Raw genomic sequence first — 57,268 nt, 5'->3', positions numbered from 1 at the left:
TCAGGTGTCGAGGAGTCCGACGACGAGTCGGGCGCGGCCGGTCGGGAGGTGGAGCGGCCGACCCGGCGTAGCCGGCGGGCCTCGGCCGACGCCTGGTCCCGCCCGGCGGTCGACCCGTGGAGCCGTACGGAGCGGGTGGCCGAGCCGGAGCCGGAGTACCGGCCGGCGGTGGACCCGTGGGACGCCTCGGGGGTGCACGCCTGGCAGCGTTCGGGTCCCGAGGACCGCTGGGACCGGGCCGGTGGCGCCGCCCGGTGGGATCAGGGTGACGACACCGGCCAGTGGGACCGGTTCACCGACACCAGCCAGTGGGACCGTGATGACCTCGCCGGCCGGTGCCGGGACGACGAGCCGAGCCGGTGGGAGGACCGCACCGACGTCGGCCGCTGGGGCCGTACCGAGCCGCCCCGGTCGGCGGAGCCGGTGACGAATGAGGGTTGTTCCTGGCCGGAGCAGCCGGACGGGTTCTGGTCGGGCACCCGGCTGGCCGGGCGCCCGCTGCTCTACACCGCGGCCTGCTATCTGATGCCGGCGGCGCTGGTGGTCCTGTGGCTGTTGACCCTCGACGGCCAGGCGCCGGCGGAGTGCGTGACGGACATCAGCGGCGGGGGTTGCGACTCGCCGCGGGCGCACGCGTTCGGGTCGCTGGTGGCCGGGGCGCCGCGATTCGGGCTGGCGTTGGTGAGCAGCCTCGTGGTCGCGGGGCTGCTGCGTCGGGTGGGTACGACCTGGCGGTCGGCGACGGTGGCGCTGGCCGCGGCGGTGATCGGCGGCGGTCTCTCCACCGTGATGATCAGCGCGGTGACCGGTCAGCCGCTCGGCTGACCCCCGTACCCGCGTCGCCCGCAGGAATGCGGAAGGGCCCGCACCGGAGTCCGGTGCGGGCCCTTCCGTCGTGCGGTGGGTGTCAGCCCTGGACGACGTTGAGGTCGAACTTGGCGGTCACCTCGGGGTGCAGCTTGATCCGCACCGGGTAGGAGCCGGTCGACTTGATGTGACCGGGCAGCTCCAGCCGACGACGGTCGAGGGTCGGGCCGCCGGCCGCCTTGACGGCGTCGACGATCTCGGCCGGGGTGACCGAGCCGAAGAGCCGGCCACCGTCACCGGCGCGGGCCTTCAGGTTGACCTTCAGGCCCTCGAGCTGGTCCTTCACCTCGGTGGCGTGGCCGAGGTCGCGGATCTCACGGGCCGAGCGGGCCCGCTTGATGACCGTGACCTGCTTCTCCGCACCCTTGGTCCAGCTCATCGCGAAGCCCTGCGGCAGCAGGTAGTTACGGCCGTAGCCGTTCTTGACCTCGACGATGTCGCCGGGGGCACCGAGACCGGAAACTTCCTGGGTCAGGATGATCTTCATTTCGGTGCCTCCTCTCAGCGGGCCGTGGCGGTGTACGGCAGGAGCGCCATCTCACGGGCGTTCTTGACCGCACGGGCGATCTGCCGCTGCTGCTGCGAGGTCACGCCGGTCACCCGTCGAGCGCGGATCTTGCCGCGGTCGGAGATGAACTTGCGCAGCAGCGCGGTGTCCTTGTAATCGATGTAGGTGATCCCGTCCTTGTCGAGCGGGTTCACCTTCTTCTTCGGCTTGCGAAGTGCCGCAGCCTTGGCCATTGACCTTGCTCCTGGTTTGCGATCGCGGGCGCTCGGCGCCATTAGAACGGGGGCTCCTCATCGAAGTTGCCGCCGCCCGAACCAGAGCGCGACGGAGAGGGCGCGGCCGAGGCCCAGGGGTCGTCGAAGTTTCCTCCGCCGCCACCCTGGCCACCACCGCCACCGCCACCGGAACCGAAGCCACCGCCTCCGCCACCAGAGCGCGACATCTTCTGCACCTTCGCCGTGGCGTAGCGCAGCGACGGGCCGATCTCGTCGACCTCAAGCTCGATGACGGTGCGCTTCTCACCCTCGCGGGTCTCGTACGACCGCTGACGCAGCCGACCCGAGACGATCACGCGGGCGCCCCGCTGGAGCGACTCGGCGACGTGCTCCGCCGCCTGCCGCCACACGGTGCAGGCCAGGAAGAGCGGCTCGCCGTCCTTCCATTCGTTGGTGGTCTTGTCCATGAACCGGGGCGTCGAAGCGACCCGGAACTTGGCGACCGCCGCACCGGACGGGGTGAACCGCAACTCGGGGTCATCGGTCAGATTGCCGATGACCGTGATGGTGGTGTCTCCTGCCATGACCATCTCCTCGCGCACTCATCGTTCTGCCTCACAGGCTCTCAGAGCCGTGTGACAGTGCCGATGAGGCTGATCCGGGCGAACCGGGATTTGAATGCTTAGCGCATCTCCGGCCGGATGACCTTGGTGCGCAGCACGGACTCGTTGAGCCGCAGCTGGCGGTCCAGTTCGGCCACCGCCTCCGGCGTCGCCTGCAGGTCGATGACGGCGTAGATGCCTTCGGCCTTCTTGTTGATCTCGTACGCGAGGCGCCGGCGGCCCCACACGTCGGTCTTCTCCACCGAGCCACCCGCGGTCCGGATCACGTTCAGGTACGTGTCGAGCGACGGGGCGACGGTGCGCTCCTCGAGGCTGGAGTCGAGGATCACCATGACTTCGTAATGACGCAAGACGTGCTCACCTCCTGTGGGCTATGCGGCCACGGTCCTTCCGTGGCAGGAGGTCGTGCGTCGCTGCCCGCTCCGGGGCCCGGGGGAACCCGGCCGGACGCGGACAACCGGACCAGGATACCCGGTCCCGACGATCATGCCCGCGCAGGCCGGGCCGGTCGGCCGGGCACGGCGACAGGGGCCCGCCCCGGCGCCCGAAGGCCGGTGGCGGACCCCTGTCCACGGGACCGCGGGGCGTCCCGTCCGCATTCCTTGGGTGGGACCTGGGGAGGAACGACCACACCGATGAGGTTGGATCGAGGACACCCCGCGGAGCTTTTGCTGTTGTTATCCGACGGTACAACGGCTCTCGTCACCACTTGGTGGAAATACCACTATTAGTCCGATGATTTCCTGCCAGTCGACGCCGGATCGGGCCAGGCGGGTCCCGCCCCCGACGTGCGGGCCGCACGACGGGGTGACCCCCGCACCGGGATCGACCACGGTGACCTCGACCGCACGTGCCGGAAGAGCCGACCATCGATCCCACCCGGGTCAACGACCGCCCGCCCCGACGGTGACGCGACCGGGCCGGAACCGGCGCGCCGACTCCCCGACACCGTCACCCCGGGCGTCGGGGATGCGACGTAGGCTCGCCTGCATGCGTATCGGAGCCCACGTCGACCAGGCCGACCCGTTGTCGGAGGCGGCCGCCCGTTCCGCCGAGGCGGTGCAGTTCTTCCTCTCCGACCCGCAGGGCTGGAAGGCCCCCAAACCCCGGGAGGACGCGGAACGGCTGCGCGCCGCCGAGGTGGACCTCTACGTCCACGCCCCGTACGTCATCAACGTGGCGACCCTGAACAACCGGATCCGGATTCCCAGCCGCAAGCTGCTGCTCGGCCACGCGGCCGCGGCGGCGGAGATCGGCGCCAAGGGGCTGATCGTGCACGGCGGGCACGTCAACGCCGGCGACGACCTGGCCGTGGGCTTCGACAACTGGCGCAAGACCTTCGCGTACGCGGCCGACTCCGGCGGCTTCCCGCTGCCGGTGCTGATCGAGAACACCGCCGGCGGCGACAACGCCTGCGCCCGGCGGCTCGACGCGCTGGCCCGGCTCTGGGACGCCCTCGGCGACCACGAGGTCGGCTTCTGCCTCGACACCTGCCACGCGTACGCGGGCGGCGAGGAGCTGCTCGACCTGGTCGACCGGGTCAAGGCGATCACCGGGCGGATCGACCTGGTGCACGCCAACAACTCCAAGGGCGCCTTCAACTCCGGGCAGGACCGGCACGACAACCTCGACGGCGGCACGATCGACCCCGACCTGGTGGTTGCGGTGATCCGCGCCGCCGGCGCGCCGGTGATCGTCGAGACGCCCGGCGGGGCGGTGGGCCAGGGGGCGGACATCGCCTTCCTGCGTGACCGGCTCGCCACGGGGGCCTGACCCGGATGACCACGAACGCGACCGGCGGCGGCCAGCCGACCGGGCAGACCGACGGCACCGACGACCAAGACGCCACGTCCCCCGGCACGGCAGGCTCCGCCAGGGCCGGAACCGCCGACACCACGGAGACCGCAACCGGCGACACGGCGAAGACCGGAAGCGCCGACACCCTGAAGTCCGGGGCCGGCGACGCCGGAAAGGGCGATGCCGCCGACGCGAAGTCCACCACCACCGACGCCGCGAGGGCCGGAACGGACGGCGACCAGGGCGCGAAGGGCGACGAGGCCACCGGGACCGACGGGAAGAACAAGGACGGCGACGCCGAGCCGAAGGACCGCTGGTCGGCGTTCGCCCCGGCCCCCGAGCCGGTGCCGGGGCGTCCCCGCCGGGCGGCGCGCGCCGTCGGCCGGCTCCTGGTCCACGAGTGGACGCTGGCCACCCTGGCCGCGCTGACCATCGCCGTCGGCATGACCTGGCCGACGCTGCGCTACCCGCTCTACACCCTGCCGCAGGACTACTGGGACCCGAGCCTGCAAGCCTGGCAGATGGCCTGGTCGGGGCACGCCCTGCGGACCGAGCCGGCCCAGTTGTTCCACTCGAACACGTTCTTCCCGGAGCAGTGGAGCTTCGCCTTCTCCGACATGCTGCTCGGCTACGCGCCGGCCGGCATGATCGGCACCGGCCCCGAGGCGGCCGTGCTGCGCTACAACATCATGTTCGTGCTGGCCCACGCGCTGGCCACGCTCGGGGCGTACGCGCTGGCCCGTCAGCTGGGTACGGGCCGGGCCGGCGCCGCGGTGGCCGGGGTCAGCTACACGTACGCCCCGTGGCTGCTCGCCCAGGCAGGGCACCTGCACATCGTCTCCAACGGCGGCATCCCGCTGGCGCTGGCGATGCTGGCCCGGGGCCACGGCTGGTCGCTGCGGCACGGCTACCGCCCGGAACGGCGGCACGAGGGCTGGACATACGCCGGGTGGATGGTGGCGGCCTGGCAGCTCAGCCTGGGCTTCGGGATCGGCCTGCCGTTCGCGTACGTCCTGGCCGGCACGGTGCTGGTCGCGGCGGCGACGTGGTTCCTGCGGCGCTGGGTGGTCCGGCCGGTGAAGCGCCCGTTCGGCACCCGGCTGCTCGCCGCGGATCTGGTCGGCGGGCTGCTCTTCGCCGGCGTGGGCGCGCTGCTGGCCATCCCTTACTTCAAGGTCGCCGACCTGCATCAGAACGCCACCCGCACGATCGGCGACATCGCGCTCTACTCGCCCCCGGCGAGCGGCTTCTTCACGGCACCCGCGGAGTCGCGGATCTGGGGCGGGCTGCACGAGGGGGCGCGGTCGGCGCTGCCCTGGCACCCGGAGATGACCCTGCTGCCCGGCTTCGTGCTCTACGCGCTGGCCGCGGGGGGCCTGTTCTTCTCGGTCTGGCGGCTGCGGCACCGGCTGCTGCTGCTCGCGGGAGTGCTGGTCACCATGGTGCTGGCCATGGGCACCCGGTTCTTCGACGGCACCTTCACCTACGGCCTGCTCTTCGAGCACCTGCCGGGCTGGAACGGGCTGCGTACGCCGGGCCGGATGATGCTCTGGACCACGCTGCTGCTCGGCCTGCTGGCGGCCGGCGCGGTGAGCGCCTTCGCCGAGCGGGTCCGCGAGATCGCCGCGGAGCGGGTCCCGTACCGGCCGTCGCCGTGGCTGCGGGTGGCCACCCTGCTGCCGCTGCTGCTGATCCTCGTGGAGGGGTTGAACACCACCCCGCACCCGGTGGTACCGGAGCAGCCGGTGGCGATGCGGACCGTGGACGGCCCGATGCTGGTGCTGCCGAGCAGCCAGAACCTCGACCAGCCGGTGATGCTCTGGTCCACCAGCCGGTTCCCGGAGTTGGTCAACGGTGGCAGCGGCTTCACCCCCGTCCAGCTCGACGACGTGCGCCGGGTGACGCTCGCCTTCCCCGACCAGACCAGCGTCGACTACCTGCGCACGCTCGGCGTCCGCAACGTGGTGCTGCTGCGCGACCAGATCGTCGGCACCCCGTGGGAGGTGACCGTCAACGCGCCGGTCGACCAGCTGGGCATCACCCGCGAGGAGGTCGGCGACGCTGTGGTGTTCCGTCTCTGATCCCGGCTCGGGGTGGGGGTTTGCGGGGAGCCCAGCCGGCTCCGGGCGGTCAGGCTTGATCCCTGCGCCGGCTGGGCTCCCCGCAAACCCTGACGACCCGAGGCCGTCCTGGACTTGCGCGGCTTCAGGTGGTGGCGGTGATGGGCACCGGTTCCGGTGAGCGGGTGGTGTGGCGGGCGGCGAGCCAGGGGGCGTCGGGGGCGCCGTCGAGCACGCCGCCGTCCGGATCGTCGGGGTAGGTGCGCCGCACCGCGTCGCGTTCGGGGCGCAGGATGTCCCGGACGACCAGCACGCAGAGCAGCACGACGGTGCCCAGCCGGAGCGTCGCGGCCAGCACGAACACGCCCTCGGGGAAGACCGGCCGGCTGGTCGCCGCGCCGAGCAGCTCCCCGTAGAAGGCGGTGAAGTAGCAGACCTCGGCGAACTGCCAGGCGAGGAAGGCGCCCCAGCGGGGGCGGGCCAGCACGGCGAGCGGCAGCAGCCAGAGCACGAACTGCTGCGACCACACCTTGCTGAAGATCAGAAACGCGGCGACCACCAGGAAGGCGAGCTGGGCCAGCCGGGGGCGGCGCGGCGCCAGCAGCGCCAGCGCGGCCACGCCGAGGCAGGCCAGGATGAACAGGGCGTACGACAGGATGTTGAGCGTCGGGATGTGGGCGTTCAACCACTGGAACGGTCCCTGGTCGCCGGCCACGCCGGTGTTCACCTTGCCGTCGAGGTACCGCCCGATGTACCAGAGCGTGCCCCAGTCGATGGGCCGGGTGTTGTTCAGCTCGAAGAAGCGGTTCCAGTTGTCCCAATACGGGATCGCCGTCGGCAGATTGACCGCGATCAGCGCCGCCGCGCCGGTGCCGATCGCGGTGAGCGCGGCACGCAGCCGGCCGGACCGCAGCGCGAGCAGCAGGATCGGCCAGAACAGGAACAGCGGCCACATCTTGGCGGCACCGCCGAGGCCGAGCAGCAGCCCGGCGAGTGCCGGTCGGCGGCGGGCCCAGGCGGCCAGGCCGAAGGCGGCCAGCCCGATGGCGAGGAAGTCCCAGTTGACGGTGGCGGTGAGCACAAGCGCCGGGGCCAGCGCGAAGAGCGCGGCGTCCCAGGGTCGTCGGCGGCGTAGGGCGAGGATCACCGCGACGGTGGCGACCGCGAGCGCGCTGAGCGTCAGCGCGTTGAGGTTGTAGAACCACTGGCCCTGGTTGAGCTGCGGGTCGTCGACGCCGAGGGCGTGCACCGGCAGGCCGAGCGCGCCCATGAAGTAGCCGGTGAGCACCGGGTACTCGACCGGGTGGTCCCGGTAGGGGACCTTGCCCTCGTTGAGCCCCTCGGCGTAGTAGAGGGCGAGCACGTCGGTGTAGCAGAGCCGGGTGTACTGCACGTTGTTCTGCCAGGCGCCGTCCTGGCAGGGCGACTTCTGCACCCAGTGCAGGGCCAGGGTGAGGCAGGCCAGCGCCAGCACGATCCGCGCCGCGGTCCAGAACCGTCGTTCCCGGCCGGCGGGCCGGTCCAGGGCGACCGCGTGGTCGCCGAGCGGGCCGCCGATCACCTCGGAGACGCCGCGGACGAAGCCGTCCGACCGGGACGGGTGGTCGCTGGTCCCGGCGTCGTCGAGGCCGGCCGTCGACTGGGTGCTCATGGAGACGCATCCTGCCGTACGCCCGGGGTCTCCGTCGCGTCCCCGAGCGCGACAAGCTGAAAAAGCCGACGGCGGCCGGACGCGGGGTCCGGCCGCCGTCGGCGGTGTCACGGGTGCTTACTCCCGGGGGCGGGGCGACAGGGTCGGCAGGAGACCCCCGCCGCCGCCTCCGTTGCCGCCGCCCGGTCCGCGCGGATCGGTCGGGGTGCCCGGGCCCTGGTTGCCGCCGCCGTTGGGGTCCTGCGGGCAGAACAGGCCGAGCGGTCCGCAGTCCTGCCCCGGCTGGGTGGGCACGGGCGGCGGCGCGGGCTGAACGCCGTTGCCGGCGTCCTGGTCCCCGGCGCCGGTGACGCTCAGCATGCTCAGTTTGTCCTTGCCGTCGAGCGCGTCGTCCATGTAGCGCTGCCAGATGGCGCCGGGCAGCTTGGAACCACCGATGTCGTTGCCGTTCCGGTCGAGGATCTTCGGCTTCTTCGGGTCCTTGCTGCCGATCCAGACGGCGGTGGCGACCTGTTCGGTGTAGCCGACCATCCAGGCGTGCGCGTTGTGCTTGCTGTCCCCACCGTACTCCCAGGTACCGGTCTTGCCGGCCGCCTCCCGCCCGTTGTCCAGCGAGCGGTTGTTCGGCTTCGGGATCTGCTTGAGCACGCCGGTCACCTCGTCGGCGACGTCGCGCCGGATCGTCTGCCTCGGCTTGCTCTTCTCCCCGGTGCCCGGGACCACCTCCCACTTGCCGGTGTCGCGGTTCTGCCGCTGCACCTTGATGACGAAGTGGGCCTTGTTGTAGACGCCGTGGTTGGCCAGGGTGGCCAGGCCGTTGGCGTGGTCGAGCACGGTGATCGGGTACTGGCCGTAGCCGAGCACGTGGAAGAACGGGTGGGGCGCGACGTCCTCGCTCTTTTTCTTCAGCAGGTTGACCGGCTTCGGCGGGTTGTCGGAGGTGGTCCACATCGTGGTGACGCCGGCAGCCTTCGCCATGTCGATGATCTTGGACGGCTGGATCTTCTCCGACACGTGGTAGAACGGCACGTTGTACGACTGGATGGTCGAGTATTCCAGCGTGCACCACTTGCCACAGGTCTTGCTCACGTCACGACCCGCGTTCTGCACCGGGTTGTCGAAGCCCTCCGGCTTGAACGGACTGGCGTCCCAGTGCGACTTCACGGAGATGCCGGCGTTGATGGCCGCGGCGAGCGTGTAGACCTTGAACGTCGAGCCTGGCGGGTGACCACCGGTGAGGTTGCCGTTGGCGTCGATGTTCTTGCCGGCGTAGTCGTAGTCGGCGCCCGAGTCGCCGCCGTAGTAGGCGAGCACCCGGCCGGTCCTCGGCTCGACCGACACCACCGCCGCCATCAGGTTCTTCGGCTCGGGGAAGATCTCCGAGCCCTTCTTGCGCTGGGCGGCGTCCTCGGCGGCCTTCTGCAGCTTGGGGTCGATCGTGGTCTGGATGCGGTAGCCGCCGTCACGCAACTCGTCCACGCAGCTCGGCTTGCCAGGAGCGTTGGAGTTGGTGCAGAGGCCCCACCCCTCCATCTCCTCGCGGACGTAGTTGACCACGTTGCCCCGGGGCGTCTTCACGCCGAAGCCGGCGCCGCCGTCCTTCGGCTTCAGCAGCGACTTGGTCGGGTAGACCGTCGGCCGCTGCGGCTTGTTGGCCGCGTTGAGCCAACCCTTGGTGACCATGCCGTCAAGGACGTAGTTCCACCGCTTCTCGGCCTCGACCGGGTTGACCGCCGGGTCGTACCCCTTGTGCCCGTTGGGGTCGGTGCTCGCGACCGGCTGCTTGATCAGCGCGGCGAGCACGGCCGCCTGCGCCACGTCCAGGTCCTTGGTGCGCTTGTTGAAGTACGTCTGCGCCGCCGCCTCGATGCCGTACGCGCCCCGCCCGAAGTAGATCACGTTCAGGTAGTGCTGCATGATCGTCGGCTTGTCGTACTTCTCGTTCAGCTTGGAGGCGAGGATCGCCTCCTTCACCTTCCGGGCGTACGTGTCGTCCTTCAGGTTCTCGTAGGCGTTGCGGGCGTACTGCTGGGTGATCGTCGAGGCACCCTGCTTTTCGCCGCCGGTGAGGTTGTTCCACGCGGCCCGGGCGATGCCCTTGTAGTCGACGCCGGAGTGCTCGTAGAAGTTGCGGTCCTCCGCGGCGGCGACGGCGTCCTGCACGTGCTGCGGGATGTCGTGGATGGTGACGAAGGTGCGGTTCTCGTCGCCGAGCTTGGCCAGCTGGGTCTTGTTGTCCTGTGCGTAGATCGTGGTGGACAGCGGCAGCGGCACCTCGTTCGGCAGCACCACGGTGGTCGAGTAGTAGGTGAAGCCGACCACGCCGATGCCGGCGAGCATGATGAAGACGGCGAAGCCCGCGATCAGCATGTTGATCCGCTTGCGCTTCTTCGCCCGGGCCACCCCGTCCGGGTCGCCCGGCCCGCGTCCGCCGCCACGGCCGCCGCGCCCGGGCCCGTTGGGGCCGCCCGGACCGCCGGGGCCACCGCCGGAGACCGGCGCCACGCCCGCTCGGGCCACCGCCGCCCGGCCGCCGACGGCCGCCGAGCCGACGCTCGCCCGCCCGCCCACCGAGGCGCGACCGGCCGAACCGGGTGCCGGGGAGACCGGCACGGACGCGCGTCCCGCGCCGGCCCGGCCGCCGGGTGCCGGGGAGACCGGCACGGAGGCCCGTCCCGCGCCCGCCCGGCCCACCGAGGCCGAACCGGCCGCGCCCGCTCCGCGTGGCGGCACCGACGCCGAGGCCCGGCCGGCGGGCGCGCCGCCGACCGAGGCCCGGCCGGCCGGAGCCGCGCCGGGGTCACCGTTCGAGCCCGGTACCTGGGCTCGCGCACGCGGGGAACTGGGATCGCCGTACGAGTTCATTCCTCACACCCTGCCGGTCGCGGTGGGACGCGGGGGCGCCGCCACCGGGTTGCCGTGAGTTGACACACGTGACGCCCGCCCCGGGTTCGACCGGAGCAGCACCGTCGTATGCGTACTATTCGGACCAATCGGGCCGCCGAGCTGCCGGGCGAGGTGGCCGTCGTCGACGGCACCGGTTGCGACCGGTCCAGCCAGGTTCACCGTTGCGCCTCTCGCCTTCTCTTCTGGGCCGGACCGGCCCCGGGGGCGGTCGCGCCGCCCACCGCACCCTGCTCCGACCCGCCCTCGGCCAGCCCGTCCCGGCCGAGCAGGAACTGCTCGACGAGATGGTTCCAGTCGCAGCCGAGGCACACCTCCACCACGAAGACCTGGAACTCACGCAGCGTCATCGCCAACACCGGCAACTCGGCCAACGTGCGCGCCTGGCCGGCGGACTGCTTGAGTTCGTCGCCGTAAATGTAATGGACGCGGGTGAGGTTCTCGCTCCGGCAGATCGGGCAGCGCTCCTCGGTCGGCTCCCCGTGGAACCTGGCGGCGTTCTTCAGGTACGGCGAGGCGTCGCAGACGTCGTACGTGCCGACCCGGCCGGCGAGGAGCTCACGCAGCACCGCCCGCTTCTGGAGCGAGTAGTCCACCACCCGGCGAGACGTACGCATGCGGTGAAGGGTACGCGGTCCCGCCGGGTGAGGCGACCGCCGTCACGATGAGTGACATGAACATCCCGGAACGAAGGTTTGCCCTGATCGCTGATGAGGTACTAACGTGCGATGTATCGGTCCGATACATCGAGACGGTTAACGGCCCTGCGCCGGGGGTAGGAAGGATGGCCCGTGCTCGAGCTCGCCATTCTCGGCCTCCTGCAGGAATCTCCGATGCACGGCTACGAACTCCGCAAGGAGCTCACCGCCAAGCTCGGAGCCATCCGGGCGGCGATCAGCTACGGCTCGCTCTACCCGACCCTGCGCCGCCTGCAGGCGGCGGGATGGATCACCGAAGCCGCCGAGACACCCGCGACCGCCGAGGAGGTTCCCGCGCTGACCAGCCGGCGAGGTCGGGTGGTCTACAAGATCACCGCGGAGGGCAAGGAACGCTTCGCCCAACTGATCGCCCAGGCCGGGCCCGAGACGTACGACGACACCGGCTTCGGTGTGCACTTCGCGTTCTTCGCCCGGACCGACCAGGCGACCCGACTCCGGATCCTGGAGGGTCGCCGACGCACGATCGAGGAACGTCGCGAAGGCCTTCGTGACGTGCTGGGCCGGGCGGCCGAGCGCCTCGACGCGTACACCCTGGAACTGCAACGCCATGGGCTCGACGCCTGTGAGCGCGAGGTCCGCTGGCTGGAGGAGCTCATCGCCAACGAGCGCTCCGGCCGTGCCCCGACAGTCCCGCAACCCGGGACGGCCGGCGGCCGACGAGACAACAACAGCCCGCCCCCGCCTGGAGAGTCCAGGAAAGAGCGGCCGTGATGAAGAAGAAGGAGGCAGACGCTATGGGCTCCGTCCGCGTCGCCATCGTCGGTGTGGGTAACTGCGCCTCGTCCCTCGTGCAGGGCGTGGAGTACTACCGGAACGCCGATCCGAACGACCGCGTCCCGGGTCTCATGCACGTCACCTTCGGCGACTACCACGTCTCGGACGTGGAGTTTGTCGCGGCGTTCGACGTGGACGCCAAGAAGGTGGGCATGGACCTCGCCGAGGCGATCGTGGCCAGCGAGAACAACACCATCAAGCTGTGTGACGTGCCGCCGACCGGTGTCACCGTGCAGCGCGGCCCGACCTTCGACGGCCTGGGCCAGTACTACCGCGAGATCGTCGAGGAGTCCGACGCCGCGCCGGTCGACGTGGCCGGGGCGCTGCGCGACGCGCAGGTCGACGTGGTCGTGTCCTACCTGCCGGTGGGCTCGGAGCAGGCCGACAAGTTCTACGCCCAGGCCGCGATCGACGCCGGGTGCGCGTTCGTCAACGCCCTGCCGGTGTTCATCGCCTCCGACCCCGAGTGGGCCAAGAAGTTCGAGGACGCGGGCCTGCCGATCGTCGGTGACGACATCAAGAGCCAGGTCGGCGCCACCATCGTCCACCGGGCGCTGGCGAAGCTGTTCGAGGACCGCGGGGTGGAGCTGCTGCGCACGTACCAGCTCAACTTCGGCGGGAACATGGACTTCATGAACATGCTGGAGCGCACCCGCCTGGTGTCGAAGAAGATCTCCAAGACCCAGTCGGTGACCTCCCAGATCCCGCACGAGATGAGCAAGAGCGACGTGCACATCGGCCCGTCGGACCACGTGCCGTGGCTGGACGACCGCAAGTGGGCCTACATCCGCCTGGAGGGCCGCTCCTTCGGTGACACCCCGCTCAACGCCGAGCTCAAGCTCGAGGTGTGGGACTCGCCGAACTCCGCCGGTGTGATCATCGACGCCGTCCGCGCCGCGAAGATCGCCCTGGACCGCAAGATCGGCGGCCCGATCCTCTCCGCCTCGTCGTACTTCATGAAGTCCCCGCCGGTGCAGTACGCCGACCACGACGCGCACGCCGCCGTCGAGTCCTTCATCAAGGGCGAGGTCGAGCGCTGAAGCGCTGACGCTCCACCACCGGAGCGGGCTCACACCCGCACCAGCACGGCCGAGGGCCGGGTCCGCACGGACCCGGCCCTCGTCGCGTACGCGGTGCTACTTCGCCCAGGACGGCTTGGCCCGCCGGGCCAGCTGCGCCTGCCGGTCCTCCGCCGCCCGCTCCCCGTCGGCCGGCAGGAATGACGGGTTGACGCTGCCGGACGACACGACGAACGCGACCACGTCGAGGATCACGTGGGTGGTCTGCTGCGCGTGCACGGAGATCTGGTCGTCCACCGGGGTCATCCCGGTCAGGAAGAAGTTCGACAGCGTCTGGCCGGCCTGAAAGTTGATCGTCGAGAACTCCGCCGGACGCGGCCCCGGGTACGGGTAGATCTGCAGGAAACCGGCACCCAGCGCGCCGGTGACGGTCACGTTGCCGTACACGGCCTCGCCGATGTGGACGTAGGATTCCAGGTTGACCTGAATCGTGCGGCCGCGCAGCAGCCGGCCCGCGCTGTCCAGGTTGCCGGCGGGGTTCACGATGCGGGCCCGACCGGCGGCGGTCCGGGTGTCGATCACCCGCTGCGGCTTGATCGGCACCAGCTCGTTCGAGTTGGCATTCGTCCGGACGTACTCGACGAAGTTGCCCTCCATGGGTGGCAGGCCCGGCCTGGTGACGACCCAGATCGTCCCGAAGGTGCTCATCGACACCGAGCCCACCTCGGAGTTCCAACCGAGGCCCCTTCCGGTCGGCGTCAGCCGCAGGGCCGGACCGGAGATCGGGATACCGTCCGAGCCGGTCTCGACAAAGCTGTTCTCCAACCGAAGGGGCGCGGAGGTGTGCGAACCACCGCGCAGCGTGGTGGACGTGCCGGCCTCGTTGACCCGCCCCTGCAGCACGGGGTCGCCCGGTGCGGCCTGGGCGGGGCCGGCGGCGGCCGCGCCGACGGCGGCGGTCCCGGCGAGGCCGGCGGCGACGGTGCCCGCCCGACGCAGCAGGTGACGGCGTCCGACGGTGTGGTCCTGATCGTTGCTCACGATGAATCCCCCGTGTGGTGGGTGGCGGTGGCGCCCGTCGGTCGAGAGATCGAGGTCGCCCTGTGCCAGCAGGACCTCCGACCAACCGCAAAGGTTGCGGTCGATTTCGCCGGTGTCGGATTCAGGACCAGGCGCGGCGCAGGGCGACCCCGGCCTCCAGCTCCAACAGCCGCACCTTGCGCGGCAGCCCACCGCCGAAACCGACCAGCTTGCCGCCGGCGCCGACGATCCGGTGGCACGGCACGAGCACCGGGACCGGGTTGCGGTTGCAGGCCACCCCGACCGCCCGGGCGGCGCCGGGGTCGCCGACCAGCCGGGCCACCTCGCCGTAGGTGAGCGTCTCCCCGTACGGGATGCGGGTCATCTCCCGCCACACCGCCCGCTCGAACTCGGAGCCGCGCCGGGCCGCCACCGGCACCCCGAACTCGGTCAGCTCCCCGGCGAAGTACGCGCGCAGCTCCGCCACCGCCCGCCGGGCCAGCTCGTCACCGGGCTCGTCGGCCGCCGACTCCACCCGGCCGAAGTGCGCGCCGCACACCGCCTCGTCGTCGGTGGCCACGGAGAACTCCCCGATCGGCGAGTCGAGCACGGTCCAGCGCATGCCCCTCATTCTTCCCCGCCGGTACGACGCTCCGGCGGCCGGCCATCGCGCCTAGATGATCACGCGGGAATGTTGCGGGACGTCGATACCGTGCAGGTCGTGGCCACGGGGACGTTCATCTTTCTGATCATCGGTGGGGCGGGCGTCGCCGTGCTGGCGCTCTCCCTGCTCGGCGCCGAGCTGCTCCACTTCGGCCACGCCGACGTCGACGGCCCGGTGTCGGTCGAGGCGGTCGCCGGCTTCCTCGGCGCGTTCGGCTTCGGCGCCGCGATCGTCAACGAACTGGTCGGTGGCCGTACCGCCGGGATGATCGCGGCGGCGGTGGCCGGCGGCGCGCTCGCCGCCGTGCCCACCGCGTGGCTCGCGGCCCGGCTGAGCCGGGCGGCCCGGGACATGCGGACCGACCCCACCCCCACCCGGGACGACCTGGTCGGCGCGCTCGGCCTGGTGGTCACCCCGGTGCCCGACGTCGGTTACGGCGAGGTCCGGGTACGCGTCGCCGGCCAGCCGGTGAAGCTCAACGCCCGCGCGGACCATCCCATCCCGATCGGCGCGCAGATCTTCGTGGTGCAGGCGCTGAGCGAGACCAGCGTCCACGTCGAGACCTACTGAACCCCCTCCTCACCCCTTTCCCAGAGACGGAACCTGCCCATGTTCCTTGTCATCGCCGTCGGCGGCGCGGTCCTGCTGGCGCTCGTCCTGGTGCTCTTCGTGCTCTCCCGGATCAAGGTCGCCGGTCCCAACGAGGCGTTCATCGTCACCGGTCGCAAGGGTCGGACCACCCAGACCGCCGACGGTGGTCGCTCCACCGACATGTCGGGCCAGAAGGTGGTGCTCGGCGCCTCGGTCTTCGTGCTGCCGGTGGTGCAGAAGCTCCAGTCGCTCGACCTGTCCAGCCGCCGCATCGACGTGGGCATCCGGGGGGCGGTGAGCAAGCAGGGCATCCGCACCGACCTGCACGGCGTGGCGATCGTCAAGGTCGGCGGGACCGAGGACGCCATCCGCGCCGCCGCCCAGCGCTTTCTGCACCAGCAGGACGAGATCGACAACTTCACCCGGGAGGTGCTGGCCGGCGCGCTGCGCTCGATCGTCGGCCGGCTCACCGTCGAGGAGGTCATCCGGGACCGGGCGGCGTTCGCCAGCGCGGTCGCCGAGGAGGCCGAGCACTCGATGACCAACCAGGGTCTGGTGCTGGACACCTTCCAGCTCCAGGACATCCTCGCCGAGGGCTCCTACCTGCAGGACCTGGGCCGGCCGGAGGCCGCCCGGGTGCTCAAGGACGCGGCCATCGCCGAGGCGCGCGCCCGCCAGCAGGCCGAGCAGGAGCGGCTGCTCGCCGAGGAGGCGATCGCCGAGTCGAACCGGAACCTCTCACTCAAGCAGGCCGCGATCCAGGCCGAGATCGACGCGGCGAAGGCCAGGTCCGCGGCGGCGGGCCCGCTCGCCCAGGCCGAGCGGGACCAGGCGATCCTCTCCGAGCAGCAGAAGGTGGCCGAGCGCAACGCCGAGCTGAAGCAGCGCCAGCTCGACACCGAGGTGCGCAAGCCCGCCGACGCGGCGCGTTACAAGGTGGAGCAGGAGGCCGAGGCGGCCCGCAACGCGGCGGTGCTCAACGCCGACGCGCAGCGGCAGGCCACCATCGCCGCCGCCCAGGCCGTCGCCGAGCAGTCCCGGCTGACCGGTGAGGGCGAGCGGGCCCGCCGGGCGGCGCTCGCCGAGGCGAACGCGATCGAGGGCGCCAAGGAGGGTGAGGCCGAGCAGCGCCGGCGCTCCGCGATCGCCGAGGCGGTCGAGCGGGAGGGCCAGGCCGAGGCCGCGGCCATCCTGGCCCGGGGTCAGGCCGAGGCCGACGCGATGGCCCGCAAGGCGGAGGCGTTCGCCGCGTACGGCGAGGCGGCCGTGCTGGACCTGCTGGTCAAGGTGCTGCCGCAGGTGGTCGAGGCGGCCAGCGCCCCGATCGGCGCGATCGACAAGATGACCGTCATCTCCACCGACGGCGCGTCGTCGCTGACCAGGTCGGTGGCCGGCAACGTGGCGCAGGGCCTCCAGCTCGGCTCCGACCTCACCGGCATCGACCTGGCCGGCCTGCTCGCCCGGCTCGGTTCGGCGTCCACCGCTGGCCCGGCGTCGGCGGGCAACGGCAAGTCCGCGGTCGAGGGCAGCGCGGTCGAGACCCGCTGACCAGCTGGCCAGGGCGCCGTCCCCGGTGGGCGGCGCCCCGGTCGTCAGCTCTGCTCGACGATGCCCTGCTCGTGGGCCCAGCGCAGCAGCTCCGCCTCGGCCTCGTCCCGCTCCAGTGGGCCGCGCTCCAGGCGCATCTCCCTGAGGTGCTGCCAGGCCCGCCCGACCACCGGCCCCGGCGGTACGCCGAGCAGCTCCATGATCGCGTTGCCGTCGAGGTCGGGGCGGACCCGGGCGAGGTCCTCCTCGGCGGCGATCCGGGCGATCCGCTCCTCCAGCGCGTCGTAGTCGGCGGCGAGCTGGGCCGCCTTGCGCCGGTTGCGGGTGGTGCAGTCCGACCGGGTCAACTTGTGCAGCCGGGTCAGCAGGTCACCGGCGTCGGTGACGTACCGGCGCACCGCCGAGTCGGTCCACTCGCCCCGGCCGTACCCGTAGAACCGCAGGTGGAGGGCGACCAGGGCGACCACCTGCGCGGTGACGTCCTTGGGGTAGCGCAGCGCCTTCATCCGGGCCTTGGTCAGCCGGGCGCCGACCACCTCGTGGTGGTGGAAACTGACCCGGCCGTCCGGCCCGACCGACTTGGTGGCGGGCTTGCCCACGTCGTGCATGAGCGCGGCCATCCGGAGCACGAAGTCGCAGCCGTCGGTCTCGAAGGAGACCGCGTTGCTGACCACGGTGAGGGTGTGCTCGTAGACGTCCTTGTGCTGGGCGTGCTCGTCGATCTCCAGCTTGAGGCCGGTCAGCTCGGGCAGGAAGCGCTCGGCGAGCCCGGTGTCGACCAGCAGCCGCAGCCCGGTGATCGGGTCGGCACCGCAGAGCAGCTTGGTGAACTCGTCCCGGACCCGCTCGGCGGTGATCCGGTCCAGGTCGGCGGCCATCCGGGCCATCGCCTCGTGGACGTCCGGGTGCACGGCGAAGCGCAGCTGCGCGGCGAAGCGGGCCGCCCGCAGCATCCGCAGCGGGTCGTCACCGAAGGACTCCCGGGGCGTGCCGGGGGTACGGATCACCTTGGCCGCGAGGTCGTCGAGGCCGCCGTACGGGTCGGTGAACCGGTGGTCCGGGAGGCTGACCGCCATCGCGTTGATGGTGAAGTCCCGCCGCTTCAGGTCGTCGGTGAGGTTGGTTCCGTACTCGACGATCGGATTGCGGCTGACCTGGTCGTACGCCTCGGCGCGGAAGGTGGTGACCTCCAGCCGGAGCCCGTCGCGCTGGAGGCCGATGGTGCCGAACTCCCGGCCGGTCTCCCAGATCGACTCGGCCCAGCCCTTGATGATCCGCAGCGTCTGGTCCGGGTGGGCGTCGGTGCAGAAGTCCAGGTCTTCGCCGAGCCGGCCGAGCAGGGCGTCGCGGACGGAACCGCCCACCAGGTGCAGCTCGTGCCCGGCGCGCGCGAACCGGCGACCGAGCTCGTCGGCGACCGGGGACACGCGGAGCAGTTCGGCGACGGCGTTGCGCTGCGCGGCGGTGAGCTCGCGGCGGTCGGCGGCGTGGGGTGCGGAGGCAGCTTCGGACATGGGATCGCCAGCCTATCGGGCGGGGGCGGGATCTGATCCGCCGGGCGCGGGTAAGGGACCCGAGGTGACTAAGGTCTTGGGCGTGCGGGCCGGTCGTCCGGCTCCGACGTACCCCCTGGGAGGCAGGAGATGAGCGGCGGGCTCTACCGCAGCGCGAACGCCACGCCGGACGGTGCCATCCCGCCGACCGACGAGGCGACCTTCATCTCCGCCGAGCCGCTGAACCAGCCGGCGGTGGAGGCCACCGCGCCGCCGCCGGAGCAGGTGGCCGAGACCAGCGCCGCGGCGAACAGCGCGGTGATGGCCGTCGGCAGCCTGATCAGTCGGGGTACGGGCTTCATCCGCAACCTGATGATCGGCGCCGCGCTGGGCAACCTGGTCGGCAACGCGTACACCACCGCCCAGTTCCTGCCGAACCAGGTGTACGAGTTCCTGCTCGGCGGCGTGCTCACCAGCGTGCTGATCCCGGTGCTGGTCCGCCGCCGCAAGATCGACCCGGACCGGGGCGAGGCGTACGCGCAGCGGCTGCTCTCCCTCGCGGTGATCACGCTCGCGGCGGCCGCGCTGATCGCGATGGTGTCGGCCCCGGTGCTGACCACCCTCTATGCCAGCGGCCAGGACAAGAACTACACCGGGCTGGTCAACAACCTGTCGTACCTGATGCTGCCGATGTTGTTCTTCACCGGCGTCAGCGCGCTGATCGCCGCGGTGCTGAACACCCGGGGCCACTTCGCCGCGCCGATGTGGGCGCCGATCCTCAACAACCTGGTGGTCATCGGCACGTTCGGGCTCTACATCCTGGTCTACGGAGCCAAGGCCCTGAAGCCGACCGACCTCGGCGCCGGCCAGATCCTGCTGGTCGGCGGCGGCACCCTGCTCGGCGTGGCGGTGCAGGCCACCGGGCTGCTGCCGGCGCTGCGCAAGGTCGGCTTCCGCTGGAAGTGGCGGTTCGACTTCCGCGAGCTGGGGCTGCGCGAGCTGGCCCAGCTCGGCGCCTGGATGTTCTGCTACGTGGCGGTCAACCAGCTCGGCCTGTTCGTGGTGGTCAACCTGCTCACCCGGGCGGCCGGGGACGCGGGTGAGGGCAAGAGCCGGGCCGGCCTGCTGATCTACAACAACGTCTTCCTGCTGCTGATGATGGCGCACGGCATCATCGCCGTCTCGATCATCACCGCGCTGATGCCCCGGATGAGCGCCGCCGCCGCCGACGGGCGTTTCCGCGACGTCACCGCCGACCTGTCCCGGGGTACCCGGATGGTGACGGCGGTGCTCGCCCCGATCGCGGTCTGCTACGCGGTCCTGGCCGGGCCGATCTCCCGGGTGGTCTTCCAGTACGGCGCCTTCGACGGCGACAACGCCCGCGCCACGTCCACCGTGCTGCTGGTCGCGGCCGTGGGTCTGGTGCCGTTCGCGATCAGCCAGCTCTTCACCTTCGCCTTCTACGCGCTGCCGGACACCAAGACCCCGGCGCTGGTCAACATCCCGGTGGTGGCGCTGCGGGTGCTGCTCCAGGTGGGACTCTTCGTCGCCTTCTCGGCCACCTTCGCAGCGGCCGGCATGATGCTCGGCAACGCGATCTCGTACGTGGCGGCGGCGGTCATCTCGGCGATGCTGCTGCGACCGCGGGTGGGCCGGATCGGCCTCGGCGGCATCATGCGGACCATGGGCAAGGTGCTGGTCGCCGCGCTCGGGGCGGCGCTGGTCGGCCTGCTGGTGGTGAACCTGCTCCCCGGCGACCCGGCCGACCTGGGCTGGGTGGCCGCCGCGGTCCAGCTGGTCATCGGCGGCGCGGTGATCGGCGTGACGTACCTGGGGTTGGCCATGGTGCTGCGGATCGGCGAGATCACCGAGGTGGTCGGGATGGTCCGCCGCCGGCTCGGCCGGTGACCGGGTCGGGCGGGCGACGACGGGCCGCCCGGCACAGAGCGTGAACGAGGATCATCAGCCTGGGGATGCGGCTGTGGATAACTCCGCGTTTCCCCGGTCAACCACCGGATCAGCCTGTGGACAACCAACCGTACGGCTGAGCATGGAGGGCCGTTCGGAGGGAACCTGAGGCGACGTCGCCGGACCGCCACACCAGGGCCGGCCCCTGCTGCGACTACTTGCGGTCAACCTCTAGATTGGTTGGTACATGTGCCAGCAACGTGGCCGACAACGGTCGTAACCGGGCGAGGTCGTCCACTTCCGGCACGTCGCCGGGTACGGCGGGAAGATGACATGTCGGTATGACGGGCAGTCCGGGTAAGGTCGCTCTCGACGGACAAGGCAGGTGGCCGACGTACGCGTCGACGCGCCGGCCGGTTCCTTCGACGGCAGAGCGGGAAGCCACATGCCCAGCAGCACGGGTCCATCGATCGACACGATCACCGAGGGAGGACTGGTGACCCAGGTCGGCGAGGGTCAGGAGGCGGAGGAGAGCGCTCCGCCCGTCATGACCTTCGGTGCTCCCACGGCCGGTGAGATCCTCGCCGAGCGGTACGAGTTGGTCGAGCACATCAACAACGACAGCGCCGGGCGGCTGGTCTGGCGGGGGGTCGACGTCGTGCTGCGCCGACCGGTCGCGGTCGTGCTGCGCTACCCGGGCGGCGACTCGGCCACCGAGATGCTCCAGGCCGCGGTGGCCGCGAGCCGGGTCATCCACCCCAACCTGGTCGGCGTCTACGACGCGATCGACGAGGACCAGCGGGCGTACGTCGTCCGCGAGTGGGTCGACGGCAACTCCCTGCGCGAAATGGTCGCCGACGGGCCGCTGGACCCGGCCCGGGCCACGGCCATCGGCAACGCCGTCGCCAGCGCCCTGGCCGCCGTGCACGCCACCGGGATGGTGCACGGCAACGTGCACCCCGGCACCGTGATGATCAGCGACGACAGCCGGGTGGTGCTGGCCGACGCGCGCACCGACGGCGCGGACAGCCAGGAGAACGACATCCGGGCGGTCGGCGGCATCCTCTACTTCGCCCTCACCGGGCACTGGCCGCACGCCGAAGCCCCGTTGCGCGGCGCGACCGCCGGGCACGGCCGGGCCGCCATCCCGGACGCGGTCCGGGACGCCAGCGGCGCGATCGCCGCGCCCCGGCAGGTCCGGGCCGGGGTTCCGGCGTACCTCGACGACCTGACCATGGACCTGCTCGACGCCGAGATCGCCCCGCCCTCGTCGGACGTGCTCGCCGCCGAGCTGGCCCGGCTCGACGTCCCCGCCGAGGACCACTTCCTCGACCAGACCGGCACGATCCGCTTCACCTCCGACCCGGGCGACGACCCGTCCCCGCTGGCCGCCGCGGGTGGGCGGAGGGTCGCCGTGGGCATCGCAGGCCTGCTGGCGGTCGCCCTGGTCGGGCTGCTGATCGGGATCAGCGCGCTGGGCGGCGATGACAAGTCGCCCGACACCGAGCCGGTCGCCCGGCCGACGAACAGCGTTCCCTCCACCGACGCCGCCCCGCCCGGCCCCGCCGTGCACAAGCTCAACATCGAGGACGTCCGGATCATCGACCCGGACAGTCGGGATCGCCAAGAGGTGCGCGACGCCGAGAAGGTGATCGACGGCGACGAGGACGACGGCTGGGAGACCCAGACCTACCGGAACAACGGCAAGTTCGGCGGCCTCAAAAAGGGCATGGGCATCTGGATCGACCTGGGCGCGCCACACACGGTCAAGTCGGTGCAGGCGGTCCTCTCGTCGACCGGGGCCTCCGCCCAGTTGCTCGCCGGTGACGCCGACTTCCCGCCCAGTTCCGCTGGCGACAAGCAGCTGACGGCGGCCTACACGACCCGGATCGGGCAGCCGTTCGAGGAGCACGACGGCACCAAGATGACTTTCAACGGCTTCGACGCCGACAAGACGTACCGCTACCTGCTCTTCTGGATCACCGAGCTGCCGGAGAAGGACGGTGGAGGCGGCTGGAAGCTCGGCGTCCAGGAAATCACGGTCCAGGGGTCGTGAACCGTCCGCCGCGCGCCCGGCACCGCACCCGACGGACGTGGTGATGGCCGGTCGCGGCGGGCGTACGCCCGATCCGGCGACCGGCGACGCGGTGCCGGCCGTACCGCCGCGCCCGGTCCCGCCCGCCGAAGCGGCCGACATCGAACTGCTCCGCGCCCACGCCGCCGGTGACCGGGACGCCTTCACCGAACTCTTCCACCGGCACCGTGACCGCCTCTGGGCGGTGGCCCTGCGTACGCTCGGCGACCGCGAGGAGGCCGCCGACGCCCTCCAGGACGCGCTGCTCTCCGCCCACCGGGCCGCCGCGCGGTTCCGCGGCGACTCGGCCGTGACCACCTGGCTGCACCGGATCGTGGTGAACGCCTGCCTGGACCGGATCCGACGTCGCCAGGCGCACCCGACCGTCCCGCTGCCCGACGGCACCCGCAGCGACGAGGGCGGCTCCGGCGGGGTCGAGCCGGCCGCCCCGGCCCCCGACCACGACACCGCGCTGGTCGTCCGGCAGGCCCTGGCCACGTTGCCGGTCGAGCAGCGGGCCGCGCTCGTCCTGGTGGACGTGCAGGGCTACCCGGTCGCCGAGGTGGCCCGGATCCTCGGCGTCGCCGAGGGGACGGTGAAGAGCCGCTGCGCCCGCGGCCGGGCCCGGCTGGCCGTCCAGCTGGGACACCTGCGGACCGGCTCCACCGACGCCGCCCCGACCGCCGGCCGGGGCGTGCCCGGCGTCACCCTCGGGAACCCACGGGCGCCGGAGGGCGTCGGATCGGGGTCGGGGCACTCCCGACGGGACGCCCACCAGGAGGACGCGTGACAACCGGGGAGTTCAGCGGGGTCGACCACGACCTGCTCGCCGACTACGTCGGCGGGGCGCTGGACGGCACCCCGGAGGAGGTGTCCGTCGCGCGGCTGATCGAGGAGGATCCGGCCTGGGCCGAGGCGTACGCCGCCCTGGCGCCCGCCGTCGCCCGGGTCCGCGCCGAGCTCGCCGGCTGGGCCGAGCCGGCCCCGCCGATGCCGCTCGCGGTCGTCGACCGGCTCACCGCCGCGCTGGCCGGCGCCGGGCCCGCCCCGACCGACGCCCCAGATCCCGACGCGCACACCGCCCCGGCGGGTCCCGTCGCGCCGTCCGGTGGGCAGGGCGCCCGGCAGCCGGTGCCGACGCAGCCCGGGCCGGGTGCGGGGCGTACCGCCGGGGCCCGGCGGGGCGACGCGACCGGGCCCGGCCGACGGCGCCGGCGCTGGGCGCGGCTCGCCGCTCCGGTGGCGCTCGCCGCGGCCTCACTCGCGGCCGTCGGGCTCGGCGTCGACCACCTGCTCGACCGGTCGGGGGTCGGCGGCGCGGCGGACACCACGGTCGCCGAGAGCCGGGGCGGCGCCCCCGCGGCGGCGCTGTTCCGGGTCACCGGCACGGCGCAGCACAGCGGCACCGACTGGACGCCGCAGGCGCTGGCCGGTGACGCCGCCACGACCGTGCTGCCCCGGGTGGCCAGCGCCGACCCGGGGCTCGCACCCGGCGGCGCATCGATCGACAATGTCCCCGAGGAGGGCCGACGACCGTCCCCCGGTGGGCTCGACCGGCTCGCCGCCCCGGGCGCGCTGGACGCCTGTCTCGCCGAGGTCAGCGCCGAGCACGGACGGGGGCGGATCACGGTGGAGCTGCTCGACTACGCCACCTTCCAGGGGGAGCCGGCGCTGGTGCTCCGCTTCGTCGACCCGTCCGGGCAGCGCTGGGCCTGGGCGAGCGGCGCGGAGTGTGGCGTGCCGGGATCCGGCGCGGACACGCGCTACCAGGCGCGGGTAGGGTGAGGCCACGATCACGGTCGTCCGTCGCCGCGTGACGTGACCCACCGGATGACCGGTTCGGGAATCCCCGGTTCGTACGATGACGTTCTGCAAGTCAGTCGCCGGCGTCGCTGAGCCGTCGGCACTCGGATCGGCGTCGTCCCGGCGGCAGGTCAGCCGGGAACGGATGTCGAACACACACATCGGGAGACGGCAGTGGACGAGGTCCGCAACCTGATCATCATCGGCTCCGGGCCGGCCGGTTACACCGCGGCGGTCTACGCCGCGCGCGCCAACCTCAAGCCGCTCGTCATCGAGGGTGTGCAGTCCGGTGGCGCCCTGATGACGACCACCGAGGTGGAGAACTTCCCCGGCTTCGCGGACGGCATCCTCGGCCCCGAGCTGATGGACAACATGCGCAAGCAGGCCGAGCGGTTCGGCGCGGAGTTCCTCACCGACGACGTCACCCGGGTCGAGCTGCAGGACACCGGCATGATCGGCTCGGACGCGGTCAGCACCGTGTGGGTCGGTGAGACCGCCTACCGGGCCAGGGCCGTCATCCTCTCCACCGGCTCGGCCTGGCGTCCCCTGGGCGTGCCCGGTGAGCAGGAGTACCTGGGCCACGGCGTGTCGTCCTGCGCCACCTGCGACGGTTTCTTCTTCCGCGGCCAGCACATCGTCGTCGTCGGCGGTGGCGACTCCGCGATGGAGGAGGCGAGCTTCCTCACCCGGTTCGCCGACTCGGTCACCATCATCCACCGGCGCGACTCGTTCCGGGCCAGCAAGATCATGGCCGACCGCGCGCTCAGCAACGACAAGATCAAGGTCGAGTGGAACACCACCGTCGAGGAGATCCTCGGCGACGACGGCAAGGTCAGCGGGGTGCGGGTCCGTGACGTGCACTCCGGCGAGATCAAGGTGCTCGACGTGACCGGCGTCTTCGTGGCGATTGGCCACGACCCGCGCAGCGAGCTCTTCCGGGGGCAGGTGGAGCTGGACGACGAGGGGTACGTGACGGTCCAGGCGCCGAGCACCCGGACCAGCGTGCCGGGTGTCTTCGCCGCCGGCGACGTGGTGGACCACACCTACCGGCAGGCCATCACGGCGGCCGGCACGGGCTGCGCCGCCGCCCTCGACGCCGAGCGTTTCATCGCCACGCTGCAGGGCTGAACAACAGAGAACGAACGTCCCGGAGGAGGGTCATAGTGGGAGCAACAAAGGTCGTCACCGACGCGAACTTCGCCACTGACGTGCTGAAGTCCGACAAGCCGGTGCTGGTGGACTTCTGGGCCGAGTGGTGCGGGCCGTGCCGCAAGGTCTCCCCGCTGCTGGAGGAGATCGCGGGCGAGATGGGCGACCAGGTCACCATCGTCAAGCTCAACATCGACGAGAACCCGGAGACCGCCCGCGCCTACCGGGTGATGTCCGTGCCGACCCTCACCATCTTCAAGAACGGTGAGCCGGTGCAGTCGATCGCCGGCGCCAAGCCCAAGGGCGAACTGGTCCGGCTGATCGAGTCGGCGCTCTGACGCTCGTACCACCGGAACCCCCGTACCCTCCCCGGGTGCGGGGGGTTCCGTCGTCCCGGGCCGTGAGCTGGGTGAACCCGGGGTGGCCCGGCACCGGCCACGGTACGCTCCGTAAGCATCCGCTAGGCGGAGAGCATCCCGTCGGAGTCCGGTCGCGCGACCGTGGCGCCCGGCCAGCCAGCATCCGTGCAGAGGGGGTCGTGCGTGCGTCCGATCCGACCCGGTGACCGTGGGCCCGCGGTGACGGAGATCCGCACGGTCCTGACCGGCCTCGACCTGCTCCCGTGTGCCACCGGCGACGAGTTCGACACCGCCACCGAGCGCGCCGTCCGCGCCTTCCAGCAGTCCCGGGGGCTCAGCGTCGACGGGCGGGTGGGCGCGGAGACCTGGCGGGCCCTGGACGCCGCCCGCTGGCGGCTCGGCGCCCGCACCCTCTACCACGCGGTGCCCGAACCTCTCTGCGGCGAGGACGTCCGGTCGCTCCAGGAGCGACTGCTGGAGATGGGGTACGACGTGGGCCGCGCCGACGCCATCTACGGCATCCGCACCTCCCGCGCGGTGGCCCAGTTCCAGCGCGAGGTGGGGCTGAAGCCGGACGGCTCCTGCGGCCCGCACACCATGGGCGCGCTGCGCCGCCTCGGTCGCAAGGTGGTCGGCGGCCGGCCGCAGTGGCTGCGCGAGTCCGACGCGATCCGGCAGTCCGGGCCGGCCCTGGTGGGGCGGACGGTGGTGATCGACCCCGGCCACGGCGGCACCGACCCGGGCGTGGTGGTGCCGGACGGTCCGCTGCGCTGGACCGAGGCGGAGCTGGTGCACGACCTGGCCAGCCGGCTGGAGGGGCGGCTGGCCGCCGCCGGCGTACGGGTGCAGCTCACCCGCGGCCCGGCACCGGCGACCTGCCTGCCGGACGTGGACCGGGCGCAGCTGGCCAACTCCCTCGGCGCGGACGTGTTCATCTCGCTGCACACCGACGGCCACGCCAACCCCGAGGCCGACGGGGTGGCCACCTACCACTACGGCACCGACAACGGCGTCACCTCGGCGACCGGGGAGCGGCTCGCCGGGCTGGTGCAGCGGGAGATCGTGGCACGTACCGGGCTGCGGGACTGCCGTACCCACGCCAAGGCGTGGGATCTGCTGCGGCTGACCCGGATGCCGGCGGTCCGCATCGAGGTCGGCTACCTCACCTCCCCCCGCGACCGGGCCCGGCTGGTGGACCCCCGGTTCCGGGACCGGGTCGTCGAGGCGATCGTGGCCGCCGTGCAGCGGATGTTCTTTCCGATCGAGCGGGACGTGCCGACCGGCTCGATCGACGTCAGCGAACTGCGTGCGGTGGTGGCCGCCGGCGCGGTGGTGGACTGAGACGCCCTCCCGGGCACGCCCCAGCCGCCTGCGTCCGCTCCGCCGGTGCGCCTCAGCCCCGGCCCGGCGTGCGCCTCAGCCCCAGCCGGCGTGCGCTCCGCCTCAGCCGGTGGTGGCGCGGGTGGCCGGGGCGGGGCGTACCGGGCGGAGCAGGGTCTCCGGGCTCATCGAACCGAGCAACTTCTCCAGCGCGTACTCGACGTCGGACTTCCAGCTCAGCGCGGTGCGCAGCTCCAGGCGCAGCCGGGGGTAGCGGGGGTGCGGCCGGACGGTCTTGAAGCCCACCGAGAGGAAGAAGTCGGCGGGGGCGACGCAGGCCCGGGTCGCGTCGTCACCGTCGCCGAACTTCGCGTCGCCGAACGCCTCGATCGCCTTGATGCCCCGCTTGGTGAGGTCCCGGGCGACGCCCTGGACGAGCATCCGGCCCAGCCCGCCACCGGCGAAGGAGGGCACCACGTTGGCGGTCATCAGCAGCGCCGCGTCGGCGGAGACCGGCGAGGTGGGGAAGGCCATCGAGCGGGGGACGTACGCCGGCGGGGCGTACATGACGAAGCCCGCGGGCATGCCGTCGACGTAGACCAGCTTGCCGCAGGAACCCCATTCGAGCAGGGTCTGGGAGACCCAGGCCTCCTTCTCCAGACCGGGGTCGCCGGCCGCGCAGGCTCGGTCGGCGGAGACCGGGTCGAGCTCCCAGTAGACGCACTGCCGGCACGGTCGGGGCAGGTCTTCCAGAGTGTCGAGGGTCAGACTGACCAGACGTCGCGACATTGGCGCATCCCCACAATAGGCTCGGAGGTGAAACCAGCGCGGAACGACGCCGCCGCCTTCCTGCCCCCCGACGAGCGATCGTACGCCGTCCGCCGACGGTACGGGAGGGGATGCGCGAACCGCCACCCGAGCCGGGTACGCCGGGTCCGGGATGTGGAACCACCCCAGGTCAGCGGCTCCGGCGCGCCGGCCGCGGACTAGGATCGACCAACCGGCGTCCCGCGTCGCCATGGTCGTCGGCTCCGCGGGTACCACACGGGGCGGGAGCCCGACCGACACCCGATCGAGGTGATGTCATGACCGGCACGACGCTCGACGACTACACCGACCGGTACGCCCGGCGCGTCCGCGGCATGACCGCCTCGGAGATCCGGGCACTCTTCGCGGTGGCCAGCCGCCCGGAGGTCGTCTCGCTCGCCGGTGGGGCCCCCTACATCGCCGCGCTGCCGCTCGACGCGGTCGGCGAGATGCTGGGCAAGCTCGGCTCCGAGCACGGCGCCACCACCCTCCAGTACGGCATCGGCCAGGGCACCCTGGAACTGCGCGAGCGGATCTGCGAGGTGATGGCGCTCTCCGGCATCGACGCGTCCTGCGGCGCCTCCCCGGAGGACGTGGTGGTGACCGTCGGCGGCCAGCAGGCGCTCGACCTGGTGGCCCGGCTCTTCCTCGACCCGGGGGACGTGGTGCTCGCCGAGGGCCCGACGTACGTCGGCGCGCTCGGGGTGTTCCAGGCCGCCCAGGCCCAGGTGGCGCACGTGCCGGTGGACGACGAGGGGCTGGTCCCCGAGGCGTTGGAGGTGGCCATCGCCGACCTGGCCCGCGCCGGGCGGCGGGTGAAGTTCCTCTACACCATCCCCACCTACCAGAACCCGACCGGCGTGACGCTGAGCGAGGAGCGCCGCGAGCGGGTGCTGGACATCTGCGAGCGCGCCGGCCTGCTCGTGGTGGAGGACGACCCGTACGGTCAGCTCGGTTTCGAGGGGGAGGCGCCCGCGCCGCTGCGGGCCCGCCGCCGCGACGGGGTCTTCTACCTGAGCACCTTCTCCAAGACCTTCGCTCCGGGCCTGCGGGTCGGCTGGATCCTGGCCCCGCACGCGGTCCGCGACAAGCTGGTGATCGCCAGCGAGGCGCAGATCCTCTGCCCCAGCGGCTACGCGCAGGCCGCCGTGGCGACGTACCTGTCGACGATGCCGTGGCGGGAGCAGCTGAAGGTCTACCGGGAGGTCTACCGGGAGCGGCGGGACGCGATGCTCACCGCGCTGGAGGACCTGATGCCAGCCGGCACCACCTGGACCACCCCGGCCGGTGGCCTGTTCGTCTGGGCGAACCTGCCGGACGGGCTGGACGCCAAGGCGATGATGCCCCGCGCCATCGCCGCCCGGGTCGCCTACGTGCCGGGCACCGGCTTCTACGCGGACGGCTCCGGCACCGGCAACATGCGGCTCAACTTCTCCTTCCCGTCGCCGGAGCGGATCCGCGAGGGCGTCCGCCGGCTGGCCGGCGTGATGGAGCAGGACATCGCCATGCGCCGGGTCTTCGGCGCGGTGACCCCGGCCGGGCGCCGGCGGCAGGGCGGCGCGGATGCGCCGGGACCCGACTTGGCATGATTCCGGCATGGTCGTGACCTCTGCCGGGGCATCCCCCGTGACCGATCCCGCCGTCATCTCCGACCTGCACGTGCTGGTGCTCGCCGGTGGACTCTCCTACGAGCGGGACGTCTCGCTGCGTTCCGGCCGCCGGGTGCTCGACGCGCTGCGCGCCGTCGGGGTGGAGGCGGAGCTGCGGGACGCCGACGTGGCGCTGCTGCCCGCACTGGCCGCCGACCCGCCGGACGCGGTGGTGATCGCGCTGCACGGGGCGACCGGCGAGGACGGCTCGCTGCGCGGCGTGCTCGACCTCTGCGGCGTGCCGTACGTCGGCTGCGATGCCCGCTCCTCCCGGCTCGCCTGGGACAAGCCGTCGGCGAAGGCGGTGCTGCGGGAGAACGGCATTCCCACCCCCGACTGGGTGGCGCTGCCGCACGACCGCTTCTCCGAGCTGGGCGCGGTGGCGGTGCTCGACCGGATTGTGGACCGGCTGGGGCTGCCGCTGATGGTGAAGCCGGCCCAGGGCGGTTCCGGCCTGGGCGCCGCCGTGGTCCGGGACGCCGCGGCACTCCCCGCCGCGATGGTCGGCTGCTTCGCGTACGACTCGACGGCGTTGGTCGAACGGTACGTGCCCGGCATGGACGTGGCGGTCTCCGTGGTCGACCTCGGTGCCGGCCCGCGCGCCCTGCCGCCAGTGGAGATCGTGCCGCGCAACGGCGTGTACGACTACGCGGCCCGCTACACCGCCGGGCGTACCACCTGGCACGCCCCGGCCCGGCTCGACAGCGCCGTCGCCGACACGGTCACCGAGGTGGCACTGGCGGCGCACAGCGCCCTGGGCCTGCGCGACCTGTCCCGGGTCGACCTGATCGTCGACGCCGACGGCCGACCGCACGTGCTGGAGGTGAACGTCTCGCCGGGCATGACCGAGACGTCGCTGCTGCCGCTGGCGATCCAGGCGGCCGGGCTGGACTTCGGGCGGGTGCTGGGGTCGCTGGTCAGCCGCGCCGCCGCCAGGCGCGGCTGACCGCTTCCTGCGGTCGCCAACGCCCGCGCCTGGCCTGCCTGGCCCCCCTCAGCATCCTGCGCGGCGCGCCCCGGCCGCTGAGGGGGCGCTGACCCTTCCCGGGGATCGGGTCGACCAGCAAGCGACACGTCCGGTGATCGTGCGCCTCGGCTGGCCGGAGCGCGCTCGACGACCCGGCCGGCGGGTGCCGTGACCGTGCCCAACGACCGGCCGACGCGTCGGGGTGGCCGGCAGCATGCCGCAGCGGGACGTCCCGGCCCGCACCGCCCGGCCCGTCGGGCAGGCCCCGTGGCGAGCTTCAGACCGCCCGGGGCCCGCCTTACCTCGCGGGCCCGGTTCCCCGGCGGGACTCCACGGCACCCGGGCCGTCGGCGTCGTTCCTGCCCGCCCGGGGCGTCGGCGTCGTTCCTCGGCAGCGCCCGGCCGTCCCGTCGTTCCTGCTGGCCTACCTGGCGGGCTCGGTCCCTCGGTGGGACTCCGCGGCGGCCGGGCCGTCCGCGTCATTCCTGTTCTGGAAGTCGTCGCTGTCCTCGGTGTCGTTCGCCGTGGCATCGTGGCTCGCCCTGGCGTTCCTCGCGCCGCCGCCGATACCAGCATCGCCGGTTCCGTCGCGATCTTCGGCGTTGGCGCCGTCGCTCGCGTCGTCCGCCGGCACGGGGATCTCCTCGTCCGACTCGATCACCGACACCGGCTCCTCCTCCGCGATTTCCTCCTCGCGGGAGGCCTGCGCGGACAGGCTGGACGGTGCCTGCCACTGGATGCGCGGCGGCTCGGCCAGCGGGCGGCCACCGAACTCGGCGAGCCAGGCCGCCACCATGGCCAGGTTCTCGCGCCACTGCGACTCGGAGATGGGCGGGAGGATCGAGTCCCACAGCGACAGGAAGGTGCCCCGCAGCTGGAGCCGCCCGTACGGCCGGGCCAGGAACCACATGTGCAGGTGCGCCGACCCGTCGCCCCACCGGTTGACGTGTACCCGACCAACCCCGTCCAGCGACCGGATAGCGCGTTCCAGCCGTACCGTCATGACCCCCAGCTCGGCGGCGAGCAGGTTGGGAAGGTCTCCGAGGTCGAGATGGGAGCGGGACTCCAGGATCAGCACCATCGGCAGGCCGGTGGGGCGGTCCATGGCGCGTACCCGCCATCGCTCACCCACCCAGATGTAGGCGTCGTCGGGGGCGTTGCAGGCGGTGCATTCCCGGTGCCCTTCGCCCTTGCGGGGCGGCTCGACCGGGACCGGCTCATCGAGGTGCTTGACGCGGAGGTCGCCCTCGAAGGGGAAGGAGGGCCACTGGGTGAAATCCGGGACTGCGGGAGGGGTGTCGTGCACGAGGCTGACCCTAACCGAGTCTGAGACCGGTGTCCCCACCCGAACGTCGGCGATCGTGAGGACCTCTCGCGGGTCGCGGGAACCCCGACCGTTGGCGCTCGGAATCCACTCGGAGAGCAGTTGTCCACAGGCTGGTGAGATCACCACCACGGCACGTCATCCACAGGCTGGCACGCCGTCTGACAGCGTGTTTCACGTGAAACGGGGGGTGCCTGTGGAAAACCGCTGTGGATAACCCTGGCCGCAATCCACAAGTTCAACCACAGGCCTGGCGGGCCCGTTTCTCCCAACGATCGAAGCGCCGGTCGGCTGCTGGCAGGAACCCTGTTTCTCGGTACGGCCCGCGGTGGACGCGGCCCCACCGAAGCCGGCTTCAGCGGCGCCCGACACCCTCATGCCCGATCCCTCCGCAAGTGACCCGCGCCTCTGCTGGCCCGGCTGAGCCGTCCCCGATCCCGTCGTTACCTACGCCATCGCGCAATGTCAGATCGACGGCGGAGTGATCCATGAGTGTCGCGCGAGGGCGCCCTGCTTGTTTCACGTGGAACGCCGCGAGCGGAAGGACTGCGGCGGTACGGACCGGATCCGTGGGCATCGGACGTCAGGCCAGGCGTCAGGTGCCGGGTATCGGCGGCGGCACCGGCCGGCGCATGCGGGGTTTTCCGCGGCGGCACCGGCCGGCGTACGCCAGGGACCCGCCGCGGCATCGGTCGGCGGGCGCGACGTCGGCGTCGGGCTCGAGCCGCTCGGGTGTCGGGCCGTCCGGTGCGGGTTGTGAACGTCGGATGCGCCGTGACGTCGGGTGCCGATCTGTGGAGGCATCGCGCGGTGGGGGCGTCGCGCGAGCCATTCAGTGACGCAGTGACGGCAGCAGCGGTCACCGCTCGGGCCCCGAGAATGCGGGGATCGCTGGGACGATGCCAGGGTTGTCAGCGCCGGCGCCGGTGGCTACGACAGGATTCGCTGGGACCGTTGGGACCACTAGGACCGGGCCGGTGGCGTTGCCGGTGAGATCAGGGTGCCAGCCATCGTGCGATCTCCAACGCGCCGGAACGGGTCCAGCAAAAATCAGCGCGAGTGCGCCGGCGCCGAGTCGGCGCCGGCCGTGGGGCGCCGGCGTGGGGCGCCGGCCGTGGGGCGCCGGCCGTGGGGCGGAGCAGGCGGGGCCGAGCCGACCCCGGCGAAAGCCTCGGCACCAGGCATCCCCGCTACTGCATTCCCACGTCCGCGTTTCACGTGAAACGCGGACGCTCGGCGGCGGTGGCCGGGTGAGAACCGCAAGTCGCTGACGCAAGGCCCCTTATTCCCAGGAGGTGACCGGCAAGGCACCCTCAATCGCCGTGGAGCGGAGAAGACGTCCGGCGGCCACCCGTAGACGCCTGGACGCTTCTATCCGCTCACACGCCCGCGTAGCGCCCCCGCGCGACCCGCTGTCCGCCACGCCGCCGATCTCAGATCGGCCCCCTCGGCGGGTGAAGCCCGATCACAGCGGAAGCCAAAGGACGAGAAGTAGCGACACTCGAGTCTCTGCCCGCCCAGCTCCCCCCGTGGCAGACCGGCCGGACACCGGGGCTCGCAGCCAAGATGCTCGACCAAGAATTTCAAAGGGGGCGTCGTACGCGGACCTGGTCCAGGCCTCGAGCCCAGCGCGGCCACGTCCCGACAGCCCGGAGCACCCCATCGCCAACGCCGCCCAGTCAGCAACGAAGCCCCCGGATCGCACCGGCGTCCGGGGAGGGCCGCCGACAATTCTCAGATTCAGCCGCACCGCCCGAGCTCCCGGCATCACACCATCACCAGGCCACGACCGGCTGCCCCCACTCACACGACCGCACCGCACACCTTGAGCCGCAGATCCCGGCCACCGTTTCACGTGAAACGGGGAACCCACTCCTCGGCCTCACCGACCACGGCACCTCGCCGCCTGCGCTTGGCGCAGGCGGCGAGACTCACGCCGGCGACGGGACGATCACGGTGCCCGGGCCGACCGGAGCACTGGCGGCTGCTGCCCGCCCGACAGGCCAGGCAACCCGGCCGGCATCCGCTGGCGTCCGACACCGGCCACTCAGGCCACTCGGCCTCACCTCGGAACCGCCGCCCACGCGAGGCATCGAGATCGGGAGGGAACGAACCGGCCGCGTGCCCCGAGGGGCGACGCGGCCGGGCGACGGAACGAGCGAGCGGTCAGCTCTCGGGCTCCTGCTCATCCACGCCGATGATGCCCACGATCCGCTCCAGGTCGTCCACCGTGGCGAACTCGATCGTGATCTTGCCCTTGCTCCGGCCGATGTCGACCTTCACCCGGGTGTCGAAGCGGTCGGAGAGCCGGTCGGCCAGATCGGTGAGCGCCGGGGCCTCCGGCTTGGTACGCCGCTTCGCCGCCGGGGTCTTCGCCGGCCCGTCGCTGAGTGCGAGCGCCACGATCTCCTCGGTCGCGCGTACGGACAGGCCCTCGGCGACGATCCGGAGGGCGAGCTGTTCCTGCGCCTCTGCCTCGTCGAGGCTCAGCAGTGCCCGGGCGTGCCCCGCCGAGAGCACGCCGGCGGCGACCCGGCGTTGCACCTGCGCCGGGAGGTTCAGCAGGCGAATGGTGTTGGAGATCTGCGGCCGGCTCCGGCCGATCCGCCGGGCCAGCTCCTCGTGGGTGGCGCCGAACTCCTCCAGCAACTGCTGGTAGGCCGCAGCCTCTTCCAGCGGGTTGAGGTTCGCCCGGTGGATGTTCTCCAGGAGGGCGTCCCGGAGCATCGCGTCGTCCTTGGTGTCCCGGACGATCGCCGGGATGCTCTCCCGGCCCACCGCCTGGGCGGCCCGCCACCGACGCTCGCCCATGACGAGTTCGTACTTCTCGGCGTCGAGCTGGCGGACGACGATCGGCTGGAGGAAGCCCACCTCCTGGATAGAGGTCTTCAGCTCCTCCAGCGCGTCCTCGTCGAAGACGTGGCGGGGCTGCTTGGGGTTCGGCACGATCGCGTCGACCGGGATCTCGGCGAAGCGGGCACCTGGCACCGGGCTCAGCTGGGGCTCGGACTTGGCCGGCAGCGTGGCCACCGGCGCGGTCACCGTCTCGACGGGAGCCTCAACCGCCGTACGCCCGGTGTCAGGCGCGGCGGGCGCGGCGATGGTGGTGCTCGGCACCTCCGGCGCCGGCCCGGTCGGGATCAGTGCCCCGAGCCCTTTACCCAGACCGCCACGGGGACGGTTCTTCATGCGACGCCTCCCAGCGACTCGTCCGCACTACGCATTCCGGCTCACCGGCTCCTTGACACCACGCTCGGCGATTTCCTGGGCGGCTTCGAAGTAGCTCGTCGCCCCCCGCGAACCGGGATCGTAGGTCATCACGGACTGCCCGTAGCTGGGTGCCTCCGAGACCCGGACGTTGCGCGGGATGACCGCCTGGAGGACCTTGTCACCGAAGTGGTTCCGGACGTCCTGCTCGACCGCGTCGGCCAGCCGGGTACGCCGGTCGTACATGGTGAGCAAAATCGTGGAGACCTCGAGCTTCGGGTTGAGGTGCTGGCGGACCAGGTTGATGTTGTTGATCAGCTGGTTCAGGCCCTCCAGCGCGTAGTACTCGCACTGAATCGGGATCAGCACCTCCAGCGCGGCCACCAGGGCGTTGACCGTCAGCAGGCCAAGCGAGGGCGGACAGTCGATGAAGACGTAGTCGAAGTGCCCCGGGTACGCGGCGATGGCCCGGGCGAGCCGGGACTCCCGGGCGACCACGGACACCAGCTCGATCTCCGCGCCCGCCAGGTCGATGGTGGCCGGCACGCACCACAGGTTGGGGATGCCCTCGACCTCCTGGGCAACATCCTCCAGCGGCACGCTGTTGATCAGGCAGTCGTAGACGTCCGGCACCCCGGTGTGGTGCGGCACGTTGAGCCCGGTCGACGCGTTGCCCTGCGGGTCGAGGTCGACCACCAGCACCCGGTTGCCGTGCAGGGCGAGCGCCACCGCCAGGTTCACCGTGGTCGTGGTCTTGCCCACGCCGCCCTTCTGGTTCGCGACGCACATGACCCGGGTCCGCTCGGGCCGAGGCATGGTCACCTCGCCACTCGGATTAAGGATCTGCACGGCGCGCATCGCCTCCATTGCCAACGGTGGGTCATCCTCTTCGCGCGTCGGGGTTTCACGTGAAACGTACGCGGCGGCGGTCTGGTCGGTGGCCCCGCCCCCGGCCGCCGGCCCCGGCGTGTCCGGGGTGACGGACATCGAGTCCGGCACCGCCCCCGGGTGCGGCTGCTGCGGTACCGGCGGCACGTTGCCGCCGACCGGTGTCTCGAAGCGGGACGGCCCGCCGGAGTTGCGGCGGACCGGGGCGGTGCGGTCGCTGGGCGCGTTGACCGGCCGGCCCGCGTCGTCCGCGATGGACGGCGGGGGAACGTACGACTCGGGCGACGGATGCGCCGCACCGACCCCGGGCACGTCCCGGCGTACCACCGGGTCGCAGTCCGGTGGGCCGGCGGGGCCCGGCTGGCCACCGGTCGGCCAGGACTCGTGGTCGGTTTCACGTGAAACAGGGTCCGCGCCGGAGGGAAGGCCCTCCGGGCGTCTCACCCGTGGATCGTCGTACCTGCCGTCGTCATGCACCTGTCATCCCTGCCCGCTCCGGATGGTCGGTCCGCATCCCGTCAATCAGGCCGCACGCGCGCTCGCGTCGCAGCGCGTACGGCCCGGCGGGAGCGGTCGGGACCCGGTGCGCCCGACGCCCGCCCGCTCCACACTATCGACGCGCGGCCAGCCTACGGGGGACGGGCGCGGCGGGTCCATCTCGGTTGTCCGCCGGGCCCTCACGACACGCCCGAATTACCCGCCCGGAGTCAGCGAGCGCGCTTGCGTCCGCCGCGCGAGCGCTTCGGCGCCTTCTTCGCGGCCGGCGGCCGGACCACCCGCTCACGCACGATCTCCACCACGGTGGTGGGCGGATCGATGAGCCCGACCCCGCAGAGGTGCACGGTCGGCTCGCCACCGCCGAGGCGATCGACGGCCTCGGCGTGCTCCGCAATCTCATCGGCGGCAGAGGACCCCTTCAAGGCGATCAACCGGCCACCGGGCACGGCAAGCGGCAGGCACCAGCCGGAGAGCCGGTCCAGCGGCGCGACCGCTCGCGCGGTCACCACGTCCGCAGTGAGCGGGCCGGTGCCGGTCGCGCCCGATGCCGCCTCGTCGGCCCGGCCACGGAACACCCGGACCATCTTGGCCAGCCCGAGCTGCTGCACCGCCTCGATGAGGAAGGAGGTACGCCGGGCCAGCGGCTCGACCAGGGTCACGTGCAGGTCGGGGCGGGCGATCGCCAGCACCAGCCCGGGCAGCCCGGCACCGGAGCCGACGTCGATGACGCTCGCGCCCTCCGGGATGCGCTCGGCGACGGCAGCGCAGTTGAGCAGGTGCCGGTCCCAGACCCGGGGTGCTTCCCGCGGGCCGATCAGGCCGCGCACCACCCCGTCGGTGGCGAGCAGCTCGGCGTACGCGGCCGCCAGGTCCAGCCGGTCACCGAAGAGCGCCTGGGCGGCCGGGGCCAGTTCGGCCGGCAGCACGGCGTCCTCCGGGGAGGGGACGGGGCGGACAGGCGACGGCCCGGGCGGCGTACCACCCGGGCCGGACACGGCCTCGGCCGTGACGTCGTCGTGGGTCACCCGGTCAGTCCGCCGGCCGGACGATGATGCGCCGGTTCGGCTCGACACCCTCGGACTCGCTCTCCACACCGTTCATGGCGTTGACCACGTCGTGCACGCACTTACGCTCGAACGCCGACATCGGCTCCAGCCGGACCGGCTCGCCGTGCTCCTTGACCTTCTCCACCGCGTTCTTGGCCACGGCGGCGAGTTCCTTGCGCCGGGTGGCACGGTAGCCGCCGACGTCGAGCAGCAGGCGGCTGGGCGTACCGGTCTGCCGGAACACCGCGAGCCGGGCCAGCTCCTGGAGTGCCTCCAGGGTGGCGCCGCGCTGGCCAACCAGATTCTGCAGCCGCGCACCGACCACCTCGACGACCGGGCGTCCGCCGGAGACGAGCTCGTCGATGTCGCCGTCGTAGTCGAGGATGTCGAGCAGGCCCTCGACGTAGTCCGCGGCGATCTCGCTCTGCCGGAACAGCTCGCTCTCGCCGACGGCCTTCTTCGGGGCGCCCGCCTCGGTCTCGGTCTCCTCGGTCTCCTCGGGCTCGCCGTCACCGGTCGCGGCGGTCGGCACGGTCTCCTCGTCCACGGACTGCTCCGCGCTGGGAATGCTGGTGTCGGTCACGGTGTCATCTCCGTACTCACTCGGCCGGACCGTCGGGTCCGCTGGTTTCCCGGGGGGTGCCCGGCGGGAGATGGCCGGTGCCCACGGGCACGTCTGTACGGGCAGTCTCGCCCGTGACCGCGCCAGGCGCGGCGGGTTCCGGCCCGGCGCCGGCCGTACGGCGGCTGCGCGGTGCCGGAAGGCCGCCGCAGGTGGTCCCCGACGGCGGCCCGGTGGGTCAGCCCTGCCGCTTGGCGGGCCGGCCCTTCTTCGGGTTGGTCGGCTTCGCGCCCGGCTTCGGCCCGGCGACCTTCGGCGCGGTGGGCTTGGCCGGCACCTGCGCGGCCGGCTTGGCACGGTTGAGGAAGCCGCCGATCTTCGCCGGCTGCGCCGGGCCGCGGGACGCCGTGCTGCCGGCCTTGGGGTTGGTCACCAGCGGCGGGAACTTGCGCAGCACCCACTGCTGCTGGCCGAGCGTGAAGAGGTTGTTGGTGACCCAGTAGATGATCACACCGATCGGGAAGATCGAGCCGGAGATCAGCAGCGACAGGGGGATGCCGTAGAGCATCAGTCGCTGCACCATCCGCTGCTGCGGGTCCTCCGCCCAGCCGGTCTTGAGGATCATCTGGCGGCTGGTCAGATAGGTGGTGCCCATCATGACCAGCACCAGGACGCCGGCAATGATCTTCACGGTGGTGCCGTTGGCGCCGAGGCGGGCCAGCTCGTCGGCGGTCGAGCCGAACTTGCCGGCGATCGGGGCGGTGAAGATCTTCGCGCTGGAGGCGCTGTCGAACTGGTCAACCGTCCAGCCGTAGAGGGTCTTGTTCAACTTGGCCGGGTCGAGGCGACGCAGCACGTGGAAGAGGCCGAGGAAGACCGGGATCTGGAGGAACATCGGAAGGCAGCCCATCAGCGGGTTGGCCTTTTCCTTCCGGTAGAGCTCCATCATCTCCTTCTGGAGCGTCTCCCGGTCACCCTTGTGCTTCTCCTGCAGCTCCTTGACCTTGGGCTGAAGCGCCTGCATCGCCCGCTGCGACTTGATCTGCTTGACGAAGACCGGGAACAGGATCACCCGGACGGTGACCACCAGGAAGACGATGGCGAGGATCCAGGCCCAGTTCGTGCCGAGGACCGAGTCGACCGGCACCCCGATGGCGTCCCAGGCCGAGTGCCAGGTCAGCAGGATCCACGAGATCGCGTAGTAGATCCAGTCAAGACTGAACAATTCTCAGGCTCCAGTCACGTCGGCACGGCGGCGGCCGCCCGGCTCCGGCACCGGGTCATGTCCACCTGGGTGGAAAGGGTGGCAGCGCGACAGCCGCAGGACCGTCAGGCCGGCTCCCCGGAGCGCGCCGTGTCGGGCCACCGCCTCCAGGGCGTACGCACTGCACGACGGGTAGAACCGACAGCGGGCCGGCAACGCCGGGCTTATCCAACGACGGTACGCGACGATGGGGCCAATCAGCATCCGGGCACCCATGCTGGTCGGACGCGAACCGGCGGATCCGGTGCTCATCGGGACCGCCGGCCCCGGGGTGCCCGGGCGGCGGCGATCGCCGCGTCCAGGTCGGCACCCAGCCGGAGGTAGGACGCCTCGGCCGCGGCGGGCAGCGCGCGTACCACCAGGGTGCTTCCCTCGGGCAGCGCGGCCAGGCGCTCGCGGACCAGGTGCCGCAGCCGGCGCCGGACCTTGTTGCGGACCACGGCGGGGCCGACTGCCTTGGACACGACGAAGCCGGCGCGGGTCGGCACGGAGATCGTCTCCGTGCCACTGGCCCGCGCCGGCTCCGGCGAGGTTGTCGCGGCGGGTTCGGGGGTGACCGGCACGGTCAGATGGACGACGACCGCGCCTCGCCCGGCGCGTCGGCCACCCCTGACCGCTGCGGCGAAGTCGTTGCTGCGCCGCAGTCGCTGTGCGGCCGTCAGCACGACTACCCACGTCCCCCGGACCGGACCCGGTCGGCTCAGGCCGACAGGCGGGTGCGGCCCTTGGCGCGGCGGGTCGAGATGATGGCGCGGCCGGCACGGGTGCGCATGCGCAGCCGGAAGCCGTGGGTCTTCGCGCGTCGGCGGTTGTTCGGCTGGTAGGTGCGCTTGCTCACGTCAGGCTCTCCGTTTTCGTACGTCCACGGCGCGGGATCGCCGGGGTCGTGTGGTGGTCCAGGCCACCTCGGCGGTGGCCCCCGATCGGTGCTGCCCGGCGACGCGGGACCTCGGCGATGCGGGGAAGCGACCGCGGACAGCAAGCACCCATCACCCTAGCAGAGGGCGACAGAGCAGCCGCTCCAGCCTACGCAGGGGGGCAATGACCGTCAAACAGGTCACCGGAGGCACGAGCAGGGCGGCCGGACGACCGAACCGGGGGTTTTCACTGATGCCGACAAGCGGCCGGAGCGTCGGCGGTTGATGGTGTCCCGCCGTCGCTGTTACCGTGCCCGATTGCGGTCAGCGTCGGTAGTCCGGGTTGTGGCTGGCAGGCAAGACCGGACACGGCAGTCAATCGTTCGGCACGGTGAACCCGCTCAACGTCCTCGCCCGACCAGGGGGGCAGGTCCGACCCGCGCACGACGGGCGGCACAATCGGTCGGTACACACAGGCTGTGGATAACTTGTGGATGCCGGTCGGTCAGCCGCCCGGTGGGGTGAGGTACCACCCGCTCGAACGCGGTGGCGGGCCCGGAACGGCCGACTGGACCACAGCGGCGGCCGGGAGCAGAGGCGAGGGGGTGGCACGACGGTGGCCGGTACGACCGACCTTGCCGCGGTGTGGACCGCGGCGACGGACGAACTCGCCGACGAGATCATCTCCGCGCAGCAACGCGCGTACCTGCGGCTGACCCGGCTGCGGGCGATCGTCGAGGACACCGCGCTGCTCTCCGTCCCGGACGCCTTCACCCGGGACGTGATCGAGTCACGGCTCCGCCCGGCCATCACCGAGGCGCTCACCCGCCGGCTGGGCCGGCCGATCCAGGTCGCGGTCACCGTACGGGTCGCCGAGGACGCCGCCGGCCGCCCCGCCGGCACCGTCTACCGCAGCGGCCCCGAACCCGCGCAGCTCGGGCTCGACGTTCCCGCGGACGACTTCGCCGCGGGCCCGCCCGCGTTCCCGGACCTGCCGCCGGCCTATCCGGAGCAGCCCGCCGAGGCGGAGCAGCCGGTCGCGCCGGCGGCGCACGACGGCCACCGTGCGGGGCGCATCCCGGCCAGCCGGGACGGTGGCCAGGACACCCTCTTCGGCGCCGCGTTCGCCGAGCCGCTGCGGGGCGGCGGTCCCGGCCCCGAACGACGCGGCTTCGAGGAGCGCGCCCTGCCCGACGGGCCGGGGGTCGACGGGCGCGGCTACGAGCCCGCGTACCGGGGCGAGGCCGGGCTGCCGCGCGACCCGCACGGTCCGCGCGGCCTGCTTCGCGACGGCGGTACGGACAGCGGCCCCGGCCGGGCCGGCGCGGACCACCGCCCCGGCGGGCGGGACGACCGCCGCCCGGGGGGCGGGGACAGCGGCGGCAACCGGCTCAACCCGAAGTACATGTTCGAGACGTTCGTCATCGGCTCGTCGAACCGGTTCGCGCACGCGGCGAGCGTCGCGGTGGCCGAGTCACCGGCGAAGGCGTACAACCCGCTGTTCATCTACGGCAGCTCCGGGCTGGGCAAAACCCACCTGCTGCACGCCATCGGGCACTACGCCACCACGTTGGGCAACGCCCGCTCGGTCCGGTACGTCTCGACCGAGGAGTTCACCAACGACTTCATCAACTCGCTGCGCGACGACAAGACCAGCGCGTTCCAGCGCCGCTACCGCGATGTCGACATTCTGCTGATCGACGACATCCAGTTCCTGGAGAACCGCGAGCGGACGCAGGAGGAGTTCTTCCACACCTTCAACACCCTGCACAACGCCAACAAGCAGATCGTGATCACCTCCGACCGCTCGCCAAAGCAGCTGGCAACGCTGGAGGACCGGCTGCGGACCCGGTTCGAGTGGGGCCTGCTCGCCGACATCCAGCCGCCGGACCTGGAGACCCGGATCGCGATCCTGCAGAAGAAGGCGGCCCAGGAGCGGCTGTACGCCCCGCCGGACGTGCTGGAGTTCATCGCCTCCCGGGTGTCGAACTCGATCCGGGAGCTGGAGGGCGCACTGATCCGGGTCACCGCGTTCGCCAGCCTCACCCGGTCGAACGTCGAGCTGTCGCTGGCCGAGGAGGTGCTGCGGGACTTCATCCCGGACGGCGCCGGGCCGGAGATCACCGCCGACCAGATCATGGTCTCCACCGCTGACTACTTCGGGGTGAGCCTGGAGGACCTGCGTGGCCACTCCCGCTCCCGGGTGCTGGTCAACGCCCGCCAGGTCGCCATGTACCTGTGCCGGGAGCTGACCGACCTGTCGCTGCCCCGGATCGGGCAGGCATTCGGTGGCCGGGACCACACCACCGTGATGCACGCCGACCGGAAGATCCGCCAGCAGATGGCGGAGCGCCGCTCGCTCTACAACCAGATCGCCGAGCTGACCAACCGGATCAAGCAGAACACCTGAGGCGTACGCCACGCCGGCGCGCGCCGGACCAGCAGTACGGAGACCCGCCCGGCCGAGATCGGCCGGGCGTTTTCGTGCCTGTGGAGAACCGACGGTTGACCCTGCACCGGGTCGAGGGCCCAGAATCGGCGCCGTGTTCATCCACAGGACGACCCGGTTGTCCACATCCCCTGTTCCACAGTCTGTGGAAAACCACGCAGCGTCCGCACCCGGTTACCCACAGACTGTGGACAAACCCTGGGGACGATGCTGTGGACGCCTGGGGACGACGGTCGGGTTGTCCACCGACGACGGTCGACCTGTGTACGGGCTGTTGAAGGTTCTGGGGACAACGCGGTCCGCAGCCGCCGGCGGTGTCCACAGCACTGGGGAGAAACCCGGTGGATTACCCGTGGACAACCTGGGGACAACCGTGGACAACCTGGGGACCGGGCCGGGCTGTGGACCGGCACCCGGGTTTACCCCCCGGTTCTCCACAGCCAACCCACCGGTGGATAACCTGTCTGACCTGGGCTGACGCGAGTTCTCCACAGTTTGCACAGGTGCGATGAAGACGATGAGTTATCTCTTCTAGACAACAAAAACCAATCATCACCGTTGGACTTCCTGTGGATCGGGCCGGAACGCTGCCGTCGGCAGTCGCTCCGGCACCTGGATCCACGGGGTCGGGCGCACAGCCGATGCCCACGCGCCCTAAGGTGCGATGGGTACCCGCACGGTCGGGCGGGGCGGTGGGCAGCGGTCGGCATGAGAGAGTTGTCGCTGACGTCGACGCGGAGGCATTGATGAAGTTCCGAGTGGAGCGCGACGCGCTCGCCGAAGCGGTGGCGTGGACCGCGAAGAGCCTTCCCAACCGGCCGTCCGTACCGGTGCTCGCCGGGGTGATGCTCCGGGTCACCGACGGCAACCTGCAGGTTTCCGGCTTCGACTACGAGGTCTCCAGCCAGGTGACCGTCGAGGTGCAGGGGGACGCCGACGGCGCCGCCCTCGTCTCCGGCCGTCTGCTCGCCGAGATCACCAAGGCACTGCCGGCCAAGCCGGTGGACATTGCCGCGGTCGGGGCCCACCTGGAGCTCGTCTGCGGCAGCGCCCGGTTCACCCTGCCGACCATGCCGGTGGAGGACTACCCGGCCCTGCCGGAGATGCCGGAGAGCGCCGGCATCGTCGACGCGGCCGCCTTCGCCGCCGCCGTCGCGCAGGTGGCCGTGGCCGCCGGCCGGGACGAAACGCTGCCGATGATGACCGGCGTTCGGCTGGAGCTCTCCGGCGGCACGCTGGCGATGCTCGCCACCGACCGGTACCGTCTCGCGCTGCGCGAGATGGAGTGGAACCCGGACGACGCCGAGATCAGCATCAACGCACTGGTGCCGGCGCGCACCCTGCACGACACCGCCAAGGCGCTCGGCCCGCTCGGTGGCCAGGTCACCATGGCTCTCTCCCAGGGCGGGGCCGGCGAGGGCATGATCGGCTTCGCGGGCGGCACCCGGCGTACCACCAGCCGGCTGCTCGACGGGGCGAACTACCCGCCGGTGCGCTCGCTCTTCCCGGCCGCCCACAACGCCGAGGCGCGGATACCGGTCAGCACGCTGATCGAGGTGGTCAAGCGGGTCGCCCTGGTCGCCGAGCGGACCACCCCGGTGCTGCTGAGCTTCAGCTCCGACGGCCTGGTGGTCGAGGCGGGTGGCACCGAGGAGGCGCGGGCCAGCGAGGCGATGGAGGCCACCTTCACCGGCGAGCCGCTGACCATCGGTTTCAACCCGCAGTACCTGATCGACGGCCTGGCCAACCTGGGCGCCCAGTTCGCGCTGCTGAAGTTCGTTGACGCCTTCAAGCCGGCGGTGATGTCCCCCGCCGGGGAGGATGGCGAGGTCATCCCGGGGTACCGGTACCTCATCATGCCGATCCGCGTGTCCCGCTGATCGCAGCCCCAGCAGACCCAGACGCACGGAGGTAGGAGCAGATGCAGCTCGGCCTGGTAGGACTCGGCCGGATGGGCGGCAACATGCGCGAGCGGTTGCGCGCCGCCGGGCACGAGGTGGTCGGCTTCGACCACAACGCGGAGCTGAGCGACGTCGCGAGCCTGGCGGCGCTGGCCGAGAAGCTGGAGTCGCCCCGCGCGGTCTGGGTGATGGTCCCGGCCGGTGTCACCGACACGACCATCGACGAGCTCGCCGGCGTGCTGGGCGAAGGCGACATCATCATCGACGGCGGCAACTCGCGTTTCAGCGACGACGCCCCCCGTGCGGAGCGGCTGGCCGAGCGGGGCATCGGCTACCTGGACGCCGGCGTCTCCGGCGGCGTCTGGGGCCGGCATAACGGGTACGCCCTGATGATCGGTGGCGCCAAGGAGCACGTGGAGCGGCTGATGCCGATCTTCGAGGCGCTCAAGCCGGCGGGCGAGTTCGGCTTCGTGCACGCCGGTCCGGTCGGCGCCGGTCACTACGCCAAGATGGTGCACAACGGCATCGAGTACGGCCTGATGCACGCCTACGCCGAGGGCTACGAGCTGCTGGCGAAGTCGGAACTGGTGACCAACGTGCCGGGCGTGTTCAAGTCCTGGCGCGAGGGCACCGTGGTCCGCTCCTGGCTGCTCGACCTGCTCGACCTGGCCCTGGAAGAGGACCCGGAGCTGGCCGAGCTGAGCGGCTACACCGAGGACACCGGCGAGGGCCGCTGGACGGTCGACGAGGCGGTCCGGCTCGCGGTGCCGCTGAACGTCATCACCGCCTCGCTCTTCGCCCGGTTCGCCTCCCGCCAGGACGACTCGCCCGCGATGAAGGCCGTCGCCGCGCTGCGCCAGCAGTTCGGCGGCCACGCCGTCCGCAAGCGCTGACCGGTAGCCACGCACCTGTGTACGTCCGCCGGCTCGAACTGGTCGACTTCCGCTCGTACGAGCGGGTCGGCGTCGACCTGGAGCCGGGGCCGAACGTCCTGATCGGCGCCAACGGCGTCGGCAAGACCAACCTGGTCGAGGCGCTGGGCTACGTGGCGACCCTGGACTCGCACCGGGTCGCCACGGACGCCCCCCTCGTCCGGATGGGCGCCGCCTCGGCGGTGATCCGCTGTGCGGTGGTGCACGAGGGGCGGGAACTCCTGGTCGAGCTGGAGATCGTCCCCGGCAAGGCCAACCGGGCCCGGCTGGGCCGCTCACCCGCCCGGCGGGCCCGGGACGTGCTCGGCGCGCTGCGGCTGGTGCTCTTCGCCCCGGAGGACCTGGAACTCGTCCGGGGTGACCCGGCCGAGCGCCGCCGCTACCTGGACGACCTGCTGGTCCTCCGGCAGCCCCGGTACGCCGGGGTGCGCGCCGACTACGAGCGGGTGGTCAAGCAGCGCAACGCCCTGCTGCGCACCGCGTACCTGGCCCGCAAGACGGGCGGGTCGCGTGGCGGGGACCTGTCCACCCTGGCGGTCTGGGACACCCACCTGGCCCGGCACGGCGCCGAGCTGCTGGCCGGCCGGCTGGAACTGGTCGCCGCGCTGGCCCCGCACGTGACGAAGGCGTACGACGCGGTGGCGGCGGGCCGGGGCGCGGCGGGTATCGCGTACCGGCCGTCGCTGGAGCTGGCCGAGCCGACCACCGACCGCTCGGCGCTGGCCGAGGCGTTGACCGCCGCGCTGGCCGAGGCCCGGTCGGCCGAGATCGAACGCGGCACGACGCTGGTCGGCCCGCACCGCGACGAGCTCAGCCTCACCCTCGGCCCGCTGCCCGCCAAGGGGTACGCCAGCCACGGCGAGTCCTGGTCGTACGCGCTGGCGCTGCGGCTGGCCGGGTACGACCTGCTGCGCGCCGACGGCATCGAGCCGGTGCTGGTGCTGGACGACGTCTTCGCCGAGCTGGACGCGGGCCGGCGGGAGCGGCTGGCGGAGCTGGTGGGTGGGGCCGGTCAGCTCCTGGTGACCTGCGCGGTCGACGACGACGTGCCGGCGGCGCTGCGCGGCATCCGGTACGTGGTGGGCGAGGGGACGGTGCGACGTGTCGACTGAACCGGAGCGCGCCGGCGAGGGCGGTCAGCCGATTCGCCGGACGGGTGGCCCGAGCCGCGCCACCTCGGGCGGCCGGCGCGGTGCGCGTACCCCTGAGGGGGCCGGAACCGACGCGGGCGGTGCCGCCGCCCGCGCGGCCGGTGCCGGCGCGGACGCCGGGCCCGGTGGGCGGGGAGCCGGGAACGGCGACGCGGGGCGGCCGGCGGGTGCCGGTGCGGACGCCGCGCCCGGCGCGGGTGGGTCCGGGCCGGAGCTGGCGCGGGCGGTGCTGGACGCGGCGAAGGCCCGCCGGGACGCGGCGGCGAAGACCCGCCGCAGGAGCGCGGTCGGCGGCGACGGCGGTGGCGAGCGGCGGCTGCGCGGCTACTCCGGGCCCGGACCGGACCCGCGTGACCCGCAGCCGCTCGGCGTGGTGCTGGAACGGTTGATGAAGGCGCGCGGCTGGCAGCAGCCGGCCGCCGAGGCGACTGTCTTCGGCGCCTGGGAGAAGGTTGTCGGGTCGGAGATCGCCCAGCACAGCCGCCCGGTGAAGCTGGAGGACGGCGAGCTGACCGTGGAGGCGCGGTCGACGGCCTGGGCCACCCAGCTGCGGCTGCTGGCCGGGTCGCTGCTCAAGCGGATCGCCGGCGAGGTGGGCCACAACGTGGTGCGCAAGCTGCACATCCACGGCCCGGCGGCGCCGTCCTGGTCCAAGGGCCCGCGGCGGGTCCGGGGCCGGGGACCTCGCGACACCTACGGCTGAGGCGGGGTCACCGCTCGGCGCGTCGGGCCTCCCGCTCGGCGCGCTTGCGTTCCCGCTGCTCACGGCTCCAGCGCTTGCGGTTCTCCAGGTCCTGCTTCCACAGTTCGCGGGCCTGCGTCGAACCGCCCTGCACGGCGCCCTGCACCCCCTCGGCCGGGCCGGCCAGGTACTTGTAGGCCCAGGCCCAGAGCCTGCCGCCCTCGCCGGGGGCCTTCTGCTTCCGGTTCGCCTCGCTCATCTCGCGCCCGACCTCTTCCTCGGCGTGCGGTCACATGTTTTGTGCTCCAATGATTGGTACACCAATCGTTGGTACGATAGCAATGACCACGAGGAGGCCGATCGGTGCGTGACCAGTTCGACGGGGATCCGCTGGCGTTGGAGCAGCAGGTGTGTTTTGCGCTCTCCGTCGCCGCGCGCGGGGTCGTCGCCGTCTACCGTCCGCTGCTGGAACCGATGGGGCTGACCCACCCGCAATATCTGGTCATGCTCGCGCTGTGGCAGCAGGCGCCGCTGTCGGTCCGGGAGCTCAGCCGTCTGCTCCAGCTCGACCCCGGCACGCTGTCGCCCCTGCTCAAGCGACTGGAGGCCGCAGGCTACGTGCGGCGCGAGCGGGACACGACGGACGAGCGGAGCCTCGCCGTCACGCTCACCGCCGAGGGCCAGGCGCTGCGTGCCCGGGCCGAGCGGATCCCGCCGGCGATCGTGGCACGGCTCGGAATGCCGATCGAGGAACTGCGGCAGCTGCACACCATGCTGACCGGGGTGATCGACGCCGCCAACCGCGCCGCGACGGCCGCCCCCGCTCCACCGGGGCCGACGGCCCGGTGATGGCGCCGGCGACCCCGGCCCCGTCCGGTTGACGGAGCCGGGGTCGGGGTCAGGCGGTGGCGTAGACGGCGAAGCCGCGGTCCGCGCAGCGGCGGTAGAAGGTGGCCAGCACGCCCAGTTCGGCGCAGGTGAAATTCCACTGCGGCGGGTCGCCGCTCTCGTCGCGCAGCGCGTCGAGCCGGCTGTCCAGCCAGCGCAGCTGCTGTTCGGCGAGCCGCCCGTCGGCCAGCAGGGAGCGGAGCACCTCGCTGACCGACTCGAAGGTGACCGCCTCGCCGAACGGCCGGTGCTGGGCGACGAACTTCTCCACCCCGCCGGCGATCCAGGAACACCCGTCCGGGTCGATCACCGGGTCCTCGTCCTCGACGGCGGCATCAGTGGCGTAGAGCACATTCTCCAGTCCGAGGATCAGGTCGACCAGTTCGGTGTAGGCGGTTGCCCGGACCGTCCCGGTTTTGGCGATGTGTTCGGCGAGCGCCGCGGTCGGCGCGGAGATGCGTGGAATGTCCGCGATCTCCCCGAAGTCGACGAACTCGGCCGGTGCGACCGGATCGTAGAAGCGGCCGGTCCGCGGCCAGTGCACCGCGACATTGTCCAGCCCCATCTGGCGTCACCCCTTGTGAGCACGTGTCGGATCGATCGGGTCGATCGTCCCGGTAGCGGATGGAAAAGATCAAGACGAGCACCCGTGGCGCCGCAAAGCTACGGTACGGCCGCCCTGCGCGCGACCCCCGACCGGCCACCGGCCCGGCCCGATTCCGTGGCAATGCCGCCCCCGATTCCCCCTTGGCGTGTAGGGGGAGTCGTGGACAGCGCGATTCGGCCCGCTACGGAGGTCTCAGACGCCGCGAAGGGGGTGCCGAGTGGCGTCTCTGTCGTTCGCGCACAGTAGTATTGACGCCGAGACGAACACCCGACGCGGAGCGACGGACCCGGGGCCCAGCGCCCTTGGTCGAAGTCCTGCGTCGGGTCGAGCCGATCGCGATCCGCGGGCAACCGCGGCGACCGGCGTACGCGATCCGTGACCTGGAGTTCCCGGGGCGGTCCGTGCGTCGACGTCGCGTCCTGTCCGCCGAACCCGCGCCCCCGCGCCCTGGCGCGGCCGGCGCGAGAAAGTGGCCGAGGGTGGCAGCGCAGGACAAGCAGGAGTACGGCGCCGAGTCGATCACCGTCCTCGAGGGGCTCGAGGCGGTCCGCAAGCGGCCCGGTATGTACATCGGGTCGACCGGCGAGCGCGGTCTGCACCACCTCGTGTGGGAGGTCGTGGACAACGCCGTGGACGAGGCGCTGGCCGGCCACTGCGACACCATCGACGTGGTGCTGCAGGCGGACGGCGGGGTCCGGGTCACCGACAACGGCCGTGGCTTCCCGGTCGACCTGCACCCGAAGCTGAAGAAGCCGGGTGTCGAGGTCGCGCTCACCGTGCTGCACGCGGGCGGCAAGTTCGACGGCAAGGCGTACGCGGTCTCCGGCGGCCTGCACGGCGTCGGCGTCTCCGTGGTCAACGCCCTCTCCACCAGGATGGCGGTGGAGATCCACAAGTCCGGCTTCGTCTGGCGGCAGCAGTACCGCAACTCCAAGCCGGGCCCGCTGGAGAAGGGCGAGACCACCGACACCACCGGCTCGGCGGTCTCCTTCTGGCCGGACCCGGACGTCTTCGAGACCGTCGACTTCGACTTCCAGACCATCTACCGGCGCCTGCAGGAGATGGCCTTCCTCAACCGCGGCCTCTCCATCCACCTGCTCGACGAGCGGGTCCAGGAGGGCGAGGAGGGTAAGCCGCGCGAGGTCACCTTCTGTTACAAGGGCGGCATCGCCGACTTCGTCCGGCACCTCAACGCCTCCAAGAACCCGATCCACCGCACCGTGGTCGAGTTCGGGGCCGAGGAGGACGGCATGTCGGTCGAGATCGCCATGCAGTGGAACGAGTCGTACGGCGAGTCGGTCTACACCTTCGCCAACACGATCAACACCCACGAGGGCGGCACCCACGAGGAGGGCTTCCGGGCCGCGCTGACCAGCGTCGTCAACCGCTACGGCGCGGACAAGAAGCTGCTCAAGGGCGACGAGAAGCTCTCCGGCGAGGACATCCGGGAGGGGCTGGCCGCGATCATCTCGGTCAAGCTGGCCAACCCGCAGTTCGAGGGCCAGACCAAGACCAAGCTGGGCAACACGCCGGTGAAGAGCTTCGTGCAGCGGGTCTGCAACGAGTGGCTGGTCGACTGGTTCGACCGGAACCCGGCCGAGGCCAAGACGATCATTCAGAAGGCCTCCCAGGCGGCCCGGGCCCGGATCGCCGCCCAGCAGGCACGCAAGCTGGCCCGACGCAAGTCGCTGCTGGAGTCCGGCTCGATGCCGGGCAAGCTGGCCGACTGCCAGTCCACCGACCCGCGCGAGTCCGAGGTCTTCATCGTCGAGGGTGACTCGGCCGGTGGCTCGGCCAAGCAGGGGCGCGACCCGCGTACCCAGGCGATCCTGCCGATCCGCGGCAAGATCCTCAACGTGGAGAAGGCCCGGATCGACCGGGTGCTGAAGAACAACGAGGTCCAGGCGCTGATCACCGCGCTGGGCACGGGCATCCACGACGACTTCGACATGGAGAAGCTGCGGTACCACAAGGTGGTGCTGATGGCCGACGCGGACGTCGACGGCCAGCACATCCAGACGCTGCTGCTCACCCTGCTCTTCCGCTTCATGCGGCCGCTGGTCGAGCTGGGCCACGTCTACCTGGCCGCCCCGCCGCTCTACAAGATCAAGTGGAACAAGCGGGGCGACGACGCCCAGTACGCGTACTCGGACCGGGAGCGGGACGGGCTGATCGCGTTGCGCCAGCAGAAGAAGGCCAACGCCCGGCCGGACGACATCCAGCGGTTCAAGGGTCTCGGCGAGATGAACTACCCCGAGCTGTGGGAGACCACGATGAACCCGGCCACCCGTACCCTGCGCCAGGTCACGCTCGACGACGCCGCGACCGCCGACGAGCTGTTCAGCGTGCTGATGGGTGAGGACGTCGAGGCGCGCCGCTCGTTCATCCAGCGCAACGCCAAGGACGTGCGGTTCCTCGACATCTGACGGCGCCGCGTGGGTCGGCCGGGAATTCCCCGGCCGACCCGCCGGTCCACAGAGTTATCCACAGCTTGGCCGGTTTCCACAGCCGTTATCCACAGCACGAAAACGACTCTGAGTCTGATAAGGGTTAACAGTGACCGATACTCCCGAGTCCACCCCGAACGAGCCGGAGACCCCGGAGACACTTGCGGCGGTCGTGGCGCACGATCGGATCGAGCCGGTCGGCCTCGAGGTCGAGATGCAGCGCTCGTATCTCGACTACGCCATGAGCGTCATCGTCGGGCGGGCCCTGCCGGACGTCCGGGACGGGCTCAAGCCGGTCCACCGCAAGATCCTCTACGCCATGTTCGACTCCGGATACCGGCCGGACCGCGGCTACGTGAAGTGCTCCCGGGTCGTCGGTGACGTGATGGGCCAGTTCCACCCGCACGGCGACTCGGCGATCTACGACGCGCTGGTCCGGATGGCGCAGCCCTGGTCGCTGCGGTACCCGCTGGTCGACGGCAACGGCAACTTCGGTTCGCCCGGAAACGATCCGGCGGCGGCCATGAGATATACGGAATGCAAGCTCGACCCGCTGGCCATGGAGATGCTGCGGGACATCGACGAGGACACCGTCGACCTCCAGGACAACTACGACGGCCGGGCCAAGGAGCCCACCATCCTGCCGTCCCGGATCCCCAACCTGCTCGTCAACGGATCCGAGGGCATCGCGGTCGGCATGGCCACCAAGATCCCGCCGCACAACCTGCGCGAGATCGGCGCGGCGGTGCAGTGGTGCCTGGAGAACCCCGACGAGGACGAGGCCACCACCCTCGACGCGCTGCTGGAGATCGTCAAGGGCCCGGACTTCCCCACCCACGGCCTGATCGTCGGCACCCAGGCGATCCAGGACGCGTACCGGACCGGGCGCGGCTCGATCCGGATGCGCGCCGTGGTCGAGGTCGAGGAGGACAAGCGCGGCCGTCCCTGCCTGGTGGTCAGCGAGCTGCCCTACCAGGTCAACCCGGACAACCTGGCCGAGCGGATCGCCGAGCTGATCAAGGAGGGCAAGCTCGCCGGCATCGCCGACATCCGGGACGAGTCCTCCGGGCGTACCGGCATGCGGATCGTGCTCGTGCTCAAGCGCGACGCGGTCGCCAAGGTGGTGCTGAACAACCTCTACAAGCACACCCAGCTCCAGGAGACCTTCGGCGCCAACATGCTGGCCCTGGTCGACGGGGTGCCGCGCACGCTGAACCTGGCCCAGTTCCTCCGCTACTACGTCGAGCACCAGATCGACGTGATCCGCCGGCGGACCGCGTTCCGGCTGCGTAAGGCCGAGGAGCGGGCGCACATTTTGCGCGGTCTGGCCAAGGCCCTGGACGCGCTCGACGAGGTGATCGCCCTGATCCGGCGCTCGCCCACCGTCGACGACGCCCGGCAGGGCCTGATCCGGCTGCTGGAGATCGATGAGATCCAGGCGACCGCGATCCTGGACATGCAGCTGCGCCGCCTGGCCGCCCTGGAGCGTCAGCGGATCATCGACGACCTCACCAAGCTCGAGATCGAGATTGCCGACCTCAAGGACATCCTCGCCAAGCCGGAGCGGCAGCGGAAGATCGTCTCGGAGGAGCTCGGCGAGATCGTCGCGAAGTGGGGCGACGACCGGCGTACGAAGATCGTGCCGTTCGAGGGCGAGGTCTCGATGGAGGACCTGATCGCCCGCGAGGACGTGGTGGTCACCATCACCCGCACGGGGTACGCCAAGCGCACCAAGGTCGACCTGTACCGCTCGCAGCGGCGCGGCGGCAAGGGCGTCAGCGGCGCCACGTTGCGGCAGGACGACATCGTCAGCCACTTCTTCGTATGCTCCACTCACGACTGGATCCTGTTCTTGACGAACAAGGGTCGTGTCTACCGGGCCAAGGCGTACGAGTTGCCGGAAGCCAGTAGGGTGGCCAAGGGCCAGCACGTGGCCAACCTGCTCGCCTTCCAACCGGACGAGCAGATCGCGCAGATCATCGAAATCCCGAACTACCAGGTGGCTCCCTACCTGGTACTGGCCACGAAGAACGGGCTGGTGAAGAAGACGCGGCTCGAGGAGTTCGACTCCCCACGGTCCGGCGGCATCATCGCGATCAACCTCCGCGATGAGGACGAGCTGGTCGGTGCTGCCCTCGTCGCGCCCACCGACGACCTGCTGATGGTCTCGAAGAAGGCGCAGGCGATCCGGTTCAACGCCACCGACGAGGCGCTGCGGCCGATGGGGCGGGCGACCACGGGCGTGATCGGCATGCGCTTCACCGACGACGACGTCCTGCTGGCCATGGAGGTTGTTCGGGAAGGCCTGGACGTTCTGGTGGCCACGAACGGGGGATACGCGAAACGTACCCCGATCGAGGAATACCCGGTCCAGGGCCGGGGAGGTAAGGGCGTGCTGACTGCGAAGATCACCGAGCGACGCGGTGGTCTGGTCGGCGCGGTCGTGATCGACCCGGAGGACGAGCTGTTCGCGATCACCAGCAACGGCGGCGTCATCCGGACTCCGGTGAAGCCTGTACGCCGTACGCGTGACCGGAACACAATGGGGGTCAAGCTGATGGACCTCCCGGACGGCGTGACTATCGTGGCGATTGCTCGCAATGCCGACGAGCCTGACGAACAGGACTAGTTGAATGACGGAGACACAGGCGAAGTCGGGGAACAAGGGGACCTCGGCCACCCCGGTCGACGAGGAGGCCGCCAAGAGCGGCACATCCGCGGCCGGCCGCGCCGCCGTGGGTCGGGCGACCGTCCCCGCCGACGCGCCTGCCCCGAAGTTCACCCGGGCCCCCGGCATGACACCGCCGCCGGACAAGCCCGGGGAGGACTCGGGGGCGAGCGAGGCGGCCGAGGCACCGGGGACCAACGCCCCGACGTCCGCCGCCGCGTCGGTCGGCGCCCCGGTCGCGTCGAGCAACACGACCCAGCCGATCAAGGCAGGCGCCGCCACGTCCCCGTCCAGCACCGGCACCCAACCGAAGGTGGGCGGCGCGACCAGGCCGTCGCCCGACGGCGGTCGTCCGGCCGGCACCGCCCGCCCCGCCAACGGGGGCGGCCTGCCGCCGGGCATCAGCGGCGCGGCCGCCGTCGGGGCCGCGCGCGTGGGTGACGCGGTACGTGCCGCGCGTACCTCGGTCAGCTCGGCCGCGTCCCGCGGACCGCGCCGGGCCCGGCTGAACCTCAAGCGGATCGACCCGTGGTCCGTGATGAAGTTCGCGTTCGCCGTCTCGGTGGTGCTCTTCATCGTGGTGGTGGTCGCCACCTCGGTGCTCTACCTGGCCCTGGACGCGATGGGGGTCTTCCAGAGCGTCAACGACAGCCTGACCGACCTGGTCAGCGCCGGCGGTGGGCAGAGCACCAGCGGTTTCCAGATCACCGCCCGGGGCGTGATCCTCAGCTCGGCGCTGATCGGCCTGGTCAACGTCGTCCTGTTCACCGCGCTGGCCACCCTCGGCGCGTTCGTCTACAACGTCTGCGCCGACCTGGTCGGCGGGATCGAGCTGACGCTCGCCGAGCGCGACTGATCTCCGACGTACGACGCCGGGGCACCGCCAACCGCGGTCGCCCCGGCGTCGTCGTGCCCAGGCCTCTTGCCCCGGCCCCGCGCCGCTTTGCGCACGCGCTCTGCGGCATGTCGCGGTCTCCCGGCGAGCTGAAACGGCACGCGTCGCAACCGGAGTTGATCTCGGGGCGGGGGTACGCCGGGGAAAGCGGTCGCCGCCGCGTGGCCGGTCCGGGTACGGTCACAAGTGGCGCGGGCGCCACGACCACCCCGATTTGGGGCCGGACGTGGCGATGGGTTAACCTTGCTCGTCGCCACGCGGGGCTATAGCTCAGTCGGTTAGAGCGCAGAGCTGATAACTCTGAGGTCGCTGGTTCGATTCCAGCTAGCCCCACCACACACCGTTCCGACGGCAGTCGAGCGCGAGGGGTCGCCCCATGTTCAAGAAGCTTCTTTTCCTGGCCGGTGTCGTCGGCGTGGCCGCCCTGGTTGCCAAGAAGGTCAAGGCTTCCAACGACGAGCGCGCCCTCTGGCATGAGGCCACCACCGCGCCCGACCTGCGCTGACCCGCCGGTCACTGCCAGCACCAGGCGGCTGCGACCGCCCTCGGGGCCCTAGCTCAACTGGCAGAGCACTGCCTTTGCAAGGCAGGGGTTAGGGGTTCAAGTCCCCTGGGCTCCACCACACCATCCGGCCTGCTCATGGCCTGTTTTCATCCTCAGCCGGCTTCCCGCCGGATCGAGGATCGTCTTTGGTCGTCAGCGAATCGCCAGCAGAGCCGCCGAAGACCCTGCGTACCGACTCGTGAAAGTCAGCCGGCGTGTGCGTGTAGCGGTTGAGCGTGGTCGACGCCTGTTCGTGGCCCATCACCGCTTGGACGATGTTGACAGGGACGCCGCCGGACACCAGCCAGGTTGCATAGCGGTGCCTCAAGGCGGCCCTTGACGGGCCGCACGCGCCGCCGCCTGGGCGCGCGCCGGCCGCTGCCGCTGTCGCTCTGCGGCCGTCACGCCTGACGCCCGGCGGCTGGCGCGGAAAGCGGCAAGCCCGGTTCGACGGACCGCTTGCTTGGCTCAACGCGTGGACTGGGTAACGGTCGTATATGGGGGCTCTGGGTCGCAGCTCAGGGCCCCCAAGCAACACCTCCGGACTCCTCCAGCGGGTCAAGCGGGCTTGGCCCTGCAAGATCGTCCTCGGATGCGCGTCGGCGAGTTTACGGACCACGGCGCTATGAGGTCCAGGGCTGCTCCGCTCACCGTCGGATGGCAAGCTCATCTCTCATGATCCGTGACTTCGCGAAGGACTATCTGCACCGCCAGCTCAGGTCGATACGTCAGGCGCTGATCTGGCAGGTCGGTGGGGACGCCGTGAGAAATCCGGATCTCGTGGAGGTTCGCCCGTGAGGGCGGTCATCGTCGCGGCCGCGGTCGCGTTCATCATCTCCCTGTTCGGCACGCCGGTGGCGGTTCGCGTCTTTACCGCGCTTAAGGCAGGCCAGCCGATCCGATCCATCGGGCTCGCCAGCAACCAGGGCAAGCACGGCAGGCCCACGATGGGCGGCGTCGTCTTCATCGTGGCCACCGTCTTCGCGTACGTGGCCGGGCACATCGCCCTGATGACCCTGCCTGAGCGGCAGATCGCGCAGGAGGGGCCGACGATGACGGCCCTGGTGCTGCTCGGGCTGTTCGTCTTCTGCGGCGTGGTCGGCTTCTTCGACGACTTCCTCAAAGTGCGCCGGCGCAACTCCGACGGACTGTCCGCCAAAGGCAAGCTGCTCGGCCAGGCGATCGTCAGCGGAGGCTTCGGCATCGCCGTTGATGGATGAGGTGGTGGACCGGCAGCCGGCCGGCCTGCGCGGCCAAGACCCGCGCGGGCCTAGGGGAGCGCATCCGGTCCGCGTCGGCAAGCTGCGGCACGGCGCGGGGTTGCGGTTAGTGCTCCTCCGGCGGGGGCGCTCCGGCTGCAGGATGGCCGGGGCTGCGTCGGCGGGGGCGGGGTTCGTGGGTGGTTGCGCGGAGCCATCCCGCCTGCCATCGACCCGAGCAGGCCCAGCAGACCACCGCCCGGCGCGCCAGCGTCCGTTCGTTTCGTCAAGGGTCGATTGACGTGGCGCACCGGGCGGCTGCCCGCTCCCACAGGTGGCGGGCCGACGGTAGACGGGATGGCGGGGGTGTCCCTGGAGTGGCCTCCAAGATCGGCAGATCCTCCCATCTCCGTTCCCAAATTCCGGGACATCGGGACAAGAGGACCTCTCGGAGATTGCCGCGTCCTGCATAGCCGGGCTGGCGTATCTGGAGGGGCCCGGCCGGCAGGTCACCGGCCGGGCCGCCGATCAGGAGTTGCGTGTTCGACGCCGGGAGAGGAAGAACATGACCCCGCCCAAGGCGACCATGGCACTTCCCGTGCCCGTCAGGGCCGGGACCAGGCCGCTACCGGTTACCGGCAGGATGCCGGGGGCACCGGGACTGCCGGGGGCACCGGGACTGCCGGGGGCACCGGGACTGCCGGGGGCACCGGGACTGCCGGGGGCACCGGGACTGCCGGGGGCACCGGGACTGCCGGGGGCACCGGTAC

50 protein-coding genes, 2 tRNA genes and 1 pseudogene (1 of these 53 only partly in view) are annotated in these 57,268 nt (G+C 71.6%); 30 read left to right on the top strand and 23 right to left on the bottom strand.

Annotated features, from left to right (window positions below; genetic code table 11):
* Nucleotides 1-825, top strand: partial view of a hypothetical protein gene (locus AB0I41_RS03535; protein WP_357101383.1) — the 3' portion only. Its footprint begins 516 nt before the window's first position; the window shows 825 of its 1,341 coding nt (coding positions 517-1,341); its start codon lies off the left edge, out of view; its stop codon occupies nt 823-825.
* A gap of 82 nt (nt 826-907) precedes the next feature.
* Here the strand turns inward: AB0I41_RS03535 and rplI are convergent, their stop codons facing one another.
* The 4 genes from rplI to rpsF all read right to left on the bottom strand — a co-directional run bounded on the left by rplI (nt 908) and on the right by rpsF (nt 2,563).
* The gene (gene rplI / locus AB0I41_RS03530) at nt 908-1,354 is read right to left on the bottom strand and encodes a 50S ribosomal protein L9 (protein WP_357101381.1); all 447 of its coding nucleotides are present in this window, start codon (nt 1,352-1,354) and stop codon (nt 908-910) included.
* Nucleotides 1,355-1,368: 14 nt separating this feature from the next.
* Entirely contained in the window at nt 1,369-1,608 is a 240-nt protein-coding gene (gene rpsR / locus AB0I41_RS03525; RefSeq protein WP_007073789.1) for a 30S ribosomal protein S18, read from the bottom strand.
* A 41-nt stretch (nt 1,609-1,649) separates the two neighbouring features.
* Entirely contained in the window at nt 1,650-2,192 is a 543-nt protein-coding gene (locus AB0I41_RS03520) for a single-stranded DNA-binding protein (protein ID WP_357101379.1), read from the bottom strand.
* 80 nt (nt 2,193-2,272) lie between these two features.
* Nucleotides 2,273-2,563 (bottom strand): 30S ribosomal protein S6, encoded by a 291-nt coding sequence (gene rpsF / locus AB0I41_RS03515; protein WP_067301247.1) that lies wholly within the window; start codon nt 2,561-2,563, stop codon nt 2,273-2,275.
* A 640-nt stretch (nt 2,564-3,203) separates the two neighbouring features.
* Between rpsF and AB0I41_RS03510 the strand changes: the two genes are divergently transcribed.
* Together AB0I41_RS03510 and AB0I41_RS03505 are read left to right on the top strand one after the other, a co-directional pair.
* Nucleotides 3,204-3,986: a deoxyribonuclease IV gene (locus AB0I41_RS03510; RefSeq protein ID WP_357101377.1), complete on the top strand. Its 783-nt coding sequence runs from the start codon at nt 3,204-3,206 to the stop codon at nt 3,984-3,986.
* A gap of 5 nt (nt 3,987-3,991) precedes the next feature.
* Nucleotides 3,992-6,091 (top strand): hypothetical protein, encoded by a 2,100-nt coding sequence (locus tag AB0I41_RS03505; RefSeq protein WP_357101375.1) that lies wholly within the window; start codon nt 3,992-3,994, stop codon nt 6,089-6,091.
* A 124-nt stretch (nt 6,092-6,215) separates the two neighbouring features.
* On the opposite strand, the gene AB0I41_RS03500 is transcribed toward AB0I41_RS03505, so the two are convergent.
* The 3 genes from AB0I41_RS03500 to AB0I41_RS03490 all read right to left on the bottom strand — a co-directional run bounded on the left by AB0I41_RS03500 (nt 6,216) and on the right by AB0I41_RS03490 (nt 11,242).
* Complete coding sequence (locus tag AB0I41_RS03500) at nt 6,216-7,721, bottom strand: glycosyltransferase 87 family protein (RefSeq protein WP_357101373.1); 1,506 nt, start codon at nt 7,719-7,721, stop codon at nt 6,216-6,218.
* 117 nt (nt 7,722-7,838) lie between these two features.
* On the bottom strand, nt 7,839-10,586 hold the full coding sequence (locus AB0I41_RS03495; protein WP_357101371.1) for a transglycosylase domain-containing protein: 2,748 nt from the start codon (nt 10,584-10,586) through the stop codon (nt 7,839-7,841).
* Between the two features lie 197 nt (nt 10,587-10,783).
* A complete protein-coding gene (locus AB0I41_RS03490; RefSeq protein ID WP_357101369.1) occupies nt 10,784-11,242 on the bottom strand; it encodes a DUF5318 domain-containing protein in 459 nt (152 codons plus the stop codon).
* Between the two features lie 174 nt (nt 11,243-11,416).
* On the opposite strand from AB0I41_RS03490, the gene AB0I41_RS03485 reads away from it, so the two are divergent.
* Both AB0I41_RS03485 and AB0I41_RS03480 read left to right on the top strand, forming a co-directional pair.
* The gene (locus tag AB0I41_RS03485; RefSeq protein WP_334533803.1) at nt 11,417-12,055 is read left to right on the top strand and encodes a PadR family transcriptional regulator; all 639 of its coding nucleotides are present in this window, start codon (nt 11,417-11,419) and stop codon (nt 12,053-12,055) included.
* Between the two features lie 23 nt (nt 12,056-12,078).
* Nucleotides 12,079-13,158 (top strand): inositol-3-phosphate synthase, encoded by a 1,080-nt coding sequence (locus tag AB0I41_RS03480; RefSeq protein WP_357101367.1) that lies wholly within the window; start codon nt 12,079-12,081, stop codon nt 13,156-13,158.
* 96 nt (nt 13,159-13,254) lie between these two features.
* Here AB0I41_RS03480 and AB0I41_RS03475 read toward each other — a convergent pair whose 3' ends face one another.
* Nucleotides 13,255-14,178, bottom strand: coding sequence for a hypothetical protein (locus tag AB0I41_RS03475; RefSeq protein WP_357101365.1), 924 nt, complete (start codon nt 14,176-14,178; stop codon nt 13,255-13,257).
* Nucleotides 14,179-14,299: 121 nt separating this feature from the next.
* Nucleotides 14,300-14,779 carry a methylated-DNA--[protein]-cysteine S-methyltransferase gene (locus tag AB0I41_RS03470; protein WP_357101363.1) on the bottom strand — a complete coding sequence of 160 codons (480 nt, stop codon included), beginning with the start codon at nt 14,777-14,779 and terminating at the stop codon, nt 14,300-14,302.
* Between the two features lie 69 nt (nt 14,780-14,848).
* Here AB0I41_RS03470 and AB0I41_RS03465 point away from each other — a divergent pair, with 69 nt between their 5' ends.
* Together AB0I41_RS03465 and AB0I41_RS03460 are read left to right on the top strand one after the other, a co-directional pair.
* Nucleotides 14,849-15,391 (top strand): hypothetical protein, encoded by a 543-nt coding sequence (locus tag AB0I41_RS03465; protein WP_357101361.1) that lies wholly within the window; start codon nt 14,849-14,851, stop codon nt 15,389-15,391.
* A 39-nt stretch (nt 15,392-15,430) separates the two neighbouring features.
* Nucleotides 15,431-16,960: an SPFH domain-containing protein gene (locus AB0I41_RS03460; protein ID WP_357101359.1), complete on the top strand. Its 1,530-nt coding sequence runs from the start codon at nt 15,431-15,433 to the stop codon at nt 16,958-16,960.
* 44 nt (nt 16,961-17,004) lie between these two features.
* Here AB0I41_RS03460 and AB0I41_RS03455 read toward each other — a convergent pair whose 3' ends face one another.
* Entirely contained in the window at nt 17,005-18,474 is a 1,470-nt protein-coding gene (locus AB0I41_RS03455) for a CCA tRNA nucleotidyltransferase (RefSeq protein ID WP_357101357.1), read from the bottom strand.
* A 129-nt stretch (nt 18,475-18,603) separates the two neighbouring features.
* On the opposite strand from AB0I41_RS03455, the gene murJ reads away from it, so the two are divergent.
* The 7 genes from murJ to AB0I41_RS03420 all read left to right on the top strand — a co-directional run bounded on the left by murJ (nt 18,604) and on the right by AB0I41_RS03420 (nt 27,087).
* Entirely contained in the window at nt 18,604-20,361 is a 1,758-nt protein-coding gene (murJ, locus tag AB0I41_RS03450) for a murein biosynthesis integral membrane protein MurJ (protein ID WP_357101355.1), read from the top strand.
* Between the two features lie 445 nt (nt 20,362-20,806).
* Nucleotides 20,807-22,417 (top strand): protein kinase family protein, encoded by a 1,611-nt coding sequence (locus AB0I41_RS03445; protein WP_357101353.1) that lies wholly within the window; start codon nt 20,807-20,809, stop codon nt 22,415-22,417.
* A gap of 43 nt (nt 22,418-22,460) precedes the next feature.
* Nucleotides 22,461-23,225, top strand: coding sequence for an RNA polymerase sigma factor SigM (gene sigM / locus AB0I41_RS03440; protein WP_357101351.1), 765 nt, complete (start codon nt 22,461-22,463; stop codon nt 23,223-23,225).
* The gene (locus AB0I41_RS03435) at nt 23,222-24,220 is read left to right on the top strand and encodes a hypothetical protein (RefSeq protein ID WP_357101350.1); all 999 of its coding nucleotides are present in this window, start codon (nt 23,222-23,224) and stop codon (nt 24,218-24,220) included. Before sigM ends, AB0I41_RS03435 begins: the two co-directional genes overlap by 4 nt.
* Before the next feature lie 192 nt (nt 24,221-24,412).
* Nucleotides 24,413-25,366 carry a thioredoxin-disulfide reductase gene (trxB, locus tag AB0I41_RS03430; protein WP_357101348.1) on the top strand — a complete coding sequence of 318 codons (954 nt, stop codon included), beginning with the start codon at nt 24,413-24,415 and terminating at the stop codon, nt 25,364-25,366.
* Nucleotides 25,367-25,401: 35 nt separating this feature from the next.
* Nucleotides 25,402-25,725, top strand: coding sequence for a thioredoxin (gene trxA, locus AB0I41_RS03425; protein WP_088959679.1), 324 nt, complete (start codon nt 25,402-25,404; stop codon nt 25,723-25,725).
* A 204-nt stretch (nt 25,726-25,929) separates the two neighbouring features.
* Entirely contained in the window at nt 25,930-27,087 is a 1,158-nt protein-coding gene (locus AB0I41_RS03420; RefSeq protein ID WP_357101345.1) for an N-acetylmuramoyl-L-alanine amidase, read from the top strand.
* 102 nt (nt 27,088-27,189) lie between these two features.
* Here AB0I41_RS03420 and AB0I41_RS03415 read toward each other — a convergent pair whose 3' ends face one another.
* Entirely contained in the window at nt 27,190-27,855 is a 666-nt protein-coding gene (locus AB0I41_RS03415) for a GNAT family N-acetyltransferase (RefSeq protein WP_357101343.1), read from the bottom strand.
* A 296-nt stretch (nt 27,856-28,151) separates the two neighbouring features.
* On the opposite strand from AB0I41_RS03415, the gene AB0I41_RS03410 reads away from it, so the two are divergent.
* Nucleotides 28,152-29,462 (top strand): PLP-dependent aminotransferase family protein, encoded by a 1,311-nt coding sequence (locus AB0I41_RS03410; protein WP_357101342.1) that lies wholly within the window; start codon nt 28,152-28,154, stop codon nt 29,460-29,462.
* 37 nt (nt 29,463-29,499) lie between these two features.
* A complete protein-coding gene (locus AB0I41_RS03405; protein ID WP_357101340.1) occupies nt 29,500-30,468 on the top strand; it encodes a D-alanine--D-alanine ligase in 969 nt (322 codons plus the stop codon).
* Nucleotides 30,469-30,913: 445 nt separating this feature from the next.
* On the opposite strand, the gene AB0I41_RS03400 is transcribed toward AB0I41_RS03405, so the two are convergent.
* The 9 genes from AB0I41_RS03400 to rpmH form a co-directional block, all read right to left on the bottom strand.
* Nucleotides 30,914-31,795 carry a hypothetical protein gene (locus tag AB0I41_RS03400; RefSeq protein WP_357101338.1) on the bottom strand — a complete coding sequence of 294 codons (882 nt, stop codon included), beginning with the start codon at nt 31,793-31,795 and terminating at the stop codon, nt 30,914-30,916.
* A gap of 2,184 nt (nt 31,796-33,979) precedes the next feature.
* On the bottom strand, nt 33,980-35,002 hold the full coding sequence (locus AB0I41_RS03395) for a ParB/RepB/Spo0J family partition protein (RefSeq protein ID WP_357101336.1): 1,023 nt from the start codon (nt 35,000-35,002) through the stop codon (nt 33,980-33,982).
* Between the two features lie 27 nt (nt 35,003-35,029).
* The gene (locus AB0I41_RS03390) at nt 35,030-36,163 is read right to left on the bottom strand and encodes a ParA family protein (RefSeq protein ID WP_357101633.1); all 1,134 of its coding nucleotides are present in this window, start codon (nt 36,161-36,163) and stop codon (nt 35,030-35,032) included.
* A gap of 452 nt (nt 36,164-36,615) precedes the next feature.
* Nucleotides 36,616-37,332 carry a 16S rRNA (guanine(527)-N(7))-methyltransferase RsmG gene (rsmG, locus tag AB0I41_RS03385; RefSeq protein ID WP_357101631.1) on the bottom strand — a complete coding sequence of 239 codons (717 nt, stop codon included), beginning with the start codon at nt 37,330-37,332 and terminating at the stop codon, nt 36,616-36,618.
* 103 nt (nt 37,333-37,435) lie between these two features.
* Nucleotides 37,436-38,035 (bottom strand): R3H domain-containing nucleic acid-binding protein, encoded by a 600-nt coding sequence (locus AB0I41_RS03380; RefSeq protein WP_357101334.1) that lies wholly within the window; start codon nt 38,033-38,035, stop codon nt 37,436-37,438.
* Nucleotides 38,036-38,252: 217 nt separating this feature from the next.
* Nucleotides 38,253-39,239 carry a membrane protein insertase YidC gene (gene yidC / locus AB0I41_RS03375; protein ID WP_357101332.1) on the bottom strand — a complete coding sequence of 329 codons (987 nt, stop codon included), beginning with the start codon at nt 39,237-39,239 and terminating at the stop codon, nt 38,253-38,255.
* A gap of 3 nt (nt 39,240-39,242) precedes the next feature.
* On the bottom strand, nt 39,243-39,482 hold the full coding sequence (yidD, locus tag AB0I41_RS03370; RefSeq protein ID WP_357101629.1) for a membrane protein insertion efficiency factor YidD: 240 nt from the start codon (nt 39,480-39,482) through the stop codon (nt 39,243-39,245).
* Between the two features lie 44 nt (nt 39,483-39,526).
* On the bottom strand, nt 39,527-39,943 hold the full coding sequence (gene rnpA, locus AB0I41_RS03365) for a ribonuclease P protein component (RefSeq protein WP_357101330.1): 417 nt from the start codon (nt 39,941-39,943) through the stop codon (nt 39,527-39,529).
* 35 nt (nt 39,944-39,978) lie between these two features.
* Complete coding sequence (gene rpmH, locus AB0I41_RS03360; protein WP_074478258.1) at nt 39,979-40,116, bottom strand: 50S ribosomal protein L34; 138 nt, start codon at nt 40,114-40,116, stop codon at nt 39,979-39,981.
* 635 nt (nt 40,117-40,751) lie between these two features.
* On the opposite strand from rpmH, the gene dnaA reads away from it, so the two are divergent.
* From dnaA to AB0I41_RS03335, 5 genes are all read left to right on the top strand, one after another.
* The gene (gene dnaA / locus AB0I41_RS03355) at nt 40,752-42,545 is read left to right on the top strand and encodes a chromosomal replication initiator protein DnaA (protein WP_357101328.1); all 1,794 of its coding nucleotides are present in this window, start codon (nt 40,752-40,754) and stop codon (nt 42,543-42,545) included.
* Between the two features lie 785 nt (nt 42,546-43,330).
* Nucleotides 43,331-44,464 carry a DNA polymerase III subunit beta gene (gene dnaN / locus AB0I41_RS03350; protein WP_357101326.1) on the top strand — a complete coding sequence of 378 codons (1,134 nt, stop codon included), beginning with the start codon at nt 43,331-43,333 and terminating at the stop codon, nt 44,462-44,464.
* A gap of 41 nt (nt 44,465-44,505) precedes the next feature.
* Nucleotides 44,506-45,378 carry a phosphogluconate dehydrogenase (NAD(+)-dependent, decarboxylating) gene (gnd, locus tag AB0I41_RS03345; protein WP_357101324.1) on the top strand — a complete coding sequence of 291 codons (873 nt, stop codon included), beginning with the start codon at nt 44,506-44,508 and terminating at the stop codon, nt 45,376-45,378.
* A 17-nt stretch (nt 45,379-45,395) separates the two neighbouring features.
* The gene (gene recF / locus AB0I41_RS03340; RefSeq protein ID WP_357101322.1) at nt 45,396-46,529 is read left to right on the top strand and encodes a DNA replication/repair protein RecF; all 1,134 of its coding nucleotides are present in this window, start codon (nt 45,396-45,398) and stop codon (nt 46,527-46,529) included.
* A complete protein-coding gene (locus tag AB0I41_RS03335) occupies nt 46,519-47,271 on the top strand; it encodes a DciA family protein (RefSeq protein ID WP_357101320.1) in 753 nt (250 codons plus the stop codon). Before recF ends, AB0I41_RS03335 begins: the two co-directional genes overlap by 11 nt.
* A gap of 7 nt (nt 47,272-47,278) precedes the next feature.
* Here AB0I41_RS03335 and AB0I41_RS03330 read toward each other — a convergent pair whose 3' ends face one another.
* Nucleotides 47,279-47,509 carry a hypothetical protein gene (locus tag AB0I41_RS03330; protein ID WP_357101318.1) on the bottom strand — a complete coding sequence of 77 codons (231 nt, stop codon included), beginning with the start codon at nt 47,507-47,509 and terminating at the stop codon, nt 47,279-47,281.
* Between the two features lie 104 nt (nt 47,510-47,613).
* On the opposite strand from AB0I41_RS03330, the gene AB0I41_RS03325 reads away from it, so the two are divergent.
* Complete coding sequence (locus AB0I41_RS03325; protein WP_357101316.1) at nt 47,614-48,099, top strand: MarR family transcriptional regulator; 486 nt, start codon at nt 47,614-47,616, stop codon at nt 48,097-48,099.
* A 49-nt stretch (nt 48,100-48,148) separates the two neighbouring features.
* Here AB0I41_RS03325 and AB0I41_RS03320 read toward each other — a convergent pair whose 3' ends face one another.
* A complete protein-coding gene (locus AB0I41_RS03320; protein WP_357101314.1) occupies nt 48,149-48,703 on the bottom strand; it encodes a hypothetical protein in 555 nt (184 codons plus the stop codon).
* A gap of 521 nt (nt 48,704-49,224) precedes the next feature.
* Between AB0I41_RS03320 and gyrB the strand changes: the two genes are divergently transcribed.
* The 6 genes from gyrB (at nt 49,225) to AB0I41_RS03290 (ending at nt 55,378) form a co-directional block, all read left to right on the top strand.
* A complete protein-coding gene (gene gyrB, locus AB0I41_RS03315; RefSeq protein ID WP_357101312.1) occupies nt 49,225-51,171 on the top strand; it encodes a DNA topoisomerase (ATP-hydrolyzing) subunit B in 1,947 nt (648 codons plus the stop codon).
* Between the two features lie 130 nt (nt 51,172-51,301).
* Complete coding sequence (gene gyrA, locus AB0I41_RS03310; RefSeq protein WP_357101310.1) at nt 51,302-53,821, top strand: DNA gyrase subunit A; 2,520 nt, start codon at nt 51,302-51,304, stop codon at nt 53,819-53,821.
* A 4-nt stretch (nt 53,822-53,825) separates the two neighbouring features.
* Nucleotides 53,826-54,716, top strand: a complete 891-nt coding sequence (locus AB0I41_RS03305) for a DUF3566 domain-containing protein (RefSeq protein ID WP_357101308.1) — start codon at nt 53,826-53,828, stop codon at nt 54,714-54,716.
* 298 nt (nt 54,717-55,014) lie between these two features.
* A tRNA-Ile gene (locus AB0I41_RS03300) sits at nt 55,015-55,091 on the top strand.
* Between the two features lie 40 nt (nt 55,092-55,131).
* Nucleotides 55,132-55,260: a DLW-39 family protein gene (locus AB0I41_RS03295; protein WP_357101306.1), complete on the top strand. Its 129-nt coding sequence runs from the start codon at nt 55,132-55,134 to the stop codon at nt 55,258-55,260.
* Nucleotides 55,261-55,302: 42 nt separating this feature from the next.
* Nucleotides 55,303-55,378 (top strand) — tRNA-Ala (locus AB0I41_RS03290).
* Nucleotides 55,379-55,393: 15 nt separating this feature from the next.
* Here the strand turns inward: AB0I41_RS03290 and AB0I41_RS03285 are convergent.
* Complete coding sequence (locus AB0I41_RS03285) at nt 55,394-55,969, bottom strand: tyrosine-type recombinase/integrase (protein ID WP_357101304.1); 576 nt, start codon at nt 55,967-55,969, stop codon at nt 55,394-55,396.
* A gap of 5 nt (nt 55,970-55,974) precedes the next feature.
* Here AB0I41_RS03285 and AB0I41_RS03280 point away from each other — a divergent pair, with 5 nt between their 5' ends.
* Together AB0I41_RS03280 and AB0I41_RS03275 are read left to right on the top strand one after the other, a co-directional pair.
* Nucleotides 55,975-56,097, top strand: coding sequence for a hypothetical protein (locus tag AB0I41_RS03280; protein ID WP_357101302.1), 123 nt, complete (start codon nt 55,975-55,977; stop codon nt 56,095-56,097).
* Nucleotides 56,094-56,504: pseudogene (locus AB0I41_RS03275) on the top strand (phospho-N-acetylmuramoyl-pentapeptide-transferase); the annotation flags it as partial. The gene AB0I41_RS03280 and the pseudogene AB0I41_RS03275, both read left to right, overlap by 4 nt.
* Nucleotides 56,505-57,268: the final 764 nt, after the last annotated feature.

The organism is Micromonospora sp. NPDC050200 (genome assembly GCF_040656135.1).
Taxonomy (GTDB): domain Bacteria; phylum Actinomycetota; class Actinomycetes; order Mycobacteriales; family Micromonosporaceae; genus Micromonospora.
This window is presented reverse-complemented; position numbering and strand designations above follow the sequence as displayed.

Coding starts and splice junctions, on each gene's coding strand:
- murJ (WP_357101355.1), top strand. CDS start 18,604: ATGAGCGGCGGGCTCTACCGCAGCGCGAACGCCACGCCGGACGGTGCC.
- AB0I41_RS03295 (WP_357101306.1), top strand. CDS start 55,132: ATGTTCAAGAAGCTTCTTTTCCTGGCCGGTGTCGTCGGCGTGGCCGCC.
- sigM (WP_357101351.1), top strand. CDS start 22,461: ATGGCCGGTCGCGGCGGGCGTACGCCCGATCCGGCGACCGGCGACGCG.
- AB0I41_RS03455 (WP_357101357.1), bottom strand. CDS start 18,474: ATGTCCGAAGCTGCCTCCGCACCCCACGCCGCCGACCGCCGCGAGCTC.
- AB0I41_RS03415 (WP_357101343.1), bottom strand. CDS start 27,855: ATGTCGCGACGTCTGGTCAGTCTGACCCTCGACACTCTGGAAGACCTG.
- AB0I41_RS03305 (WP_357101308.1), top strand. CDS start 53,826: ATGACGGAGACACAGGCGAAGTCGGGGAACAAGGGGACCTCGGCCACC.
- AB0I41_RS03465 (WP_357101361.1), top strand. CDS start 14,849: ATGTTGCGGGACGTCGATACCGTGCAGGTCGTGGCCACGGGGACGTTC.
- AB0I41_RS03480 (WP_357101367.1), top strand. CDS start 12,079: ATGGGCTCCGTCCGCGTCGCCATCGTCGGTGTGGGTAACTGCGCCTCG.
- AB0I41_RS03395 (WP_357101336.1), bottom strand. CDS start 35,002: ATGAAGAACCGTCCCCGTGGCGGTCTGGGTAAAGGGCTCGGGGCACTG.
- AB0I41_RS03280 (WP_357101302.1), top strand. CDS start 55,975: ATGATCCGTGACTTCGCGAAGGACTATCTGCACCGCCAGCTCAGGTCG.
- rpsR (WP_007073789.1), bottom strand. CDS start 1,608: ATGGCCAAGGCTGCGGCACTTCGCAAGCCGAAGAAGAAGGTGAACCCG.
- AB0I41_RS03510 (WP_357101377.1), top strand. CDS start 3,204: ATGCGTATCGGAGCCCACGTCGACCAGGCCGACCCGTTGTCGGAGGCG.
- AB0I41_RS03410 (WP_357101342.1), top strand. CDS start 28,152: ATGACCGGCACGACGCTCGACGACTACACCGACCGGTACGCCCGGCGC.
- AB0I41_RS03460 (WP_357101359.1), top strand. CDS start 15,431: ATGTTCCTTGTCATCGCCGTCGGCGGCGCGGTCCTGCTGGCGCTCGTC.
- AB0I41_RS03330 (WP_357101318.1), bottom strand. CDS start 47,509: ATGAGCGAGGCGAACCGGAAGCAGAAGGCCCCCGGCGAGGGCGGCAGG.
- yidD (WP_357101629.1), bottom strand. CDS start 39,482: ATGCTGATTGGCCCCATCGTCGCGTACCGTCGTTGGATAAGCCCGGCG.
- AB0I41_RS03445 (WP_357101353.1), top strand. CDS start 20,807: ATGCCCAGCAGCACGGGTCCATCGATCGACACGATCACCGAGGGAGGA.
- AB0I41_RS03285 (WP_357101304.1), bottom strand. CDS start 55,969: ATGAGCTTGCCATCCGACGGTGAGCGGAGCAGCCCTGGACCTCATAGC.
- AB0I41_RS03490 (WP_357101369.1), bottom strand. CDS start 11,242: ATGCGTACGTCTCGCCGGGTGGTGGACTACTCGCTCCAGAAGCGGGCG.
- AB0I41_RS03500 (WP_357101373.1), bottom strand. CDS start 7,721: ATGAGCACCCAGTCGACGGCCGGCCTCGACGACGCCGGGACCAGCGAC.
- gnd (WP_357101324.1), top strand. CDS start 44,506: ATGCAGCTCGGCCTGGTAGGACTCGGCCGGATGGGCGGCAACATGCGC.
- AB0I41_RS03320 (WP_357101314.1), bottom strand. CDS start 48,703: ATGGGGCTGGACAATGTCGCGGTGCACTGGCCGCGGACCGGCCGCTTC.
- rplI (WP_357101381.1), bottom strand. CDS start 1,354: ATGAAGATCATCCTGACCCAGGAAGTTTCCGGTCTCGGTGCCCCCGGC.
- AB0I41_RS03470 (WP_357101363.1), bottom strand. CDS start 14,779: ATGCGCTGGACCGTGCTCGACTCGCCGATCGGGGAGTTCTCCGTGGCC.
- dnaN (WP_357101326.1), top strand. CDS start 43,331: ATGAAGTTCCGAGTGGAGCGCGACGCGCTCGCCGAAGCGGTGGCGTGG.
- AB0I41_RS03505 (WP_357101375.1), top strand. CDS start 3,992: ATGACCACGAACGCGACCGGCGGCGGCCAGCCGACCGGGCAGACCGAC.
- AB0I41_RS03495 (WP_357101371.1), bottom strand. CDS start 10,586: ATGAACTCGTACGGCGATCCCAGTTCCCCGCGTGCGCGAGCCCAGGTA.